The 57,671-nt window shown below is 56.4% G+C and carries 40 protein-coding genes and 1 other RNA gene (1 of these 41 only partly in view); 11 read left to right on the top strand and 30 right to left on the bottom strand.

Going from position 1 to position 57,671, the window contains the following annotated elements:
• The 12 genes from AB1L30_RS10645 to AB1L30_RS10590 form a co-directional block, all read right to left on the bottom strand.
• A protein-coding gene (locus AB1L30_RS10645) for a hypothetical protein (RefSeq protein WP_367013395.1) crosses the window boundary here: on the bottom strand, window positions 1-2,196 show its 5' portion. Its footprint begins 1,545 nt before the window's first position; only the first 2,196 of its 3,741 coding nucleotides appear in the window; its start codon is at window positions 2,194-2,196; its stop codon lies beyond the left edge, outside the window.
• 69 nt (window positions 2,197-2,265) lie between these two features.
• Entirely contained in the window at window positions 2,266-3,966 is a 1,701-nt protein-coding gene (flgK, locus tag AB1L30_RS10640; RefSeq protein ID WP_367013394.1) for a flagellar hook-associated protein FlgK, read from the bottom strand.
• A 37-nt stretch (window positions 3,967-4,003) separates the two neighbouring features.
• Window positions 4,004-4,519 carry a flagellar export chaperone FlgN gene (gene flgN, locus AB1L30_RS10635; RefSeq protein WP_345091506.1) on the bottom strand — a complete coding sequence of 172 codons (516 nt, stop codon included), beginning with the start codon at window positions 4,517-4,519 and terminating at the stop codon, window positions 4,004-4,006.
• A gap of 55 nt (window positions 4,520-4,574) precedes the next feature.
• A complete protein-coding gene (locus AB1L30_RS10630; protein ID WP_345091509.1) occupies window positions 4,575-4,994 on the bottom strand; it encodes a rod-binding protein in 420 nt (139 codons plus the stop codon).
• Between the two features lie 46 nt (window positions 4,995-5,040).
• On the bottom strand, window positions 5,041-6,177 hold the full coding sequence (locus AB1L30_RS10625; RefSeq protein ID WP_367013393.1) for a flagellar basal body P-ring protein FlgI: 1,137 nt from the start codon (window positions 6,175-6,177) through the stop codon (window positions 5,041-5,043).
• 32 nt (window positions 6,178-6,209) lie between these two features.
• Window positions 6,210-6,911, bottom strand: a complete 702-nt coding sequence (locus AB1L30_RS10620; RefSeq protein ID WP_367013392.1) for a flagellar basal body L-ring protein FlgH — start codon at window positions 6,909-6,911, stop codon at window positions 6,210-6,212.
• The gene (gene flgA, locus AB1L30_RS10615) at window positions 6,908-7,807 is read right to left on the bottom strand and encodes a flagellar basal body P-ring formation chaperone FlgA (protein ID WP_367013391.1); all 900 of its coding nucleotides are present in this window, start codon (window positions 7,805-7,807) and stop codon (window positions 6,908-6,910) included. The genes AB1L30_RS10620 and flgA overlap by 4 nt, the downstream gene beginning before the upstream one ends.
• Before the next feature lie 17 nt (window positions 7,808-7,824).
• Window positions 7,825-8,625: a flagellar basal-body rod protein FlgG gene (flgG, locus tag AB1L30_RS10610; protein ID WP_345091523.1), complete on the bottom strand. Its 801-nt coding sequence runs from the start codon at window positions 8,623-8,625 to the stop codon at window positions 7,825-7,827.
• Window positions 8,626-8,679: 54 nt separating this feature from the next.
• On the bottom strand, window positions 8,680-9,447 hold the full coding sequence (locus tag AB1L30_RS10605; protein WP_367013390.1) for a flagellar hook-basal body protein: 768 nt from the start codon (window positions 9,445-9,447) through the stop codon (window positions 8,680-8,682).
• Window positions 9,448-9,675: 228 nt separating this feature from the next.
• The gene (gene hemC / locus AB1L30_RS10600) at window positions 9,676-10,614 is read right to left on the bottom strand and encodes a hydroxymethylbilane synthase (protein WP_367013389.1); all 939 of its coding nucleotides are present in this window, start codon (window positions 10,612-10,614) and stop codon (window positions 9,676-9,678) included.
• Between the two features lie 269 nt (window positions 10,615-10,883).
• Window positions 10,884-11,843: a DUF502 domain-containing protein gene (locus tag AB1L30_RS10595; protein WP_367013388.1), complete on the bottom strand. Its 960-nt coding sequence runs from the start codon at window positions 11,841-11,843 to the stop codon at window positions 10,884-10,886.
• Window positions 11,844-12,065: 222 nt separating this feature from the next.
• On the bottom strand, window positions 12,066-12,836 hold the full coding sequence (locus AB1L30_RS10590) for a phosphoribosyltransferase family protein (RefSeq protein ID WP_367013387.1): 771 nt from the start codon (window positions 12,834-12,836) through the stop codon (window positions 12,066-12,068).
• A gap of 166 nt (window positions 12,837-13,002) precedes the next feature.
• Between AB1L30_RS10590 and AB1L30_RS10585 the strand changes: the two genes are divergently transcribed.
• Window positions 13,003-14,142: an LptF/LptG family permease gene (locus AB1L30_RS10585; protein WP_345091537.1), complete on the top strand. Its 1,140-nt coding sequence runs from the start codon at window positions 13,003-13,005 to the stop codon at window positions 14,140-14,142.
• Here AB1L30_RS10585 and AB1L30_RS10580 read toward each other — a convergent pair.
• Window positions 14,139-22,334: a tetratricopeptide repeat protein gene (locus AB1L30_RS10580; RefSeq protein WP_367013386.1), complete on the bottom strand. Its 8,196-nt coding sequence runs from the start codon at window positions 22,332-22,334 to the stop codon at window positions 14,139-14,141. The two genes, AB1L30_RS10585 and AB1L30_RS10580, sit on opposite strands and share 4 nt — an antisense overlap.
• Before the next feature lie 387 nt (window positions 22,335-22,721).
• On the opposite strand from AB1L30_RS10580, the gene AB1L30_RS10575 reads away from it, so the two are divergent.
• Window positions 22,722-24,443, top strand: coding sequence for an alpha/beta hydrolase (locus AB1L30_RS10575; RefSeq protein ID WP_367013385.1), 1,722 nt, complete (start codon window positions 22,722-22,724; stop codon window positions 24,441-24,443).
• A gap of 56 nt (window positions 24,444-24,499) precedes the next feature.
• Here AB1L30_RS10575 and AB1L30_RS10570 read toward each other — a convergent pair whose 3' ends face one another.
• The 3 genes from AB1L30_RS10570 to AB1L30_RS10560 all read right to left on the bottom strand — a co-directional run bounded on the left by AB1L30_RS10570 (window position 24,500) and on the right by AB1L30_RS10560 (window position 27,951).
• On the bottom strand, window positions 24,500-26,167 hold the full coding sequence (locus tag AB1L30_RS10570) for a hypothetical protein (protein WP_367013384.1): 1,668 nt from the start codon (window positions 26,165-26,167) through the stop codon (window positions 24,500-24,502).
• A gap of 299 nt (window positions 26,168-26,466) precedes the next feature.
• Entirely contained in the window at window positions 26,467-26,907 is a 441-nt protein-coding gene (locus tag AB1L30_RS10565; RefSeq protein ID WP_367013383.1) for a hypothetical protein, read from the bottom strand.
• Between the two features lie 21 nt (window positions 26,908-26,928).
• A complete protein-coding gene (locus AB1L30_RS10560) occupies window positions 26,929-27,951 on the bottom strand; it encodes a DUF1559 domain-containing protein (RefSeq protein WP_367013382.1) in 1,023 nt (340 codons plus the stop codon).
• Window positions 27,952-28,275: 324 nt separating this feature from the next.
• On the opposite strand from AB1L30_RS10560, the gene AB1L30_RS10555 reads away from it, so the two are divergent.
• Both AB1L30_RS10555 and ftsH read left to right on the top strand, forming a co-directional pair.
• A complete protein-coding gene (locus tag AB1L30_RS10555) occupies window positions 28,276-29,427 on the top strand; it encodes a substrate-binding domain-containing protein (protein WP_367013381.1) in 1,152 nt (383 codons plus the stop codon).
• Window positions 29,428-29,731: 304 nt separating this feature from the next.
• Window positions 29,732-31,798: an ATP-dependent zinc metalloprotease FtsH gene (ftsH, locus tag AB1L30_RS10550; protein ID WP_367013380.1), complete on the top strand. Its 2,067-nt coding sequence runs from the start codon at window positions 29,732-29,734 to the stop codon at window positions 31,796-31,798.
• A 113-nt stretch (window positions 31,799-31,911) separates the two neighbouring features.
• Here ftsH and AB1L30_RS10545 read toward each other — a convergent pair whose 3' ends face one another.
• A complete protein-coding gene (locus AB1L30_RS10545) occupies window positions 31,912-32,313 on the bottom strand; it encodes a response regulator (protein ID WP_367013379.1) in 402 nt (133 codons plus the stop codon).
• Between the two features lie 511 nt (window positions 32,314-32,824).
• On the opposite strand from AB1L30_RS10545, the gene AB1L30_RS10540 reads away from it, so the two are divergent.
• The 5 genes from AB1L30_RS10540 (at window position 32,825) to AB1L30_RS10520 (ending at window position 39,671) form a co-directional block, all read left to right on the top strand.
• On the top strand, window positions 32,825-33,628 hold the full coding sequence (locus AB1L30_RS10540) for a succinate dehydrogenase cytochrome b558 subunit (protein WP_345091563.1): 804 nt from the start codon (window positions 32,825-32,827) through the stop codon (window positions 33,626-33,628).
• 84 nt (window positions 33,629-33,712) lie between these two features.
• Window positions 33,713-35,704: a succinate dehydrogenase flavoprotein subunit gene (gene sdhA / locus AB1L30_RS10535; RefSeq protein ID WP_367013378.1), complete on the top strand. Its 1,992-nt coding sequence runs from the start codon at window positions 33,713-33,715 to the stop codon at window positions 35,702-35,704.
• A 101-nt stretch (window positions 35,705-35,805) separates the two neighbouring features.
• Window positions 35,806-36,663 (top strand): succinate dehydrogenase iron-sulfur subunit, encoded by an 858-nt coding sequence (gene sdhB / locus AB1L30_RS10530; protein WP_367013377.1) that lies wholly within the window; start codon window positions 35,806-35,808, stop codon window positions 36,661-36,663.
• Between the two features lie 154 nt (window positions 36,664-36,817).
• Window positions 36,818-37,627, top strand: a complete 810-nt coding sequence (locus tag AB1L30_RS10525; protein ID WP_367013376.1) for an SDR family oxidoreductase — start codon at window positions 36,818-36,820, stop codon at window positions 37,625-37,627.
• Between the two features lie 1,063 nt (window positions 37,628-38,690).
• On the top strand, window positions 38,691-39,671 hold the full coding sequence (locus AB1L30_RS10520; protein WP_367013375.1) for a c-type cytochrome domain-containing protein: 981 nt from the start codon (window positions 38,691-38,693) through the stop codon (window positions 39,669-39,671).
• Between the two features lie 63 nt (window positions 39,672-39,734).
• On the opposite strand, the gene AB1L30_RS10515 is transcribed toward AB1L30_RS10520, so the two are convergent.
• The 12 genes from AB1L30_RS10515 to AB1L30_RS10460 form a co-directional block, all read right to left on the bottom strand.
• Window positions 39,735-40,520, bottom strand: a complete 786-nt coding sequence (locus AB1L30_RS10515) for an alpha/beta hydrolase (RefSeq protein WP_367013374.1) — start codon at window positions 40,518-40,520, stop codon at window positions 39,735-39,737.
• A 74-nt stretch (window positions 40,521-40,594) separates the two neighbouring features.
• On the bottom strand, window positions 40,595-41,749 hold the full coding sequence (locus tag AB1L30_RS10510) for an LLM class flavin-dependent oxidoreductase (RefSeq protein WP_367013373.1): 1,155 nt from the start codon (window positions 41,747-41,749) through the stop codon (window positions 40,595-40,597).
• Window positions 41,750-41,974: 225 nt separating this feature from the next.
• The gene (gene fusA / locus AB1L30_RS10505; protein ID WP_367013372.1) at window positions 41,975-44,068 is read right to left on the bottom strand and encodes an elongation factor G; all 2,094 of its coding nucleotides are present in this window, start codon (window positions 44,066-44,068) and stop codon (window positions 41,975-41,977) included.
• 637 nt (window positions 44,069-44,705) lie between these two features.
• A complete protein-coding gene (locus tag AB1L30_RS10500; RefSeq protein ID WP_367013371.1) occupies window positions 44,706-45,767 on the bottom strand; it encodes a tetratricopeptide repeat protein in 1,062 nt (353 codons plus the stop codon).
• A gap of 142 nt (window positions 45,768-45,909) precedes the next feature.
• Window positions 45,910-46,539, bottom strand: a complete 630-nt coding sequence (locus tag AB1L30_RS10495; RefSeq protein WP_367013370.1) for a hypothetical protein — start codon at window positions 46,537-46,539, stop codon at window positions 45,910-45,912.
• 90 nt (window positions 46,540-46,629) lie between these two features.
• Window positions 46,630-47,187: a hypothetical protein gene (locus AB1L30_RS10490; protein WP_367013369.1), complete on the bottom strand. Its 558-nt coding sequence runs from the start codon at window positions 47,185-47,187 to the stop codon at window positions 46,630-46,632.
• A 69-nt stretch (window positions 47,188-47,256) separates the two neighbouring features.
• Complete coding sequence (locus AB1L30_RS10485; RefSeq protein WP_367013368.1) at window positions 47,257-47,697, bottom strand: hypothetical protein; 441 nt, start codon at window positions 47,695-47,697, stop codon at window positions 47,257-47,259.
• 106 nt (window positions 47,698-47,803) lie between these two features.
• Window positions 47,804-49,228, bottom strand: a complete 1,425-nt coding sequence (locus tag AB1L30_RS10480; protein ID WP_367013367.1) for a class II fumarate hydratase — start codon at window positions 49,226-49,228, stop codon at window positions 47,804-47,806.
• Between the two features lie 298 nt (window positions 49,229-49,526).
• Complete coding sequence (locus tag AB1L30_RS10475; RefSeq protein WP_367013366.1) at window positions 49,527-50,174, bottom strand: SpoVG family protein; 648 nt, start codon at window positions 50,172-50,174, stop codon at window positions 49,527-49,529.
• A 32-nt stretch (window positions 50,175-50,206) separates the two neighbouring features.
• Window positions 50,207-51,166 carry a 4-(cytidine 5'-diphospho)-2-C-methyl-D-erythritol kinase gene (gene ispE / locus AB1L30_RS10470; RefSeq protein ID WP_367013365.1) on the bottom strand — a complete coding sequence of 320 codons (960 nt, stop codon included), beginning with the start codon at window positions 51,164-51,166 and terminating at the stop codon, window positions 50,207-50,209.
• A gap of 270 nt (window positions 51,167-51,436) precedes the next feature.
• Complete coding sequence (locus AB1L30_RS10465) at window positions 51,437-53,113, bottom strand: hypothetical protein (RefSeq protein WP_367013364.1); 1,677 nt, start codon at window positions 53,111-53,113, stop codon at window positions 51,437-51,439.
• A 9-nt stretch (window positions 53,114-53,122) separates the two neighbouring features.
• Window positions 53,123-54,862, bottom strand: coding sequence for a tetratricopeptide repeat protein (locus AB1L30_RS10460; RefSeq protein ID WP_367013363.1), 1,740 nt, complete (start codon window positions 54,860-54,862; stop codon window positions 53,123-53,125).
• 256 nt (window positions 54,863-55,118) lie between these two features.
• On the opposite strand from AB1L30_RS10460, the gene AB1L30_RS10455 reads away from it, so the two are divergent.
• A complete protein-coding gene (locus AB1L30_RS10455) occupies window positions 55,119-56,054 on the top strand; it encodes a DUF368 domain-containing protein (protein WP_367013362.1) in 936 nt (311 codons plus the stop codon).
• A 9-nt stretch (window positions 56,055-56,063) separates the two neighbouring features.
• On the opposite strand, the gene AB1L30_RS10450 is transcribed toward AB1L30_RS10455, so the two are convergent.
• A complete protein-coding gene (locus AB1L30_RS10450; protein WP_367013361.1) occupies window positions 56,064-57,077 on the bottom strand; it encodes an MBL fold metallo-hydrolase RNA specificity domain-containing protein in 1,014 nt (337 codons plus the stop codon).
• A gap of 175 nt (window positions 57,078-57,252) precedes the next feature.
• On the opposite strand from AB1L30_RS10450, the gene ssrA reads away from it, so the two are divergent.
• Window positions 57,253-57,612, top strand: a transfer-messenger RNA (tmRNA) gene (gene ssrA, locus AB1L30_RS10445).
• Window positions 57,613-57,671: the final 59 nt, after the last annotated feature.

Raw genomic sequence — 57,671 nt, 5'->3', positions numbered from 1 at the left:
GATCCCAGCTCCATTGAAGACATTCAGCAGGTCTTCAACCGTTTCAACATCTTCAAACGTCAGCGTTGTTGTCTCGTTGCCGTTTTGAATTTGAACACCCGCGTCCGCGTCGAACGTCGTGCCGGAGCCGCCGTCGGTTTCGCCGAGAACGGAGACGTCGACCGCACCACTCCCGGAAAGGAACTCGGCGGTTGTATCTTTCGGGTCGATCGAAGCGGAAAAGTCTGCGGAGAAGACGGCATCGTTGTTCAAGGCCCGTACCAGGTCGGCACTGGTTGTCGTGCCTGACGCGACCTGAACAAAGTAGGTGCTGGTATCGCCACCCGTGTTGCCGGTATTACCAATGGTACCGGCACTGGCTGTATTGACCGCGGCAGCTAGATTGAATGATTCCCCGTTACCGTTGTCGTATGTGACCGAGAACGTTCCTTCGGCAGCGATGGCGTTCATGATCGACTGGACTGTGGTCTCGTTGCTGTCGTCGATTTGAATCGTCAAACGACGCGTAGTGCCGTCGTCAGAGTAAGATGCCGTGGCCGAATCGCCAATGTCGCCCGAAGCATCAATGACGATCTCGACGTTGTTATACAGGTCGCCTGCTTGATTGGCGATCAAGGTCAAGTCGTTGCCGCCACCTACCAGCGGAAGCGAGGCTCGGGCTTTCACGGCTTGGGCGGTCACGCCAGTGACCGCGGTGAGCCCATCGTTCGACGAGGCGACAATACTGGCCGGATCGTACCCCTCACCGCTCGAAGGAGGTGTGCCCACGGCAAACCGACCATCGGCAGCGATGGCGTTCACCAGCGACTGGAGCGTGGTTTCGTCGCTGTCGTCGACTTGGATTGTAATCGTCGGCACGCCATTTACGTCGGTCACGGGACCGATCACCGCGTTGTCACCAATGTCGTTCGAGGCATCGATGACAATCTCGACACCATCCAGGCTGCCATCGGTCAGGTTCGAGGTTAGCAGCAGATTGTTGTCCGCCCCGCTGAGTGCGAGCGTTGCTTGAGGCCGAAGAAGTTCCGAGCCCTTGGTGACAATTTCGTTGCCGCGCAAAATGCCCGATCCGGCCTTCAGCAGGTTATCGTCGACCAATTGAATCTTGGTGCCGTTGAGCGATTCGCCGTTGCTGTTGGCTTTGATCAAAATGTCGTTGTTGGCGCCTGGGTATTCGATCACGGCGCTTGACTTGGTGCCCAACAGGTCAGCAACCTTGGTGGTCAGCGTGATGCGCGGATTCAGGTCCTTGCCAACAATTGGGTTGGTCAGGTTGCCTTCGGTTTTCAGGATCCCCAATTGAGCGGCAACCCGGCTGCCACCCACTTCGCGGATGGTCAGGTTTCCGCCGCCAGCGTCGTCGATGTCGATGGTCAGACCGGTATCGGTGACTCGAACCTTGAGTTCTCGGCCGGCCGGAGGATTCGCTTCGATTAGGCGGACCACGTCGTCGACCGTATTGGCCGAAGAAATATCGATGGTCACGGCTGGCGAAAGCCCGTCTGAGATCTGGAAGCTCCCCTTCTGGATCCCCTTCCCTGCCCTGAGATCGGAAAGCTTGGTCGAGCCAGAAAGAACCGGATTCAAATCGGTCAGCCCTTTGACTTCCTGGCTGATCGCCCCGAAAGCTTCGTCGCCGTTTACCGTGGTATCGAACAGCAGGTCAATGTCAGCGAAGCTTTGCAGACCGTTCGTATTGCCTAGATACTGGATCAAGCCGTTTTCAAGCGTCTGGTAAGGACGCGTTGTGGTGTTCGAACCTGAGAACAGATACCGACCACGAAACTGCTGATTCGCCAGGTCCATCATCTGCTGGATGGCGCGCTCGACTTGTTCGCCGGCAGCGGCCAGTTCGGTGTCCGAGAATGTCGTGTCAGCCAGACGAACTGCCAGACCTTTGACGTCGTTCAAGGTGTTCTGAGCATTCGCCAAGGCCACGTCGGTCGCGGCCAGGTAAGACTGGCTGGTGATCAGGTTGGTTTGGATCTGGGTCTTTTGTTCCAGCAGCGATTGCAGCGTGACACCCCGGATCGCGGCAGGGGCATCGTCACTCAACGAAAGCACGCGACGACCGGTGCTTAACTGCGTTTGCAGTCGCAACAGGTCGAGTTGATCGGACGTCATCTGATTGGTCAGACGGGCCGACAACAAGTAGTCGCTGGTTCGCCCAGTCGGTACTGGAATGATACGTGTCATGGTTCGATTTCCGTGGCCGCGAGGCTGAGCGTTCGCCCAGTATCAAGGACTCGCGACAAAAGGCCCTCCTTACAGGTTGACCAGAATCTCTAACAGTTCGTCGAGCGTGGCAATCATTCGTGACGATGCCTGGAAGGCCCGCTGATACGAGATCATGCGGACCGCTTCTTCATCCAGGTTCACACCACTGACGCCCAGCTTCTGCCCTTCCAGCGTGTCTTTGAACACGCGGAAACCTTCTGTGATCCCCGTGGTCACAGCGGACGATTGGGCCACGCTCCCAACCATGTCTTTGTAATAAGTCGTAATCGAAGTGCCGCTGATCGAATCGAGGGCACGATCGGCGAACGCCGCAAGTTCAACCGCGTTGTCAGTATCGATCCCGATCCCCGATTTACTCGCCGCGAACTTCGAGGGATCGGTGCTGACCAGCTCGTTCACACCCAGATCGAGGGCCGAACTACCGGTGAAAAAGGTACCAATCCCCAGGGCTGCCAAGGCGCCGCTGGTATCATTCGCAAAGGCGAACTCGACGTTGGGTTGATCCGCTTCGATATTTAATTGCCCTTCCAGGCTGATCGTGGCCGAGATGCCGTCGATCGCGTCGAGCTGCGACCGTAAGCCTTCCAGCGACGTATCTTCATTCGTGCCATTTAGCTTGATGAAGATGTCGTGCGTCTCGGTCACGCCGGTCTGGCGATTCAGGAGCTTGACCTGAAACGAGCCGTTCTCAGGCGTGAACGGCAAGCCGACCTGATCGAGTGGTTCGGTCAGTGAGTCGGAATCGACGAAGTGTTCGGCATCGATCGAGTTGTAACCAGTCAGGCCCTGACCACTGCTGAAGACCTTGTTGAACTCGAAGGCAAACGATTTGGCAAACGTATCCAACTGGTTCAGGAAGTTCCCCAGGATATGATCACGCGAGTTGACCAGTCCAGCCAGTTTGCCGGTGTCGGATTGGATGGGAGACTCGAAGTCTTTGATTTTGACTTCGACGAAGTTATTGCCGTTGCTGGACTCTTCATCGGCGTAGACCTCTCGGGCAATGCCATCGAGCACCAGGTATTCACCCCCGGCAAATACCGAGACCGAGCCATTTTCCTGTTCGACGGCTCGGACCCCGATCAGTTCCGAAAGAGCAGTCAGCTTCTGTTGGCGTTGATCGCGGAGGCCGACCGCGTCACTCTTGGTGACGCCACCTTCCATGTTCGTGATCTTCTCATTCAGATCGGCGATGTCGGCCAGCAAGCCATTGATATCGGTAGCGGCGTTGCGAATGCGATCGTCGGTATCTTGCTGGACCTTTTGCACACGCTCGTACAGCCGGGTGATGTCCTGGGCGAGAGTTTCGCCGCGCAGGATCGTCAGGTTTCGCACACCCAAGTCTTCGGGTTGGTTGAGGATATCGTTGATCGAGCCGAAGAAGTTGTTGATCGAGGTACTCAGGTCGGTATCGCTGAGTTCGCCAATGAGGGCATCGAGCTGCGTGTAGGTATTTTCTTCCGCTTCGCCTTTGGCCAGATCGCTTCGCGAGCCACGCAGGCGTTCTTCCAGAAACTGGTCGACCTGCTGGACAATGGCGGTGACTTGAACACCAAGGCCCAGACGTAGATTACCTACGGCCTGCGTCGGCGCAGGCGTATAGATAACACGCTGCCGGAGGTAATCCGGAGTGTTGACGTTGGCAATGTTGTTCCCAGTGACTTGCAACCCAATCTGGGCAGCCTGCAGGGCATTGCTGGTCTGTTGTAAGGTGCTAAATAGAGACATCCTTGTTACCTCGCTCGGCTAGCCGCGCTAGCACGGCCTAAGCATCCTGGTCCACCAGGGTCCCACCCTGATTCGAGGCATTCTCCGCTTCATATGTCGGTTTAATCTTTCCCCCCGTCGCAATGATTTGTAGCAATTGCGAAAGATGTAGGACGGTTTGCTGGGCTAGCACGAAGTTGGTCAGCGTTTCGTTCTGAATATGCCGCATCGCATCCTTCGCATTGTGAGCCTTCTGCGCCAACTCGCTACTTTCGCCATCAGTGAAGACCTTGGCGAGTGAATGCAAGCTATCTGCTGGCAACCCTTTGCCACGAGCGTTTTCGAGCAGCACTTTGCGCGAGTCTCGCAGGTTGTCGAGTCGCTCGACGAGGGCCTGTTCGCTCTCGGCCGTTTGTTGCATCGCTTCCAGATCATTCGCGACCATCTGCTGCCGTTTCAGGTGCAGCACACTCAGCAGGTCGGACTGAACGTCGGAAAGCTCTTGCAGAAACGTGGCTGTTTCCCGCTCGAGATCGATAGCCAGAGGCGTTTGAATTTCGGCGGTGGTAGTCATCGGGGCAGTCATAACAGCTAAAAACCACTGATTGCGGAGTGGGACGTAGTGGGAACTAAATGGACAGATCGAGTCGCGACATGGCGGCCGAATCGGTCTCGTTGCTTTGGGCCTGGTTGCGACGCTGCAGTTCTTCCAATTGACCGATCGCCTCTTGGGCTTCTTCGGCAGTGGAAGTGTTGGCGGCGGACGACTGGCCCGCATTCATGTTGGCGGTGAACAACTCGAACATTGGGTCCGAGATCTGTTCGGCACTGGCTTCCGAGATCTCGCTGACCAGCAACTGATCGAGCTGCGACTGGAACACTTCTTCGGCTCGGCCACCATGGAAGTAAGCAGGCTTGCCGGTCGATTCCCGCATGCTCTTCAGCATTTGGCCGAACATCGATTCGCCCACGAACTGATCGAACTTCGCACGAAGCTGACCGTCGGCGGCCTGATTCGAGTTGGTCGGATTGAGCGAGGTGACGTTCATGGGATCGGAAAACCTGGGGAAGGATGGTTCGAGTTAGTCAAAGGCTCTAGTTGATGTAAATCAGTTCGCCGTAAACTTTGCCCTGGTGATGCAGTGCTTCGACGATATCGATGATGTCTTCTGCAGGCACCTTCAACGCGGTGAGGGCATCTTCCAGGTCTTTCAGGCGAGTCGCGTATTGCTTCTGAGTGTCGATCGAAACAAACTTCGATGCTTCCGGGTTGGCCGTTTCCACCTTGATGCCGTTGTGGTTGATCACTACCGGGCCGATTTCGACATCGCTGCCGATCACAATCAGGTTCTGATAGCGGTTGATCACCACTTTGTTATTCAGCAGGCTGTCGACGATCGGCGTTTCCATCAAGATCGAGACGAAGAAGACCGGCTCTTGCTTGTATTGCGGTGGGATCGTGACTTCGATTGTCTTCTGGTCCAAGGCTCGAGCGATCTGGCCACTGTTGCCACGGCTGATGTTCTGTTCGAGGTTGTTCACGCCGAAGACGATTTCCTGGGCCATTCGCCAATCTTTATGACCTTCTTTGATCACCAGGAAGACCTTGCCGTCGGCGGTGACGAATGGATTGCGAATCGTGCGTTCGATTCGGCAACCTTTCTGGACGTAACCGCGGGTTGGGATCTTGTCTTGGTAGAGCTGAACTGCACCGCTGGCCAATGCCCAGACCGTTTTGTCGTGTGGGTTCGGGCCTTGTAGCGTCGAGATCGCGAGGGTGCCACCGTCGAGGCTTTTAGCCGAGATCGCACTCACTTCGCAGTCGATGAAGTCGCCTTCTTCCGCACCTTCCGCAGGCACGTTAGCTCGCACAATCACCAGGGCGGTGTTCTTGACGTTCTTCAGTTCTTCCGGCGTGTATTCGCCACCAACACCATTGCCCGAGTTGCTGCCCATGTGTTTCAGCATCAGGGCGAGGGCAGCGTGGGTTGGCGTCGAGTTCGCGTCGCCAGTGCCCTTCAAACCGACCACCAGGCCAACGCCTTGCAGGTAGTTCCCTTCCTGGCCTTTGACACGCACGAAGTCGGACAAAGGACGGTTGATCTGGAATCGCTGCGAATCGATCGAGCTGTACTGGCTGCGAGCGACTTGAGCTTCAACCGAACGGCCTGCCGAAAACAGCAGGGCGATGGCGATCAGCAGGGACAGCGTGTGAGTCGTGATTGTGTTCATGGCGTTTTCCTCGCGTGCGGTTGGGTTAAGGTTTAGAACCAGTGGACTTTGTCCCACAGGTTCAGTAACCAGCCGCGGCGATATGCGTCGCGAACCGAGCCCTGGTCTTCCTTGGTGATGGTCAGATCAGCCAGGTGTTCACTCAGGACCGTATTGCTTGGGTTGATGTCTTCCGTGCGGCAGGTGCCACGCAGGTGATAGATCCAGATTTCATCATTGACGGTGATTGTCTTGCGTGCTTCCAGCTTCAAGGTGCCGTTCGGCAGGATCTCTTGAACTTCGGCGGCGATCGTGAACTTGAGGCCTTCAGTCGTTTCCATTTCGGCCTGCGATTTCAGACGCTGGTTGAGCGTGCCGACGATTCGTGGATCGCCATCGGCTTGCACGGCTGGCTTGATCGAATCGAGCCCATCCAGACGAAGCCAGTCGGTCAGAATCGCCGCGTACTGGCCACTCTTCTTGCGATCGATTTCGCCGTCGGAGAAGGCCTGCGAACGTTCGTCGACGCGGATATGAATCAGGTCGTGAACTTGAACCTGGCGAGGTGGTGGCAACTCGCGGTAGTACCAGCTCATGTTTTCGGTCGTGTCGTTGTAAGGCGTGCCGCTGGCGGCCGAGGCAGCTTCGAGCGAGCGTTGGCTCAAGCTCGAAATCGGTCCACCTTGCTGGGCCGACGCGACGCTGCCGACTGAAACGGTCAGCAGCAAAGCGATGATGATTGGGGCGGACTTCATCGTTGAATCTCCGACTGGGGAACAGGCATCAGTGGCTTCGTGGTCGGGACGGTCACATGACCGGTCATCACAACCGCTTCGCCAGGGCCTTTGACTTGAGCTTGGAAACGTTCGGCCTGACGAGCACGACCGAACAGGGTGGGATCGATCGGCTGAACTTCGATCAGTTCGCCCAGGCCAGCATCGGTAAGGGCCATCATTTCGCGGCGAACGACAATGTTGCCGGCGTAGGCGTAAACGGTGACGACTTCGTTGCGACGCACGATGACTGGCTCGCGAATGTCTTCCGAAGCGATCGGACGATCGGCGGCGATGCCGCGAGTGACTTCTTTGCCGATGACATTCGACAAATCCGTTGGATACGAATCTTCGCGACGGACGACGGTCAAGTCTCGCAGTTCGACGTCGTCGTGGCGAAGGACTTCGCCGCGGCGAACATTGCGAATGACGTGGGCGACCGTCATGATTTCCGACGATGGTTCTGGTTGAACCTGGCCGCGGAAAGTGCGGCGTGGAATTCGCTTCGGTTCGACGGTGGCGTGCTGGATGGTTTCGGTAACCGATCCACGCTGCATGCGAACGCGATTCGAGCCGGTGACTTCCAGCACACTGGACGAGATGCCGCGAGCTGCCAGGATCGAGCGAATGTCGTTGATGGTCAGGTAAGCAGCCGTGTCGATGCTGGGGACCGGCATCAGTTCCAATTGCTGCAGTTCGGTTTGCATGGCGGCGTCGGCGACTTCGACCGAAGCGACATCGCCCAATCGCACGATCGGGCCGCCAACCGTGGCCGACGTGTTCAGCACCACCTTGCCCGATTGGGCCATTGCCGGAGCGGCAACGATGACCAACAAGGTCAGGCAGAGGATGAATCGAATTGAGGATGCAATCGTCATGGCTTAGAAGTTGTTTCCTATCGACGCAGGTTCGAGATGAGTTGCAGGATCTGATCGCCAGCCTGAATCGTTTGCGAGTTCAACTCGAACGCTCGCTGGGTGGTGATCAGGTCGATCAGTTCTTGGACAGGCTCGACGTTCGAGGCTTCCAGCATGCCGCTGCGAATCTGGCCGAGGCCGTTGGTTTGAGGATTGCCGGTAATCGGAGCACTCGAAGAACCGGTTTCGGCGTACAGGTTTTCGCCGATCTTCAGCAGACCTTCTGGATTGATGAAGGTTGCCAGTTGGATCTGACCCACTTCGTTCAGCGTGCTCGAGCCTGGCTGCTGAACCGAAACGATGCCGTCGGGGCTGATCGCAACGGCGGTGGCGTCTTGCGGAATGACGAGGGCAGGTTCGATCGGGCGGCCAATCCCGGCGGAACCGGTGACAACCTGACCGTTAGAGTTGATTGCGAAGTTGCCGGCTCGGGTGTAATAAATTTCACCGGTTGGATCGAGCACTTGAAAGAAGCCTTCTCCTTCGACCAGCAAGTCAAGCTCGCGTTCGGTCGTGGTGAAAGCACCTTGCTGGAAGTCGGTCTGAACGCTGGAAACGCGAACACCAAGACCGACCGAGGTGCCGGTTGGGGTGAGGTTACCGGTCGAGTCCTGTTCGCCGGGCAGTACGATGTGATCGTAGAACAGGTCTTCGAAGTTGGCCCGGTCTTTCTTGAACCCTGTGGTGTTCACGTTGGCCAGATTATTGGCGATGACGTCGAGCTTGGTTTGCATCGACTGCATGCCGGTGGCTGCGGTGTAGAGGGTTTGAACGCTCATGGCTTACTTCCTTGTTCGCCTCGAACTGACGTGTTTCAAATCTGGGGGGAGTATTTACGATTGACGCAAGACTCGGCCGAGCAGGTTGCCCAGGGCTTCGTCTTGGGTCTTGATCATGTTGACGTTCGACTCGTAGGCTCGCGTCGTTTCGATCATCGCCATCATTTCGGTGATCGGGTTCGCGGCGGAACGTTCGAGCATGCCCGGGGCAGCACTTCGTTCTTCTTCCGGAATCTGATTCACCGGACCAAGCGACCGGAAGAAGTTCTTCCCGAACTTCACCAGGTCGGCATTCGACTGCGGGCGAGCGATACCCAGCGGAATGGCTTCTCCGCCGATGATCACTTCGCCGCGATCGTTGAAGTATTCGCCTGGCTGGACTGCCTTGGCTTCCGGATCGACTTGGATCGGCGTGCCATCGATGCCCAGCACTGGGTAACCTTCTTGCGTGGTCAGGTTGCCTTCAGGCGTGAACAGGAAGTTACCGCCGCGGGTCAACAAGACCTGATCGCCGTATTGAACCTGGAAGTAACCATCGCCACGGATGGCCAGGTCTTCGCGGTTGCCGGTTGGGGTGATCGGACCAGGCTCGAAGCTGGTCTTGGTTTCGCGAACCATCACGCCGCCACCAATGTTGTTGATGGAGCCGGAACCAGGGGAGTCGAGATATTCGTTGATCGCTTCGGAATCGCGAGCTTCGAGGATCGCGAATTCACTCTTGAAGCCTGGGGTGTTCACGTTCGCCAGGTTATTCGCGATCACCTCAAGGCGACGCGACTGGGCTTGAGCACCCTCTGCCGAAATGTACAGGCCGTAAACCATCGTGAATCGTTCGTCGAAAACATGCCCCCCCGGACACGCTCTCTCCTAAGGCAATGGGTGTGCCAAACCATGGAACGACTCGAAAGAAAATTCGCGAGAAGCGAGAAGTCGTTAAGCGGTATAGAGTTAATCCGCTGATAGCATAACCTGCCAGCACGCAGGCAGATTTTGCCGAATGCCCGGCAACCGGAAAAAGGTGCCGGGCATCGATCGGCAAAGATTGCGGAACTAGCCTCGGCCGCCGGTCGAGCGGGCGTAGCTGATGATTCGCTGAGCGCCTTGAATGATCAGTTGCGATGCCACCTGACGACCGATCTCAATCGCCTTGGTTGGCGGACCGCAAGCATAGGCCGAGATCTTCTGCACGCCGTCGCCACTGATGACAATGCCATCCAGGTGCAACAGATCGCGTTCGACTTCAATGCGAGCCCAAGCACCCACCGGAGCAAGGCAGCCACCGCGAAGCTCTGCCAGCAGAATGCGTTCGGCCTGAACGCAGTGGAAGCTATCGGGATGATGTAGCACGCTGACAGCTGTCTTGGCACGATGATCGGTCTCACGAACCTCGATGCCCAAGGCGCCCTGACCAACGGCTGGCAGCATAACGCGCTTGTCGATCACGTGCACGATCCGTTCGGCCATTTCGAGACGACGCAGACCTGCTTCCGCTAGCACGATTGCTTCGTATTCGCCTTCGTCCATCTTACGCAGGCGTGTTTCCACGTTGCCACGGATGTCGCGGATCTCGAGGTCCGGACGAGTATGAAGAAGCTGCGCACGACGACGAACGCTGCCGGTGCCGATCACGGCACCTTGGGGCAAGGTGTCGACATGAAAGCCACCACGCGAAACAAGAACGTCTCCGCACGCTTCGCGAACCGGAACTGCTGCCAGAGCAAGCCCAGGCGTTGGTTCGGTAGGCAGATCTTTCAGGCTGTGCACGGCGATGTCGACGCGCTTGTCGTATAGTGCGGCCTGGATCTCTTTGGTGAAGAGACCTTGTCCGCCGATGTCGCCGAGCGGGCCGGATGACACGTCACCGGTGGTCGAGACATGGACGATCTCGACTGCCTGGCCGCTACGTTTTAGTTCTTCGGCGACGAAGTTGGCTTGCCATAAAGCCAACGGGCTGCTGCGCGTGCCGATACGAAGAGGCTCACCATTCATACGTGCTATTTCGTTCCATGAATCGAAGGCGGGATGAGATGGAGGTCGCCTTGTCGCCAGGACGGTGTCCTGGGGAAGGCTGCCAATCTGGTGGTGAGTTCAGACGTTCGCTCTCTGAATTGAATCAGCGCCGCTAGAGCGATGGGGTCGCTAATGGTCTGAACGACTCATTAGCATACAAAATAATTGCGCAAGGGGGGAGTTGGGGTAACCAATCGGAGATAAGATTTAAAAAAGTGACGATTCGATCAATCAAAATCGAACAACTCTTAACCATTTTCTTGGTGAGGAATAGCGCTTTTGGGTTCTTCTTCGCGCTGCTTCAATCGCGATTGAATTTGCCCTGCTACCGGCGACACCGAAGTCTGCTGATGGGACGGAACCACCACACCGCAGCTGACAATGAATTGGAACGCCTGGTCCAGCGTAATATTCAATTCGATCGTCTCGCTCTTCTTCGCGTTAATGGTAAAACCAGTAGCCGGCATCGGCGAGGTTGGAACCAGAATGGTGACGACCGGTTCGCCCGCTTTGTCTTTGATATCTAGCAGGCTTTCGCTGGTTACGAAGCCGAGTGACCACATCCCCTTACGTGGATACTCGACGGCAACCACACGAGTGAATTGGATTTCTTGTTCGTTTAGCAAAAAGTCGGTGACCTGTTTGACCGAACCATAAACATTTCGAATGATAGGGAGCCGATGCATGATCTGTCGCTCCGAGGCATTCCATAGAATACGACCGAGGCCCGCTGCCATAAATTTTCCGGTGAAATAGAGCGCCAGCAAGCAGACACACAGCAGCAGAGGAATCGTGAACCGTCGTTGCAGGTACCGATACTGCACGTATTGTTCGTAGATGCCATAGCCTGAGGCCGGCATCGGTTGATCGCGCAGGTTGTCGTAGACGAAGTCGTAGATCTTGCCAGGGACCCACTGACCGTTGGCAGTCTTACGATAGATGACCGATTTGTATTCGGCGCGGGTCGCTTCCGGGGCGACGTTGGGAAGTTCGCGGTGGACATCCTGGATGCTCCAGGCGATCGTCGTGCGAGCAGTCGATTCGATCGGGGCCAGAATGTAGTTTTGGACCGTCGAAAAGATCCAGATAAAAATCACGAAGGTCAGCAGCGGAGGAGCGGCAATCGCCAGTCCTCGAAGCACCGCGCGACGGAAGGCAGAGAAGCCACTGACCGGGGCTGCATTCTTTTTCGACGATTCAGGGTCCATAAGGGTGGATTCTCTTCGGCTCGTTGCTGTCGCGATATTAGTCGGGTCGAGGGAAGGCCATCCTTGTCGGGACGAACCAGGTCGGACGCATCCAGCTCCCTGCGAACCACATCAACAAGTAGGGTTCGATCGTTCATCCCACCCTCTTGCTTCGATTCTTTCTACGCGGACAAAACAGTCAAATCGGTCTGATTTTTCTGAAAATCGGCTGGCAAGGTCTGTTTAAGCGTTAACGTAGTCGGGAGTCGACCTTGCCACGATCGCTACGTAAACCTGCTGGGCCCCTGCCTGGCGGAGGACACGCCCTAGCTCCGTCAGAGTCGCTCCGGTGGTCATAATGTCGTCAACCAGCACAATCGGCCGATCTGTCGGGACGGTTCCTCTTACGGCGAATGCCCCACGGACGTTCGCCTTGCGGCTAGAGAAAGGTAGCTCACTCTGTTTCGCGAGCGGCCTTTGACACGAAACCAGCGGAAAACAGGACCAATTGCCAGCCGAGGCCAGGGATTTTGCGAGAAGCTGTGCGGTATGAATTCCCCGACGAAGGCGACGCGTCCAGTACATCGGTACCGGGACCGCCACTGGGGAAGCATCCTGCAGCGAGTCACACCGGCCTGCCAGAAGTTGACCCAGGTCCCATGCTGCCGCCGAGCCTCCACGCAGCTTCGCTTGCAGTAGCGCGTCGCGAAGCGAGCCCTCGTAATTGCCCACCGCAAAGATTGCATCGAACGGCAGCTTCAGATGATGGCACCACGGGCAGCCCCCGTCAGGCAATACCTGGTCGTGAGCTAGCACGGCACTGCAGCGCGAACAATGTCGCTGCTTGGTGAGGCGTTGCTGACAACAATCGCAGATGACGTGGGAACTGCGATAGTCGGCGACTTCGGCCCGGCAGAGACAACAAGTCCCTGGCAATAGCAGACCAGCAACCTGGCGACCAAGCATCTGAGACCAACCGCTGAATCGACGCATCTTGACGACCGCTTTTGCCACGAGGTGTTCTTGAGGAATCGAACTGGGCAGTATGTTTTATCGTGGTTGGGCAGCCCCCCGTCAAATTGTGTGGGGCTTTTCGTCTTTGGGGATCGGAGCGGAATCGGTATAAATCGCATCCGAACCCATTTCACGATGCTAGCAAGCCGGGCGGACTTTCTATCCCATGCTTCTAATCGACCGATACCTGTTATTTCAGTTCCTCAAGTCGTTTCTGATCTTCTTCATCAGTTTCACGGGACTGTTTATTGTCATCGACTCGTTCAATAACCTGGACGAGTTCTTGAAGTATGGCGACCAGACAGGCAGTACGTTCGGCGTGTTGTGGGATTACTACAGCCCGCGCGTGTTTACCTTCTTCGGGATGACCAGCGGTATCCTGACGCTGATCTCGGCAATGTTCACCGTGACGTGGATTCAGCGTCATAACGAAATGACGGCCCTCATGGCGGCAGGGATTTCGCAGGCCCGCATCGTGCGACCGATTGTGATCGCAGTGATCGTGATCGCCGTGCTGGGTGTGCTGAATCGCGAACTGTTGATTCCCCATTACATGGATCGATTGACACGTAACGCTCAGGACTGGCTGGGCGAATCTCGCAAGACTCTTCAGCAGCAGTTTGACAATCGGACCGACGTGCTGATCAACGGGGCGGCGACCTTTGCCAAGGAACAGCGGATCGAGTCCCCTGTGTTTCGCTTGCCGCGAGAGTTCGATGGCGTGGGGAAGGAAGTCATGGGCGCCACAGCGGACTACATGCCCCCAACGGCCGATCGTCCCGGCGGATTTCTCGTCAGCGGAGTTACCAAGCCAGAAACAACCGCGGGTGTCGCCTCGGTCGAATTGCCGGACGGACCACTTCTGTTGATGCCGGACGACCATCCCTGGATGGAGCAAGGTCAGTGCTTTCTAGTGACCGACCTCACCTTCGAGCAGCTGACTGCCAGCAGCCAATGGCGCGACTATGCTTCGACGTACGCGTTGATTTCGACGCTCAGCAATCGCAGCCTCGATGTTGGCGCAGATGTTCGGGTCGAGATTCATAGCCGCATCGTGCAGCCATTCCTCGATATCACGTTGCTGTTCCTGGGGCTGCCCATTGTCTTACGAAAAGAGAATCGCAATATCTTCATCGCGATCGGCTACTGCTTGTTGCTGGTCGTTTGCTTTTACGCGGTGACCCTGGCCTGCAAGGCCATGGGAGCGAATTACTGGATCATTCGCTCTCCGGTTGTCGCGGCATTCATGCCTTTGATCGTGTTCGTTCCCATTGCCACAGCAATGTCGTCACCGCTACGTGACTAGAACTTGAAGTTCTTGATGCCATCTTTCACATCGTTGCGATAGAAACGATCGAGGTTCCGGCGCTGTTCCTCTTGGATCAGACCATTCCCCGACTGGATCCCTTTCAACAGTTCCTGACGAGAGTCCATCTGCTTGCCTTGCGGCATCGCTTGCTGAGCAGGCATCGGCGGTGCGTTGGATCGCATCCGCTTTGATTCCTCGGCCGTCAATGCAAGCTCTTTGTCGCCACGGAAGAAGGCATATTCCCCCTTCTTCGCCTGGGCGATCACCGTCGTCCGGCCTTGGATGCCATCGCCGATGAAGATACCCCGCAGATCGGTTTCACCCGAAACGAAGTCTGGGTTTGCCGTGCCGATCACTTTCACATGGACGTCGTCGACATAGGTGTCGGCCACCTTGTTCTTGACCGTCACGCGAACTCGGCCGGAGATCTGATCTTCGTTGACATCCAGCTTCAACGGACTGATCAGCACCAGGCCGCTGGCGTGCAGATTGTCGGCTCGGGCCACGATCAGATAGGCTCCTTCGTCGGACAGTGGCAGAGGAACCTTGCGGTCCTTGTTCTGATAGTCCTTACCATTGCCAAGCGGAATGGTCGTTTCATGCAGAGGCTGAATGCCGGCCAGGTTGATCGTCGTGATCTTCTGTAGATTGCGTTGCAGCAGGCCGAACTTCATCAGGTCGATGCGATACACCTTCACTTCGCACTGCTTCACGTTGCGATAATCAAGTTGTAGCTCTACCTTCTCGTTCGGCAGGAAGCTGGTGACTTCCTCCAACGAGATCGCCTGACGGGTGAAGTACTCGATGGCCTGCGAAGCATCGACGAACCGATCTTTCACCTGGGTATAGTTCTCGATCGCTTCCGCCGCCTGATTCAGCGAGTGATGGATCTGCCCCATGATGTAGATGGCACGCCAACGATTCTGAGCGGCAACCGTGTCTGCATTTTGCTGGCCAGCGGCAACGCTCTGGGCGACCTTCTCCGACATCTCCAAGGCCTGTTTGGGCTGGCTTAAGGCGAAGTGGCAGAACGCCGTCAGGTACCAGTAGCTGCTCAAGTGTTTGCTCTTGGGATAGCGGTTGGTGTACTGCTCGCACAGATCGATCGTTTGCTGATACTGTTCCAGTTCTGTCATACCGGAGGCCAACGCGAAGGCGGCTTCATCGGCGGAAGGATCTTCCGGATGGGTCGTCAGGAATTGCTCGAGCATTTGGAGCGACTTCTTCTGGAAGTGAACACGCGAGAACTTGCGAAGCTTTCCTTCACGAGTTTCGGCGGCCTGAGCGGCGTTTGTGTAAACATCGGTCGCCAAGGCATATTCGGCAATCGCAGCGTATGGCTCCTGAGGCGAGTCGTTCAACAACGCTTCCATCACCTTGATACTGCGAATGATTTCGCCCTGATCGACCAGGAAGCCTGCCACCTGGCTTTCGACCATGAAGTTCGCTTCCACGGCAGCGCGGAAGACGAGGTAGCTTCGTTCGTATTCGCCCAGCTCGTTGTAGGCATCGCCCACCTTTAGCAGCTTGACGAACGGGATCTTTTCATCAGGAAACTTTTCGATCAACAGTTCGAAGAACTTCACCCCTTCGGCAGAATGGTTCTGCTGCAGATGAATATCGAACAACGTTTTCACCGTCTCGCGAAGCGGGTTGTTGTCGAGTGACCAGTTGCTGAATAGTTCGGTCAGGTGCGCCTCGGCCCCTGGAATGTCTCCCTGGGCGAACTTGCGTCGACCCAGTTCGTACAACTCGACCGGTGTCAGCCGATACTGGTCAGAGCTGTCTTCGCCATCGGCCAAGACCTTCAACGATTTCGCGTCGCCGGCGGCCAGGCTTTCGGGACGGTAAACATCTTGGACCAGCGTTGGCCCGGCGTAGTATTCGCCTGGCTGAATACCGACCAGGTCGTACTGCAGGTAACGCGATCCACGACCGGTCCCCAGATAGAAGACGACGAAGCCTGGGTGGATCTCGTAACGTTCGTAGGGTCCCTTCAACGAAGAAGGATCGATCGTCGTGCCAGATGGAATTGGCTCGGTCACGACCAGGTATTCAACTTGCTGGTCGTCCTCGTCGTTTCGGACATTGCTGCGATGAATGTGGAGGCGAACCTTGCCACGTTCACCGGCAGCGAGTTGCTTGAGGTCGTTGCGGAATGACTGATAGCTACCACTGACGATGCCAAAGCCACTGGGGATCTCTTCCCCATCGAAGCGAATCGGGGCCGGGTCGTAGTTGCGGTTGACGTACCATCGCGTCGTATTCGACTTCAACTTGTCGAGTGGGACGTCGGCCGATAGTTCGCAGCGGTAAGTGAACTCGCCGCGACCCGTCAGTTGGAAGCGAACGGTTTCCTGCTTCTCACGCTTCAGGAAGTCAGCCGGAATGGTCACCATTTGCGTGAGCGACTTGGCGTCGATCTTCAGCGTTTTGACTGCCTTGCCATTCACCAGGATCGCGAGCTGATACTCTTCGGCAGCCAAGGCCTGGCCAGAAGTCCAGCCGCAGATCGCCAGCATGGCCGGTCCCGTCGCTTTGTCAGGATCCCAGCGATGACCTTGACGCGACTGAAGCACTTCCTGGGCAACCCGGGCCAGCTCTGGCGATTTCGGCTCGGTCTTCAAGACACACAAGGCATACAGCGACTTGGCTTCCACGGCGGAGCTGTTCCAGCCGGAGATGCCCTTTTCGCCAAGCTTGGTCTTCGCCAGCGTGGTCAGTTCGCGGGCCGTATCGTTGCGATTCATTTCCGCGAACGTCAACGCCAGATAGGCACAGCCGGAAGCGGTCAGCGAGGGACGATTGCGATACAGCTGATTCGCCAGCGAGAAGTCGCCAACATCGGCGACCGTCAACGCATGCAAGATCGTCGCCTTGCTGTCGTAGTCGCCCACAGGAAGCTTTGGCACTTCGTTCTTCAAGGCATGCACCGTCTTCTGGATCAGGTCGGTATTGACCCGGTGCCCTGCCTTGCGTGCCGCGGCCAAAGCCCACAAAGCACGTGCGGTCGAATAACGATTCGTGTCGCGAGCCGCACCACTCCAGCTAAAACCACCATCATCTTTCTGCATCACAATCAACGATGCGATGGCGGAATCGACTTTCGCTTTCACCGAGTCGAGCGAAGGGCCCCCTTGATCGGGGCTTTGCTGCAGCAAACCTTCCAACGCGAGCCCTGCCAGAATGTCGCTGGTCAGTGTATCGATCGGTGTCGCCGTGATTGTACCGCAGCGGTACAGCGGCATGATCGGAGGATCGAGGACATTTAGCAGATCGGCTCGAACGTTCGGGCCGATGACCACCGTCAACTGCGGATCTTCCCAGGGCATTCCTTCGGGATAGGCAACCGTGGCAGTCATGTCGCTGGAAGCCTTCCCGCCGGCAGAACGGACAACGCGATAGCTTCGTTCTCGGATCGGCACCGTCTGACGTTGGATGTCGACCATCTCGCCCGACTTGACCATTAACTGGAAGCTGGCCGAAGACGTATCGGACGACTTCACCGAAGCGGGATCGATCTCGAGTGGAATCAGCAGTTGCTTTTCGTTCTCTGTCTTGAACTCGACGGTCTTGGTTTGCGTGACCCTCTTCTCGCCAATTGTGATTTCGAGCGTCAGTTCGACACTGCCTGGCTGGCCATCTCGTTTGAAGACCCGAACTGGAACCTGAATCTTGTCGCCGCTTTGCAGGGCCATCGGTAGTTTCACGTCGGCAAACAACGGTTTCGAGACTGTCAGCTCCGCCTCAGCTTCCCCGGCCAACGTTTCGACCGTAATCCCGTTGGAAAGTAACTTCCAGGTCGTCGACTTGGGTGGCAGCGTGATTTCGACACTGGCCACGCCTTTGTCATCGGTCGTCAGGTTGGGTGCCCAGAAAGCGGTTTCCTGCGGCGGAAGACCTGGCAGAACCGTTTCGCCTGGTTTGGCAGCGCGGTTAAGCACGCCGAAGAGATTCGTATTGCCGTCGGGTTGAATGGCAGCCAACGCGATAAATCGATTCGAGTATTGACCATTCCGATCGATCACCTGGTAGCCGAGCCCCGGCTCCCCTTTCGAGTCGAAGTACCAGTTGGTGTCATCCGCATCGATATCCCAGCGGCCATTTTGAAGTTGTGGAATCGCACTATTCACGCCTCGATCGGCCGAACCGACGAAGAACGAAAAGACCTGGCTGTCAGGCTTTGAAGAAAGGCCGCTGACTTCCCGTGCCGACTTTCGGCCAGACATTGGCAGCTGAGCCATCTGTTGCTGCTGAATCTCGCCAAATTGCATCTTGTCCCCGCCATAGCCGCCCATGCCCCCGGACGGACCGCTATAGGCTCCGTTGTAAGCACCATCCATCGCCATCGACTCTTCCGCAGCCACGACTGGCATGTCGAAGTCGCGCCGACGCGCGTCGGCGAAGTCGCTCAGCTCGAGGCGAGTCTCTTCGATCTCTTCCAGACGCTCTTCTTCGGCCAACAAGCGGCTGTCGATTTCCTGGGTCGCAGGCTGGTAGAAAAAGTCGATGCTGGAGCTGGCCCGCATGGCGAACAGGCGCGGGTTGCCGTGCCAGAACTGATTCGGCTTGGCCAGCGTCGATGGGAACTGGTCGAGCAAACTTTTCTCGATCAATGCCAGGCTCAACTCGGCCGCGACCGGGTTGCCCAGGGCATCGGTTGTGGTGAGTTCCGCTTTCACGGTGTCGCCAGGACGGGCCGACTCAGGCAACTTCAAGGCGATGTTCAAGTCGCGTTCGACCTGGAATTCACTCTCCGCGGAATGGAAGCGAATCGGCGATTCTTCGTCCTTCTCTCCCTTTTTCTGCTTAGGGTCGGTCATCGCTGCGATGGCCAACTGGAAGTTCGGTGCCAGGAACGTGTCGACATCAAACTTCAACGCGTTCTTCCCGGCCTTAAGTTCGACCAGGCGATAGTCCAGGATCTTCGAGCCCTCGAAGGTCACCAACGCCATCGTTGGTTCGCCACGCCAATGGACATCGACCGAAGTCTTCTCGCCTGCTTTCAGCAAGTGGCGATCGGCCAGGATATGCAGCCGAACACGATCGTTCTCGTCTGAGATGCGGACGTCGGCCTGGGCAGAGATGTCGTGCTTGAAGCGATCGACACCAGTGAAGCGAAGAATGTAGCGACCACCTTCTTCAAGCTTCAACGTTTGACGCGCCTCACCCTGGTCGTTTGACTTCAGAGTGTGCTTGGCGACAAGCACCTCTTGGTCTTGCGAGGGAACCGGTGCGGCCTGCGACGAGTGCATGTTCGGGACGCGTTCTGGTAACCGTAGGACCGAAAGGGTAAGGTCGGTCGCCAGCGGTTCCCCTTCCAGGTCTTTCACCGTGGCGGTCACGTCGAACGATTCTCCGGCCAGGTAAGTTTCGCGGAGAACCTTCGTGCTGAGCGAGAACCCGACCGACGAAATGAAGACGTTATGCGACGTTGCCGCTTCTTCGCTGGGGATACGAGCCACGATCTGAACCGTGCGTGAGTCACGCAGGTCACGCGTTGGGAACTCGAATTCGACCTGGCCTTGCTGATTGGTTTGCGCCTGGACTTGTTTGCCATCGATGAAGTACTCGAGGTTCCGCTTGATCACGGGATCGCCGTGATAGTAGCGAGCAGTGATCTTGCCGCGAACCGTTTCGCCTCGGTAATAAACGTTCTCGTCGGTCTCGACTTCCAGAAAGATCCGAGGTAGTTGGAACTCGGCGACCTGGAAGTTGCCGTAATACGCCTCCGAGCGATCCTTCGTCGACTTGAGCACCACCTGGTACGAACCGATGGCGGCTTGAGCTGGCAGGATCAAGTGACCTCCGGCGGTACCGAAGTCAGAGAGTTTGACTTCTTCGTATAGCAAGGCCCGGCCACGTGGGTCGAGAACTTCCAGCTCGTAAGTTGCTCCGGATGGAACGGTGTAACGGTCGTCTTGGACGTGGCGAATGATTCCGCGGACATGCACCAGTTGGCCTGGGCGATAAGCAGGACGGTCGGTGTAAAGGTAGCCGCGGCGTTCGAGTCCACGGGCAACTTCCAGCCCATTGAGACTGACGATGTTGGCGGCCGAGTGTCCGTCGATCACGCCGAGGACTCGGATGTCGCCGGAGCCATGCAGTTCGTCACGCTTAGCTCGATAGACACCATCGGCACCGGTCGTTGCTTCGGCGAAGACTTCGCTACCGTTCGAGAGCAGCAAACGCACGTTTTCCCATGGCTTACCGCTTCGCATGTTCTGGGCGTAAACGAACACCTCGTCGCGCGAGCTCTTCACGATCATGTCCAAGTCGCTTTGCAGGACGATCGTGGTCGACTCTTTACGTTCGCCGGTCACGGTCACGGCGACGACGCCTGCTTTCGCCAATTCGTCTCCTTCCTTGGCACCAGGGGCCGGAATTGGGATATCGATTGTGTGGGTGTCGAGGCGGTATTTCTCGTAATCAGGGATCTCGAAGGTGAAACTCTTGGCTGGATCGATCAGAGCGATGTCGAGGTTCTCGATGCCGTCGGTCGTCTGCATCTTGCGGAAGTAAGTTTCCAGATCGATCGGATAGATCTGCACCGTCACCTTTTCGAGGTTTCGCGTTTCGAGCTTGATCGAAGGCTTTTCCTGTGAGCGAAACTTCCGCAGCGTGCTGACGGCCAGTTCTTCGCCGGTCAGCAGGTTGATCCGCTGCTGGGCCTGGGATGCGAACGGCGTGTTGGCCAACTGTTTGTAAAGTTCGAGAGCATCGGCCAGCTTGTTCAGCTCTTGTTCGGTCGTCAGGGCGATCCGGTACTGGGCCTGGGCGGCGATGTGACTGCCAGGGAACTTGCTGGCAAGCTGCTTCCAGGTCTGGATTGCTTCGTCCCAGTTCTTTTGTTCGTAGAAGCTTTCGCCAATCTGAAATTGAATCTGTTGGGCTCGCGAGTCGACTGGGTATTTCGCCAGGAACTCTCGCCATAACTGACGGGCCTGATCGTAGTCTTCCGCGTTGTAAGCGAACTCGGCCTTCTGATACTGCGTGTTGATAATCCGCTGCTGAGCTTCGCTCCACTTGGAATGGGTGGGGTGCTTCGAGAGGTATTCGCTCCAGGCAGCGATTGCCTCGTCGAACTTGTTCTGCTGAGCGTAGATCGAACCAAGCAGGAACCGGGCCTCGGCATAGGCATCGGTGTTGGCGAACTGGTCGATCTTCAAGAACGACTGCAAAGCCGCGACGGCATCGTCGCCCCGGCCACGATGCGAATAAGCTCGTGCAAGTTGAAAATGGGCTTCCGGCACATCTTCATGTTCCGGGTATTTGGCCAGGTAAGCTTCCAGCGCCGCAACGCCTAGCTCCAGGTCTTGATCGCTAGGGGGGCTGGGAAACTGATAGGTCTCGGCCAGACGGAAGGCTGCTTTGGGAAGTAGTTCGGACTTATCTTCTGGATGCAGAGCCAACAGATCTTCCCATGTCTTACGGGCCGCAGGCAATTGATTCGTTTTCCGATACGTGTCCCCCAGTTCGTAGCGAGCGGTCAATGTCGTGGCTGAGTCGGTGCCATCGGCGACCAGGCGATCGTACACTTGGATCGCTTCGCCCTGTTGGCCGATCTGATTCAAACTGCGGGCGATTTGAAGATTGATACGATCCTGCGTTGCAGGCTTCGGTCCCACCTCCAGGGCCTTGCGATAGAACTGTAGCGCCTTGTTGAACTCGGCCTGGTCTTTGGTTTCTTCTCCGCAATCGAACGCCACCTCGGCAAGGCTCAGATAGATCTCCGCGACTTCTTCTTTCCGATCGAGCGATAGCAGGTAGCGAGCCTGTTGACGATAAGCGGCTTCGGCGCTGCGATAATCCCCCCGGCGAGCATGGGCCAGCCCGATCCCAAACTGTGCCTTGCGGCTCCAGTGCGAATCGGGGAATCGCTTGAGTTGTTCTTCCAGGGTGCGAACGGCATCTTCGTACTTGCCGGCGAAATGGAACGCACGCCCTTTCAGGTAGAGAAGCTGCTCGGTGTCCCCTTCCCCTTTGGCCAGCTCGGCATCGATCTTTTGGATCGCTTCGTCGTACTTGCGATCTTGCAGAGCCTCTCGGATCGGCGTCGGTGCCAGGACGTAGGCCCGTTCATCCTCTTTGGTGACCGCGTCTGGTGCCGGATCGGCGGCGTAAAGCAGCGTGGGGAGAAGCAGCAGTACCGAAAGCGTCCAGGGGAACGTTCGAGAGTTGGGCAACATCGCATGTTTCCGGGGGTAGAGGGGGAAGAAGAGTGTCGCGACTCGCTCTTGGATCTTAAAGGATATGACGAAGGTCGGGGGGAAATGGTTTTCAGCCCCCCAGCATTTTTCGCGCAGCCCTGTCACCCCTGGTTCTAGGTTGTAAGTGGATAAATGGCAAACAGTTAGTTGCCGTTGGTTAACTAGCTAAAGACTCGTTTTTCGTGCTAGCGAAGGCCAAAACCGATCTTTCACTCCCCTACCGGGCTCGCTAATATCCACCCCCTATTTGACTTGAAATAGTCAGGGGCTACGTGGAATGGAGTCGGGGGGAAAGCGATGCTTTTGACAACGCGGTGCCGGGCACAAGGGAATCGAATTCTCGAACAGTGCATGGGAATGATCTTGATGATTACGCTTGCCATTGGGCTGGTGGGCTGTAGTAACAAGGAAGGGGAAACGGAAGTCGGACATGCCGATGCTCCGCATACCGGGCCCGTGGTTGACCATGGCGTGCCGATGGATGCCCGCGTTCAGGTCGCTCCGCAAGCGATGCAGCAGAAGAGCCCGCCTCAGTTGGCTCCGCAGTTTCAGCCCATTCCCCAGTTCCAGCCACAAGCGGTCCAACCACAGGCCCCGCTCACTTCCCCAGAAATGAAGCAGCGGATGTCGGGCGAGATGAGTCCATTCTCGCAGCCGCAAGCGTTGCCACTCGAAGGCCCTGTTGTTCAACAGCAACGGTCACTTCAGCCGCAGGCCATGCAGCCTCAAATGATGCAGCCCCGCATGATGCAGGCTGCCCCCGAACAAGCCGCACCGATGCTTTCGCCAGAGGCTGCTCCGATGCAGTCGATGGCCGCTCAATCTCCGGCGGACGTTCGACCTCCGAGTGACGACCCATTCGACGTGGTCGAGGTGTTCTACGGCACCGACCGGGCACCGATGGTTTGGCCAGGCGGCGTTCTGCCCCATAAGTATCACGCGCTGCTCCCAGCGGCGACCTGCGTTCTGCTCGGGATCGCGGTGGCGTTGCTGCTGACCAAGTTCCAGCAATATATCGTCGCCGGTTTGACGGTCCTCGTGGCCATCACCGGGGCGATCGTCGTGGGACAAGAAGGTTGGGTTCAGTACAACAAGTACGATCGTTTCTTAACGAACCAGTCGGTCGTTTACGGAAAAGAACAAGGCGACCTACAACTCGGGACCTGTAAGGTTAGCATTCCGAAGTCGCATCAGGCGGGCAAGCTGGAATCGCCTTCGGTGCTGCACTGGGAATTTGAAGAGAAGCCGGAAGACCACGTGATGCTGGTGGAAGTGAAGTCTGAGGAAGAACAACAGTTCCTCGACATGCTTAAACAGCGTGTGGCCGAATCTCCCAATCACGACCTGTTGATCTTCATCCATGGTTACAACGTCAGCTTTGAAGATGCCGCTCGCCGAACGGCCCAGATTGCTCACGACCTGGAGTTTCAAGGCGCACCGGTCTTCTTTAGTTGGCCATCCCAGGGGGAACTGCTCGGGTACGTCGTCGATCGAGACAATTCGTTCTGGACCGCTTCGCACCTGCGTGAGTTCCTGCTGAAGATTCATTATCACAGCGGTGCCCAGGCCGTGCACTTGATCGCCCACAGCATGGGGAACCGAGCCTTTGGTGCGGCGGTCGAAGCGTTGGCCCAGGATCTGAACCAGCAAGAGAAGATGTTCAACGAAGTGATCCTGGCAGCACCGGATGTCGATGCCCGCGTATTCCAGGAACAGATCGCGCCACGCCTAAGTAGCCTGGCCCATCACGTCACGTTGTATGCTTCGCAGAACGACCTGGCGTTGAAGGCTTCGCGGGCCGTGAATGGTTATCCGCGTGCCGGTGACGTGGGAGCGAGTATCCTGGTGCTTTCAGGCATCGATACGATCGATGTTACGCAGATCGATACCAGTCTGATGGGACATGCTTATTACGGCGACAACACGACGGTGATCAGCGATATCTATGCGTTGATGCAGAACCATCGCTTCCCGAAACAGCGCGAGTGGCTGCGAGACATCTCGAGCCCTGGCGGCATGTATTGGTACTTCGATCCGCAGTACAACAACTCGGTGACCCGAGCACCTTCCTCGGTTCCGCTACGATAAGTCGGAACCGAGAGATCGGGATAGAACTCGCCGGCCAGAGCAAGATTGGCCGGTGACTAGAGCTTTTGCGACTCGAGTTCGACGAGTCGCTTGAACTGGTCGACGCTCTTTTCGTCGGCAACCAATGGCAGATTGAGGGCCAGGGCACGGCGTTCGAGCCAGTATTTGAGCCGTTCGAGCTTCACGATATCGACTTCCAGTTGTTCCTGGTCGGCTTGAAGCTGATGCAGTTCTTCGCTCGCTTCGGTCAATTCGCGATACGCTTTGTGCTTCGTGATAAAGTCCTCCAGCGTCGCTGGTTCGTCGGCAATCAGCTGAGCAACCTTCGGATGCCAGGGGCTGACGATCTCAGGCCAACGTTCCTGTAGTGCTCGTTTGATTTCGCCACGCTTGCCGTTGATGGTTTGCTGCTTGCGACGGACATCGCCATCGACCTTCCGCTTGTCGCTGCGTTTGTCGCGGATCGCTTCGTCGACTTCTTTACCACGATCTTGTTCCGAAAGACCGAAGTGTTGGCTGAGCCCTTCAATAACGGCATGTTCGCATGGATCGGCTTCCGCCAGAAGCAGTTCGACCGGCGTGTGAATCGTCATCAACTTCTTATCTCTGTCGACGGACGAAAGCTGTTGCAGGAAGAAGTCGGACGTGCGGGTCGGGATGTCGATCGTATCGGCAGTCAGCACCGTGTAAGCGTGGGCTTCGAGTAGCGACGTCTGGCCATCGTTGTCGTAGTCGGGCATGGCAACAATCTGACCGGTGCGTGTGGTGCCGCTGAGAGCTTCCCAGAAGTACGAGGAGTACTCGCGGTATTCGGCCTGATCGACATTCGGCGTGCAGCCAGCGGCAACACGGTCGGGCACGGTCGAGAAGAATCCACAACGTGGCAGCGACGTCAGACCGTTCTTCGGATCGCCCCCTTCAAAGATCAAGTTGCCGAAGCCGCCGCTGTAGCATTGCACCATCACCACCACCACGGGCATGTCTGGCGGAAGCTGGTCGAGCTTCTCGGCCCAAGCCGGCACGGTCATCGTCTGATGGTGCCAAAGATGCGTGTGATTGCCGACGTAGGTCGGACGACTTGGGCGACGGCGTTCCGATCGGCTGTTGTCGTCTTCCTTCTTTTCATCCTCCGTCGAAGCTTCCTCTTCCTTGGCCGAATCTTCCTTGTTATCAGAGTCGTCGCTTGCTTCTTCTTTCGGATCTTCTTGGATGGCGGCGGTCGGCCGGCCGGAACGAGACGAGCGTCGCTGCGGGGCAGGTCTTTCGCGACCACCATGGCCAGTGAAGTAGAGAATCAGTCGGTCGCCGTCGGTAAGGCGATTGCTCAGCTCTTTGATGCGTTCTTCGATCACTTCCGGTTGAGCCGCACCTGAAATCCCTGCGATGGAACTGCTGCGGTAGTCGAAGCGAATCCCGGTCGATGGGCCAACGATCTCGGCCAGCATCCGACGAAGGTCTTCGGGACCTCGGTCTGGGTTCTCGACTTGCAGATCGATACCAGGATCGTTGCCGTCGGCAAACAGGATCTGATGTTCTTTCTGGTCGAGTCCCAATTTGCTGAGCGTGCGCTGGAAATAGAGCACGTTGTTTTCGAGTGAAACCTGGTTACCGTCTGCCGTGGGCCCACCACCAATGGTCAGAAAATGGTCTTCCGCCAATAGCGACGAAGAGAGGCCAGACATGCAAAGCAGCAGGGCAATGCCAGGGAGGTACAAGCGACGCATCGCGGAACCTTTCAGGACTGTGCAAAGGATTGGGAATCACGACGGCAGATCCTTCGCCGCAGAACGAGCATTCCTAAACAAGCATGAAACCCTGAGATCGGCCGAAAGTGGCGTGAAAAAGCTCAATTCGTGGTGTTGAGTGAGCTCTCAATATAGGGTTTGCGCGAAATCGTTTCACGCATTCGTTCGCCAAACCGTAGCAAATTATCCATCGAGAGTGGTGAATCAAAAAAGCCCGGCGACCATCTTCGTGGGGGAGATGGTCGCCGGGCGAAGATGTTTTAGGGTGCCGTGGCTGCTTATTTGCCAGTCACGATATCGTATTGAAAGTCGCTAACCGGCACGGAAGCATGGACCGGCGACTTGTCCGGGTCGCGAAGATCTTTCGGAGCGAGATCAACCGTGGCGACTTCCGACGCTTTGATGTCCGGCGGAATATCGCTGCCGTTCTTCAGGGCTGGTTTCGAGAAGGTTACGACACACTCGCGAACGCTTCCCAGGAAGATGTTCTCGACCAGAAATCGGCCATCGTCAGCGGTAGTCGTCGAGAAAACCATCTGCTGGTGATCGTTCTCGTTCCAAAAGGTGACTTCGACGCCACCGCGAGGTTGCCCGTTGAGCGAGACCATTCCTTCGATCGAGGCCCGGCCTGGTTCGGAGCTGCAGCCAAGCAGTAGTAGTGTCATCAAGGTAAAGCCGCCAAGTGCTGCGTGACGAGGGGGCGGGAATGGAGTGTCCATCAGCGTATCCTTGCCTGGTGGTTACTTTGAAATGACTTCTTCGCCGTTACGAGTGCCATACGCTTGCCGCGTGTTGGCGTCGATCGTTTCAGCCAGAAACGTGACCGAGCCGTCGGTCAGGCAGAACATCGCTCCCCCAGGATGCTGGCTGCTGTAGCCGAACTCATACGCGGCGAAACCGGAACTTCCGGGGTCGACCTTGGGCAGATTGATGCCGACTCCCAGCGAGCCCCACATCTCGGACCAATCTTCCGGCACATCGATATCATCGCCACCGATATACCAGTGATCTTTCTGGGCGGCTGAACCGTTCGCTTTGTCTTCCCGGGCCCCGGTGCTCTTCGGATCAGGAACCGCCTCGCCAAAAGCAACTGTATTCGACGTTCCGTCGGTGACCGCCGAGAAGCTCAGTGCCCGAAAGTTCTGGAAGACACCATTCAAGCCGCTGCCGGCATTCTTTCCCCACCAGTCCTGACCGCCGCCAGAGTTGTGGCTCGAATCATAGTCGGAAGTAAGCGTGCCAGAGCAGTTCGCCAGGTAGCTTGCCGGAACACGGTTCTGCACGGTCCAGTTGTCTGTCGACGTATCTTTGACCGCCTTGGGAATGGGGGCCGATGGGCAACGCAAATTCTCGATCATCGTTTCACATGCCGCGATGTTTCGATGCGCGCTATTGGTACTGCCAATCGAGGCCCCGCTCACGCCACCACTACCGGCGGCAAAGTTAGCCGAGTTGTCCAGGGTAAGGGCTTCGTACAAATTGTTTTGTTCGATGAACGGTAGAATACGGGCACTCCACATTGACCCGACTTCATCGTTGTCCGAATCGCGCTCGTCGTTCGCTCCGGCAGGAAACGCCCCGAAGGTGTCGTGATGATTATGGAGGGCGAGGCCAAGCTGCTTCAAATTGTTCGTGCAATTGATCCGACGTGCCGCTTCGCGTGCTTGCTGCACGGCTGGCAATAATAAGGCAATCAGAACGCCGATGATTGCTATGACAACTAGCAATTCGACCAGCGTGAATGCGTGAGGTTTCCGCGACATGAGAGCTCTCTCCAAACAACCAAACAGAAGAACGAAATAGGAATGGAATTCAGAACGTTCAGCAGGTTGCTGCAACGAGGTTGGACGCTGCCCTGCGAAACGATGAGCCGATCATATCTCGGGTCATTTTTGAGAGACATGACAAATAACGCATAAAGATTGATATAATGCACCAGTCTTTCGCACAGTTTTAAGATAGTTTTTTATGCCATCGCTTACACTCAGAATCTTCATGAAAATGGTCGATCTACGAGGCGTTTCTTAACACAACCAGTCATGAATACATCGTTACTAGGAGTGCCAGCGCGAAGATCGATCGCGCTAATGGTTCAGACCGCCACCGAGTGGAGTCGTGACGTGCTGCGCGGGGTCGCGGACTTCGCCAACGAGCAGGGTGGCTGGGATTGCTTTATCGAACCGCATGGATTTTGGGATGTGCTGCAGATTCCCAAAGACTGGCAAGGGCATGGGGTGATTGGCCGCCTAACGCATGCGTCGCTGTTGCGATCGATCGCGGCGCGTAAGATTCCGGCGGTTAACGTGTCGTGGACGCGAACGCATTCGCAGCGTTACCCGAACGTCGTTTCCGATCAACGGGCATGCGGACAGATGGCGGCTCAGCACTTCGTTGATCGCGGGTTTCGTGACGTCGCGTTCATCGGAGCGGCTCCGCACATGCGCTACGGAACCTTCATGGAGGAAGAGATTCGCCGCGGTGTTGAATCGGAAGGATCGCGCCTGCATGTCTTTCATTTCAGCGGCACCTCGCAAATCGTGAACGAACATGGTTTACGTTCCGAGTCGTACGAACTGCAGCGGTGGCTACTGGAACTGCCAAAGCCGATTGGCGTGATTGCCTGGAGTGCGATGGTCGGGCGAACGGTCATCACGCATTGTGCCAACGCGACGATCGAAGTGCCTGACGATCTCGCCGTGCTGTGCATTGAAGACGACGCGTTGATGTCGGCATTGGCTCCGGTCGAGATTTCGAGTCTCGACCAGGCAGGCCGAACGGTCGGTTACCGAGCGGCCGAACTGTTGGAAGCGATGATCCAGGGAAAGCCAGCCCCCACAGAGCCGATCGAGATTCCTCCGCATGGAGTGATTGCTCGGCGGTCGTCCGACGCGACCGGCTTTCAAGACGATGTCGTGACGGCGGCGATCAAATACATTCGCGATCACGCCGACGAGCCGATTCGGATTAGTGATGTCGAGAAGGCTGTCAGTGTTTCCCGGCGCGTACTCGAAAATCGCTTCGAGCGGCACGTAGGGCGTTCGCCGGCCGACATCTTGCGAAGAGTCCGGATCGAACGAGCCGCCGTGCTACTTCGCGAGACCGACTTACCGATGCCGGAAATTGCCTATCGTTGTGGATTTAACCATGCCGAGTCGTTCATCCGTTGCTTCAAGCGGACGATGGGGCATGTGCCGAGTCAATTTCGTAGAAAAAAACGGCACGACGCACCGGGGTCTTGATTAATGGTGCGAATCGCCCCTGAAACGTTTGAAAAGTCTCGGGCGTACGGCATTCTTTCCGCAGTCGGAAGTTGGGATCGCTTCGTATGCCAAGTCAGCCGGAGGGCGGTACCCAGGATCGAGGTTGGTCGGCATAATCGGACCAACCCTCATCCCCTGGTCGGCACGCTAGCAGCTTGCCCTGTTTTGCCAGTTGGCAAAGATAGTCGTAGAAGCGGGGCCAGTATACGATGAGATTCACTTCAGGCGGTTCGCGCCGCTGGGCAGTTACACATTCTTCTCTGCAACCCAAAGCAAAAAGCTCATGGATAACAACGACGAATCTCCTAAACGGCGGGGAGAAAAGGGAAGTCCCGGCAATCTGTGGTACATCCTGGTAGCCTGTGCGGTCGTATTTCTGGTCGCAATGTACATCCTGCAACCAGGTTCTGAAGAATTAACTCAGCCTGATCTGGAACGCCTGATCGCGTCGATTGGGGACGATAAGAAATCAGATACCGACCCCGGCGTGACTGTCCAGCACAAGGACAGCGAAGGCAAAGTTTCCAGCATCCGCTATTCCAATCTGCGAAATGTGGAAATCGGGCCATCGTCGGTCACTGGTAAGGTCGATCGCTACGACAACGACTCGAAAGATCCGAGCAAGGCGAAGACCGAAGACCAGAAGATCGTCACTTATCTGGTCCGCACGGAAAATGCGGCCGGCAAGATTCAGGCGATGTTCGATAAGGTCGGCTTCACCGATTACAAAGCGACCGGTCCGCCGAATTTCTTTGAGATCTATGGTGGTCCCCTGCTGATGATTGGTTTGGGGATCGCGTTCTGTTATTTCATGATTCGGCGAATCGGCGGAACCGGCAGTGCGATCGCATTCGGCCGAAGTCGCGGCAAGCTGCACATGCAGGACGATCTGAACATCAGCTTTGAAGATGTCGCTGGTATTGAGGAAGCGGTCGAAGAAGTTCGCGAAATCGTCGACTTCCTCCGTTCGCCTGAGAAGTATCAAGAGCTGGGGGGCCGCATCCCCAAAGGCGTTCTGCTGGTAGGCCCTCCCGGAACGGGGAAAACGCTGCTCGCCAAGGCAATCGCCGGCGAAGCTGGCGTCTCATTCTTCAGCATGAGCGGTTCCGACTTTGTCGAAATGTTTGTCGGTGTGGGTGCGGCTCGTGTCCGTGACCTGTTCCAGCAAGCCGCGGCGAAAAGTCCCTGCATTATCTTCATCGACGAATTGGATGCCCTCGGTAAAACGCGTGGCGGTAGCATCGTCGGTGGTCATGACGAACGTGAGCAGACGCTCAACGCGTTGCTGGTCGAAATGGATGGTTTCGAGGCGAATGCCGGGATCATCATCATTGCCGCCACCAACCGTCCGGAAATGCTCGACCCTGCCCTGCTCCGTCCCGGCCGATTCGATCGCCAGGTGTTGGTCGACCGACCCGACGCCGGCGGACGCGAAGACATTCTGCGTGTCCATGTTCGCAGCGTGAAGCTGGACGATACGGTCAACCTGAAAGGTGTCGCCGCGATCACCACCGGTTTCTCGGGTGCTGACCTGGCAAACCTGGTGAACGAAGCGGCCCTGCTGGCTGCCCGTAAGGGGAAAGCGGCGGTCGGGATGATTGAATTCGACGAAGGTGTTGAACGTGTCACGGCTGGTCTGGAAAAGAAGCAGCGTGTGATGCACCAAGACGAAAAGCTGCGCGTCGCCTATCACGAAAGTGGTCACGCACTGGTGGCGTACTGCTTGCCGAATACCGACCCGGTGCACAAAGTCTCGATCATTCCGCGTGGTCTGGCCGCGCTTGGCTACACGATGCAGCGTCCGACGGAAGATCGCTTCCTGATGACCCAAAGCGAACTGGAAAGCCGCATTCAGGTGCTGTTGGCCGGAACGCTGGCCGAAGAGATGGTCTACGACGAGATCTCGACCGGTGCCCAGAACGATCTGGAACGTGCAACCGAAATCGCTCGCAGCATGGTGACCGACTTCGGCATGAGCCGGCTTGGTCGCGTGAACTATCGAGCCAGCGGTCGTTCGGCGTTCATCCCTGAGCAATCGGAAGAACGTGCCCGCTCGCACAGCGAAGAGACCTACCGCGAAATCGATCTGGAAATCAAGCGAATCATCGACGAGTTGCTCAATCGCACCAAACGCATGATGGAAGATCGCCGCAGCGCCCTGGTATCGCTGACCGAGCGTTTGATGGAGCTGGAAGTGGTCGACGCCGACGAGCTGAAGAAGGTGATCGAAGACACCTCCAACGGTCCACGCATTGTTCCTGGCACCGAGACCAAGCGCCACGGCACGCCGAAGGAAATCAACGCCGACGATATTCCACCGGCCTCGGGTTCGATGGATCAGGGAATTTAGGCGTCAGACCTTCGATCAGAAAACTACGCAATGGCGAGCTTTAAGCTCGCCATTGTGCTTGATGGTCTGAATTATCTACGTATGCGGAATGATCGCGGCGATCGAATCGCGGCTTAGCGTTCCAGTTCGTACCACGGGTAATGGCGCGACATCGCTTCTTTCACGACGCCAGTCACGATCTGGATGCTGACCGGTTTCTCAAGAAGTGAGAAGATCTCGATGCTCTCGGCTTGGGTCGCGATCGTTTGATCGAGCGCCCCGGTGAGCAAGATGTAGGGAATATTGACGCCCATGCTGCGGCAAGCGGTGATTGACTCGAGGCCGGTCCGCTGTGGCATGTGAAAATCGAACAGTGCGACATGGACGGTCGTCTTCTGGGTGACCTGAATCGCCTCTTCTCCGCTGGCCGCCAAAATCGGTGCGAAACCGCGACGCTCGAACACTTCCGCCATCGTCTCGCGGAACGAGCGATCGTCGTCGGTGATCAGCATGACGGGTTGGGAACTGTTTCGCATGGCACTGAGAGAAAATTAAACACGCTTAAAGTGTTGGCAGAACATGACGTTCGACGGTTAAGTATGCAAATGTAGTTCCCATTTTTGGCCAACTTTGCGTGCTGGAGCAATACCGATCGGTAAAGGGCGTCCAGAGCGCGGTAGAACGCACAATTTGCCATAAAATCTTTGCGACCCCAGGTGATGCTTCATCTTGGGGCCTGCCAAACTGGCAGGGGAGACGGAGCAGATTGCCCACTTTATCAGCAAAGGTGATATTGGATGGGAAATTTCGCCAGTTACAGCAGGGGTACTTATAACTAAGTGCTGATTCCGCTATAACTTGCAACATGCGAGCGGCCCCCTTCGATGGTTGGTCGGAGTAGCGGCCGAGGGGTGCATTTCGCGCCTTAAACCGATCTAAAGACAACACTTGCAAGCGAGATTCTGCCCAACCTGGCAGTCTACTCGATTTCGGAAAGGGTCTGTGGTGAGCTCGGCACCTAGTTTTTTGGAACGCAATGAATTTTTATTGCGCCGCCTGCACTCTTTGTCCGGTCTGGTCCCAGTCGGTGCTTACATGGTGGTCCACCTTTCGGTGAACGCCAGCGTGTTTGGTGCCCCGCTGCTCTTCCAGCGACTGGTGTTCCATATCCATTCGCTGGGGCCGATTTTGCCGCTGGTCGAATGGGCCTTCATCTTCCTGCCGATCATCTTCCACGCTGCGTATGGGCTGCTGATCACCAGTGGCGGCAATCCCAACACCCAGGCATATCCTTACAACAGCAACTTCCGCTACACGATGCAGCGGGCGACCGGTCTGGTGGCGTTTCTGTTTATTGCCTGGCACGTGTTCCATATGCACGGCTGGATCCATGCAAACTTCTGGATCAACAATGTCGCGCATCCGCTCTTTGGTGCCCAGTTCTCGCCTTATAACGCGGCGAGCAGCGGTGCCCTGGCGATGCAGGCTTCGATTATCGTGCCGATTCTTTACACCATTGGTGTGCTCGCGACGGTCTTCCACTTCTCCAACGGTCTGTTCACCTTTGGGATTACGTGGGGGCTTTGGATCAATCCGAAGGCCCAAGAACGTGCCAAGCTGGCTGCCAACGTTGTCTTTGTTTTGTTGGCTGTTGCCGGGATGGCTGCGATTGTCGGCCTCTACTCGATGAGCTCCGAGAAAATCGCGGAAGTGCGTGTCGAGGAAGACAAGGCGTACGAAATCCTGGTCGAGACCGGCGACATCATGCCGAATCCGCACAAGCATTCGGAAGAGTCGAAGTTTTCGCATGAAGAACACGACGAAGCCCCCCAGGCCGAGTCGGAACGTTAAAGCTACGCGACTTCCTTCGGTTAAATAAAGCAGAGGGAAGCTGACGCCGCCAAATGAAAACCCAAGAGCCAAAGGTGGATGGGAATGGCAGATAAGCGAGTTCTGGTTGTCGGTGGTGGTCTGGCCGGTTTGGCTGCCACCATGAAATTGGCCGAGTTGGGCATCGGGGTCGACCTGATGAGCCTGACGCCGGTCAAACGCTCGCACAGCGTGTGCGCCCAAGGTGGGATCAACAGTGTTAACGACGCGACCCGGCAACTGGGTGATGACGAATACAAACACTTCGACGACACCGTCTACGGTGGTGACTTTCTGAACCATCAACCGCCGGTTTACGAAATGGCCATGTGGGCCCCGAAGGTGATCGATCTGATGGATCGCCTTGGTGTGACCTTCAACCGTACCCAGGAAGGTTTCCTGGATCGCCGCCGTTTCGGTGGAACGCTCTACAAGCGAACCGCCTTCGCCGGGGCGACCACCGGTCAGCAGCTTCTGTACGCCTTGGACGAACAAGTTCGTCGCTGGGAATCGGAAGGCCTGGTCAAGAAGTACGAGATGTGGGACTTCCTCGGCCCAATCACCAACGACCAAGGTGTGTGCGTCGGTGCCGTTGCTCAAGATCTCTTCAGCATGGAAATCCGCTCGTTCCGTGCCGACGCCGTGGTGGTCGCGACTGGTGGTTGCGGGCTGATCTACGGTCGCTCGACGATGAGCATGACCTGCAACGGTTCGGCTGCCAGCCGTTGTATGCAAGCTGGTGCCAAGTACGGCAATGGCGAATGCATCCAGGTGCATCCAACCGCCATTCCAGGTGCCGACAAACTGCGTCTGATGAGCGAATCGGCTCGTGGTGAAGGGGGCCGCGTTTGGGTACCTCGCACGCCACAAGACAGCCGATCTCCTTCCGACATTCCGGAAGGCGAACGCTATTACTTCCTGGAAGAACGTTACCCGCAGTACGGAAACCTCGTTCCGCGTGACATCGCGACGCGCGAGATTTTCAATGTCTGCGTGAACGAAGGTTTGAGCGTCGAAAAAGACCGTCAGTGCGTTTACCTCGACCTGACGCACATCGAAGCAAGCGAACTGAACCGCAAGCTCGGTGGTATTCTCGACATCTACCGCAAGTTCCAGGGCGTCGATCCTTGCTACACGCCGATGCGTATTTTCCCGGCGGTTCACTACAGCATGGGTGGGCTCTGGACGAACTACGAAAAGAAAACCAGCGGTCCCGGGCTGCAGCCTGGTTCGCCAGCCAACCAGCAGACCAACATCCCGAACCTCTACGCCATCGGCGAAGTCGACTACCACTACCACGGTGCCAACCGTCTGGGTGCGAACTCGCTGCTGAGCTGTATCTTCTCCGGGCTGTTCGTAGCACCAGGTCTGGAAACGCTGCTGAACAACTTGAAGCCAGGTGCAGCTGCCGCCGATCAGCCTGCTTCGTTGTACGAAGCCGCCGCCAAGCAGCATCAGGAACGTCACAACAACCTGCTGAAGCAGTCAGGCGACGAAAACCCTTACCTGATCCATCAGGAACTGGGCAACATGATGACCAGCGCCGCGACCGTGGTGCGTGTCAACTCGCAACTCGACGAAGCGATCGGCAAGCTGGCCGACTTGAAGGCACGGGCCTGGAAGTGTGCTTTGAGCGACACCGGTAGCTGGTCGAACCAGAATGTGTTGTTCACCAAGGCGATGCAGGACATGTTCCCAATCGCGGAAGCAATCTTGAAGGGAGCTCGGGCCCGCGACGAATGTCGTGGTGCTCACTACAAGCCAGAATTCGAATTGCCAGGTTTGACCTCCGACGATCCAACCGAACGTCACCATCAAGCGGAAGCTTGGTGCGATAAGTTCGAGGCGAATGTCGATAAGTTCCTGAAGAGCACGATCGCAACCTACGACGGAAACGACGTGGACATCAGCTACGAAGATGTCGATATCAGCATCGAGCCTCCTCGTCCTCGTTTGTATGGTCTGGTCGGCGCTGAAGAGATCAGCAACGTCTGGAAAGAACGAACCAAAAAGAAGAAGGAAGCTGCCAAAGCGGCCGCATCTGCTTCGAACAACTAAAGGTGTTGTAGGCTGGGCCTGGTCCCAGCAGACTTGGTACGCGGGAACAAGTTGGGTCGTGACCCAGCCTACTGAAAACTGAGCACTGAAGACGAAATATCATGATCGCTCACGCAAACAAGCCGAAAACGTTCTTCGTGAAAATTCTTCGCCAGGATGGCCCGGGCAAACCGAGCTACTGGGAACGATTCGAGCTCGATTACGAGCCAGAATTGAACGTGATCAGCGTTCTGCAGAAGATCGCGGCGAAGGCGAAGACTGCCAACGGTCAGAAGACCACGCCGGTCTGCTGGGACTGTGGTTGCTTGGAAGAAGTTTGTGGTGCGTGCACCATGGTGATCAACTGCAAGGTTCGCCAGTCCTGCTCGGCTCTGGTCGACAAATTGCTGGAAGATGGCCGCGAAATCGAACTTCGCCCGATGACCAAGTTCCCGGTCGTCCGCGACTTGTTCGTCGATCGTAGCCGTATGTTCAACGCCCTGAAGAAGGTCAAAGCTTGGATCCCAGTCGACGGTTACTACGACCTGGGACCTGGCCCAAAGCAGTCTCGCGACGCTCAGGAAATGGCCTACCCGCTCAGCGAATGCATGACCTGCGGATGTTGCGTGGAAGCTTGTCCCCAGTACTCGAAGATCGAATTGTTGCAGCACTCGGGCGAATCGAAAGACGCCTACGAAGCTCGCAAGACCGAAGTCTTCAATCGTAACTTCGTCGGTCCGGCTGCCATTAGCCAGGTGGCTCTGTTCAACCTGAACCCAACCGGCAAGATGATCGCCTCGGAACGCCTCGACGCGTTGACCGAAGAAGGTGGTATCCAGGTTTGCGGTAACGCTCAGAACTGCGTCGCCGTTTGCCCCAAGAAGATTCCACTGACGATGAGCATTGCTCGTATGGGTCGCGAGACCACGTTCAACACGCTGCGTAAGTGGTTCGATCGCCGCGGCGACAGCAAGCACTAAACCGAAGCTTTGCTTCTGCGATGTACCGAAAGCCCCAGCAGCGCGACATTGGCATTTATTGTCTGGCCCGTGTCGCTCTGCTGGGGCTTTTGCATTAAAAATGATCAAGTCCTCTGGTTTGATCGCCTGCCCATTTCAGTGAAGTAAACCTCCGATGTCGACCACTTCAGAATCTGCTCCGCTTCGTTTCTCTGGCAAAGTTGCCTTGGTGACCGGGGCCAGCGATCGTGGAATCGGAGGTGCGATTGTCGAACGGTTATCGAAAGAAGGGGCCTCGATCGTAGTCGCCAACCGACACGAACCGAAACGCGTATTGAAACGCCTCGAGCGGCTGGGGATTCCGTTCCTCTATCAAGAGTGCGACGTCACTACGCCTGGTCAGATCGATGCCCTGAAGGAAGCCGTATCCGAGAAGTTCGGCAAAGTCGACTTCCTGATCAATAACGCCGGGATCGAGCTTTGCCAGAATCTGGAAGACTACGCAGAAGGTGAGTGGGAGCAACTGCTCGATATCAATCTCACCGGCGCGATCCGCATGACGCGTTCGTTCTTGTCGCTGCTTCCGTCACCCGGCGGAGTCGTGCTGAATGTCGCATCGGCCCTTGGGCTAGGGGGCTGTGTTGGCTTCTCGGTTTACAGTGCCAGTAAGGCAGGCCTTAATGGCTTTACGCAGTCGCTGGCCTGGGAACTGGGGCCGAAGAAGATCCGCGTCGTCGCGGTGGCCCCTGGGATCGTCACGACGCCGATGGCAATGCGTTTTGCCGAAGAGTGTGATTCGCGGGAAGAAGTCGAACAACTCCGCAAGGATATCGATGCTTGTCATCCACTTGGGGTCGGGGCACCTCACGATGTTGCCAATGCGGTCGCCTTCCTTGTCTCGGATGACGCGAGCTGGATTACCGGTGTGACGCTTCCGCTGGGCTGGGCTCCGCATTACGACCTGCCTATGCATCGCTACGTCTAAGCAGTCAATCTAATTGCAGAAACAAACGCGTCTCGATTTCAGCGAATCCGCGAGTCTAGCGTAACCGCCTCTTCAATCGGCGTTGAGTTAAATGTGGGTCTGTCTGGTGGTATCTTTCGCAGACTAAACTCCGCCGACCGCTTTCGATGCCATCCGTGGAGACCTCAATTACATCGTTCAGAAAAAGATCGTCAGCAGCGAAGTGATTAACATTTAAGAGAACATCGAGCGTCTGAAAGAGACCGAACCAGACAAGGCGGCGGCCCTTCTGGTCGAATTTAAGAAGCTTGACTCCGCTCATGGGGCGAAAGCTGCGGCAATTGCCAAGAAAATGCTTGAGATACTTTAAGCGGCGATCCGCCCCTGAAATTACCCTCGATCTTAAAACAACAAGGGGCACTTCTTCACCCAAAGAGGAAGTGCTCTTTTCTTTCGCCGTGTTCCTATCACAGAACCTCGATCGTCTGAATGACTTTATATGCGAACCACGCTTCTGAGCGTAGTACTATCTTCCTGGGCTAAATTATTGGCATATCTCGCGTTAGCGGCGTCGATTGTCCTGAGTAAGTGTCTTTGTAACGAGGCTTACTAAGCGATGCGAAATTGTTCTGCTGGCTGTTATCGATCCCTTTGGTAAAGTGCTTCACCGAGCTAGGGGAAAATCAGGCCCTTCTTACTTCCGTGGGACTAGCCCCATCTACGCCCGAATGCGTGGGCATTTCTAAGTGGGATTGAGAATTAAATCGTACGGGCAAAATAGCAATTGCCTTGATGGACCATGGCAGAAAAAAATAGAATAAGGCGGTCGGGCAGCACCCGTCAGCGAATTTTCCCCGCCTTGCCGACCCTCCCTGGATAGAGCTCGCGTTTACGTCTTGCTTATCGGTTTGGAACGATGAGTGTGATTCAGTTCGTCGCGAGTAAATTCCGTCATTGGGCCTTCCCCTGCCGAATGACCGCTGGTTTCCGTCCTTTACTTGGGATGGTACCTTTCGTGCATTACTGGCAGTGCCTGCCCCATCACACCTTACATAGCGGCACCCTTCGACCTTAGTGAGCTTCCATGTACCTCCGCATTGTTTTGGGAATCTTGTTCAGCTTCAGCACTTCACTTGCAGTGGAAGCCCAGAACGTCGTGAACTTTCATAAAGACGTCCAGCCCATCCTGGAGTTCCGTTGCCTGGAATGTCACGGGCCAGAGAAGGCTAAGAATGACTTCCGGGTCGATTCGGAAGAATCACTTGGCAGTTATATCGAGCCAGGCGATTTCGAGAACAGCTATCTTTGGACCGACTATCTGGTCACCGAAGATGAAGACATGAAGATGCCGCCGGTTAATTCGCGTCATTCCGACGGGATGACCGCTGCCGAACTGGCCACGATCAAGCTGTGGATCGAAGAAGGTGCCGACTTCGATTGGCAGAACGATTCGACCGAGGAAGGTGAAACCGAAGCCAATATGCCGGTCGCCGACATGTCGACCTCGTACAAGGCCTTGATCTTCCAGGGACTGTTCCATCCGGCCACGGTTCACTTTCCGATCGGTCTGCTTTCGATCTCGATGGTTTTCCTTGTCTTGTCGAAGATCTTCGGCAAGTCGTTTGAGTCAGCTGCGTTCCACTGCCTGTGGGTTGGCGCCTTGGGGGCGGTGGGTGCCTGTGTGACCGGTTGGGGCTACGCCTTGCACGAAGGCTACGGCGTCGATTACTCGGTGGAAGCGGCGATTGATCGGCATCGCTGGCTGGGCATTATTGTCGCGGCGGGCTCGCTTTGCCTGATTCCGCTTGCCTACGCGGCCTACAAGAAGGAAAGCTCAGGCGCCAAGGTTGGTTGGCTGCTCGGAGCGATTGTGCTGGGCATGGCCGTTTCGCTGGTCGGATACCAAGGTGGTGAGCTGACCTTTGGTGAAGACCACTACGAAAAAGAGTTCGACAAGCTGTTTGTCGACGATCAGCCGAAGATGACCGAAGAGGTCAAGGCCGAGCAGGCCAACACGCCAGAAGCAACGGGCGAGACGGCTAAAGCAGAAGAGACCGCGCCCTAAGCGGCGATTGCCAGGGCGAGGTCTCTCGAGTGGTCGATCGAAAAGTCGTCGAACGGCGGCGACTTAGGCGGACGCCAGGAAGTCGAGCGTCAGCTTGGCGGTTTCCTCGGTCTTTTCGTAGGGAACCATGTGCCCGCATTCTTCCAGGATCGTCAGCTTTGCATTGGGCAAATGCTCGGCGTAATATTCGCCATGAGCGAGTGGAATCAGCTTGTCCTGCCGTCCCCAAATGATGTGGATCGGACTGTCGAGGCGATGCAGGTGACCTGCCAGCTTCGGATCGTGCAGATATGGATTCCAGCCGACGCGTGCCGTCGCTTCTCGTGCACGCAGCCATAACAAGATTCGCGGATCGTTCACGTCCGAAGGAGTCAGATCGAACGCGATCTGGCAATTCGGATCGAAGAACAGCAGTTCGCGCAGTTCATCGAAGCTATCGAGGAACAACTCGGCCATCGGAGCGCCGTCGACGTGCAGACCGGCGGCGGCGATCATCACCAGCGGGCCGATCAGGTTCGGGCGAATCAATTTGATCTCTGCCGCCAGCCAGCTTCCCAGCGACCAGCTAACGACCGGAACGTTCTCCAGGTTCAGTTGCTGCATCAGGTCGACGTAGTGCCAGGCCAGGTCCTGAATGTCGTCGATCTGGTCGAGCCCTTCGCTGAGGGCGAAGCCTGGGTGGGCGGGCAGGTAAACGGTGTACTTCTCGGCCAGCTTCTTATGAAAATCGATCGGCTCGGTCTCGCCGCCTGCCGAGTGCAGGTAAAGAAGCGGTGGCCCTTCGCCCAGGATCGTAAGCTGAATCTTCTTACCGGCGATATTGAGGGATTTGTTTTCGGTTTTCATCATGATGAACTTAGGTGCGTGGGCCTACGTGGTCCCTTGCCTGACCGGCGAAGGGTTGGATAGCGGCGGAAACAGCGTTAGCTGGTCAGCGCCACATTCATTTCTTCGCGGAGGCCTGGCATGACCTTCTCGGCAAACAGTTTCATGCTTCGGCAGGTCAGGTCGTGCGGAAGAGTTCCGAGCTGGAACAAGCCCAGCAGGTTGCCAACGCCGAGCTTCGTAATGCGTTCGGCCAACTTTTGGCGAACCGTGTCAGGGCTGCCCACGATCGCGTAGCCACCCTTCTCGATGTCTTCGCGGGTTTCGCAGGTGCTCATGAACTGCTGCAGGCCCTTCTGGATGCCTGCGATCGAGCGTGCCGAGGTGTAGCCAGGTGGGAAGACTACGAGCCCCTTCAGCAGCTTCTTCACGAAGTACCACAGATGCTTCTCGTATTCAGCCCAGGCCTGCTCGTCGGTCTCGGCACAATAGATCGGCAATAACCAGCCAAGCTGTTCTGGGTCGGTGGTGTAGCCGCACTTCTCGCATTCGTCGCGGAACATATCGAAGTTCCTTTGGAAGAAGTCGAGATGGAAGTACGGGATGCCCATGTAGGCGAAGCGGCGCTGTGCCACGAACTGAATCGTTTCGCGGCTACCAGCCCCGGGGATCCAGATCGGCGGGTGAGGCTGCTGGATTGGGCGTGGCCAGGGATTGACGTACTTCAGCTTCCAATGCTTGCCGTAATGCTCGAACGGGCCCGGTTCGGTCCAGGCACGGATGATCAAGTCGAACGCTTCGCGGTACATCTCGCGGGCGAAGGTTGGATTCTTCGAGAAGCTGTAATATTCTGGGCCACCACCGACAACCAGGCCAGCGATCAAGCGTCCGCCACTGATGCAGTCGATCATCGCGAACTCTTCGGCACAGCGAGTCGGCGGATCGTAGAACGGGATCGCATTGCCAACGACAGCGATCTTACAGTTCTTGGTCTGGCGAGCCAGGATCGACGCCATCAGGTTCGGGCTGGGCATCGTGCCATAGGCGTTCTGGTGGTGTTCGTTGACGCACACCCCATCGAAGCCAAGCTGGTCGGCCAGGACCAATTGATCGAGGTAATTGTTATAGAGTTCCCCGCCATGCACCGGGTCGAACATCTCGTTGGGCAGCCAGGTCCAAGCGGTATCGTACTTCTCAGAAAAATCGTCTGGGAGGCGATCCCATGGCATCAGGTGGAAGGCGAAGAATTTCATGGCTTGCTTGCTCGGCAATCTCTGGTCCCTTCGTCCGGCACGAACGAAGGAGGAAATAGGGAAGCGGAACTGGTCGATCCCGCTGATCCCTATAAAGTCGCTAAATCCGCCATCTATCGCAACCCGAGATGTTGAGACGTTTTGTCGCAGGCACAAAAAAGCCCCCGGTCAATCACTTGGATCTGACCGGGGGCTTTTGGTTAATCAAAGGAAGAAAGCCAGGGCTTACTTGTTGGCTTCCAGTTCCTTGCGGCGTTCGGCAACGACTTCTTCCTGGATGTGCGAAGGAGTCGGCTTGTAGCTACCCAGTTCCATGCTGAAGGTACCCTGACCTTGGGTCATGCTACGCAGTTCAGTAGCGTAACCAAACATCGAGGCCAGTGGAATTTCAGCCGAAATGACGGTGGTGTCACCGTTCATGTCGGTCTGGTTGACCATACCGCGGCGAACGATGATGTCGCCGGTCACTGGACCCTGGAACGCTTCTGGAATTTCAACTTCCACGTTCATGATTGGTTCCAGCAAGGTTGGCTTCATCTTCATGAAGTTCTCGCGGAAGCAGCCCTGAGCGGCGATCTTAAATGCCATTTCCGACGAGTCGACATCGTGGTACGAACCGTCCGAAAGGGTCACTTTTAATCCCACCACTGGGAACTCGGCCAAAGGGCCCTTGCTCATGCAGTCTTCGAAGCCACGCTGAACGGCTGGAATGTATTCCTTAGGAATACGACCCTGGCTGATCTTGTCGTCGAAGACGAAGTTTTCGGCACCTTCGGTGTCCTGCGGCAGTGGTTCCATGCTGCCCACGATGTGAGCGAACTGACCGGAACCACCCGTCTGCTTCTTGTGCTTGTAGTTGTACTCGACCTTCTGGGTCGGGCTTTCGCGGTACGAAACCTTTGGTGGGCCGGTGACGACTTCCACCTTGTATTCGCGCTTGATTCGCTCGACGTAGACGTCCAGGTGCAACTCACCCATGCCTGCGATGATCGTTTCGTTCGTCTCAGGATCGGTGAACACGTGGAAGGTTGGGTCTTCCTTACGGAAACGCTGCAGGGCCTTGCTCAGCTTGTCGCTGTCGTCTCGGCTCTTCGGGGCGACCGAAATCTTGATAACCGGGATCGGCACGAAGATGTTTTCCAGCGAGCAGAACTCACGTTCCTTGGCGTAGGTATCACCGGAAGCACAGTCGATACCAGTCACGGCGATAATATCACCGGCAGCTGCGTTATCGATTTCTTCACGCTTGTTCGAGTGCATTCGGACGATACGAGCAAAACGTTCGGTCTTGCCGGTACGCTGGTTCACGTAAGGCTGACCCTTTTCGATCGTACCCTGGTAGATACGCATGAAGGTCAACTGACCGTAAGGATCTTCGACGATCTTGAAGGCCATACCGACGAACGGTGCCTTGGGATCGCAAGCCAGCGGGATCTTCTTTTCCGAGTCATCGAAGCTGTTAGCGCTGTACTTCACTTCCAGTGGCGAAGGCAAGTAACGCACGATCGCATCGAGCAGCGTCTGGACGCCCTTGTTCTTGAAGGCGGTGCCCATGAAGACCGGGGTGATCTGCAGACCGACGACGGCGTCGTGGGTGGTCTTGTAGATCAGGGCCTTAGGCACTTCTTCTTCGCCCAAGAGCAGTTCCATGATCTCGTCGCTGTAGTTCGACAGAGCTTCGAGCATGTCGTGGCGAGCGGCTTCGGCCTTGTCTTGCAGGTCGGCCGGAATTGCTTCCTTACGGACCGTTTCGCCCTGGGCACCATCGTAGTAGATGGCTTCCATTTCGATCAGGTCGACCACGCCCTTGAAGCTGTCTTCTTTGCCGATCGGGATCTGGAAAGCGATGGCGTCGACGCCCAGCTTGTCACGCATCTGCTTGATGACGCTGTCTGGGTTGGCACCGGTACGGTCCATCTTGTTGATGAACGCCAGACGCGGAACCTTGTAACGCTTCATCTGACGGTCCACGGTGAGCGACTGAGCCTGCACACCACCGACCGAGCACAGAACGAGGATCGCACCGTCGAGAACGCGGAGCGAGCGTTCCACTTCGACGGTGAAGTCGACGTGCCCAGGGGTGTCAATCAGGTTGATCGGGTGACCATTCCAGGAAACGCTGGTTGCGGCCGAGGTAATCGTGATACCGCGTTCCTTTTCCAGTTCCATGTGGTCCATGGTCGCGCCGTCGCCACCACCGCGAACTTCTTCGATTTTGTGGATACGACCACTGTAGAAGAGGATGCGTTCGCTCAGAGTCGTCTTACCGGAGTCGATGTGAGCCGAAATACCGATGTTTCGTAGTTTCTTCAGGTCCATAATGTCACGATTGAAATGAAAAACTGGTGTAAGGGTGCAATGGGTTCGGGAGGTCTCGGTGGGTAAGGAGAGAGAACCCGAGCCGTAAATCGGAAACAGAATCCGGTAAAACCGCTACTGACTCGTCTCGGACATCGGGCCTGGTCTGCCCCTGAAGGGACCGGCTAGGCCAGCATATAGTGATCCGCCATCTTACTCGTTTTGGTTCTTCCCGCTAGATCACTTGGGGAGAACCGGCGCATATGTCCAGAGGGGAACGTCAGCCTACGCGGCGGCTGAAATTCCTGGTCCCACCACAATGGGACGTTGCGTCGGAAGAATGAGAAGAAAGATGGTCTTCATAAAGGTGAGGGATCGGAATCCCTGTAAAGGCTTAACTGACCAATAGTTAACACCGAATGGCAAGTCCCTATCGTCACTCATGCGCCCTTAGGCCGAATGACATTGTCTTAAGGGATGGCAAATCGCCCTAGTTGCCAAGCTTCTTATTTGTATACCAAGGGCATCACCTCGGGAAGGTGAAAATTTCACTGAATTTTGTCCCTGCGGGATTACCCTGAGGTTCAGAGCAGTTCGCTCGTAGAAAGGTTCACTTCGGCCAAGGCGAAAGTCCTTCCCTAATTCTTATTACGCCCGGTTATCGCTTCGGTTCGCGATAGGGCTGGCGGCTTTCGTAGAGAGCCAGGCGATGTTGGAGAAACGGCTTCTCGGACTGCGGGGCCGCTTTCATCGCTTCGTTCATCCGCTGCTTGGCGACATCGAACTGCCCCATTGCAGCTTCCGCCGCGGCCAGTGTGTCGTAGTAACGGAAGTCGGCCAGGTCATTCTGGGCAACGGCTGCTTGGGCGAATCGCAAGGCGAGCTCTGGGTTGCGGAAACCATCTTCCGGGCACGTAGCCAAGATCCAGGCCAGCCCTTGCTGGGCACGCGGCAGGTCTTTCTCGATCGTCAGCGCCTTCTTGTAGTCGAGGATGGCTTGCTTCCAGAGGCCCAGGTCGCTGTAGGCATCGGCCCGGTTGGCCAGGACGAGGGCGTTTTCAGGCTCCAGCTTCACGGCCTGGTTGTAGGCGGTCAGAGCGGCCTCGAAGTTCTCGAGTCGGTAGAAGCAGTGTGCCTGACCGGTCATCGCCCCGATATCCTTTGGGTTGATCTTCAGGACCGCCTGATAGTTCTTGAGGGCGGCCGGGAACTGGCCGGCTTCGTAAAGCAGTTCCGCCTTGTTGTATAAAGCGAGCTCGAACTTCGGGTTCAAACTCAAAGCCGAGTCGAGATCGGCCAGGGCCTTCGCATTTTCCCCGATCATCGCGTAGGAAACGGCCCGATTATGGATCGCTTGCCAATGCTTGGGATTCAGTTTGATCGCTGCCGAAAAGTCTTGCAGGGCAGCGGCTTCCAGCATGCGGATCTTATCTTCGTCGTCGGTCATCAGCGACGTTTCGGCGTAGATCTCGCCCCGTTTGTTGCGTGCCCAGGCCTCGAGCTGGATGAAGTAGTCGACCTGGGTTTGCGTCATTTCCAGTTGCTTGGCTTCGTCGCAGACCTGAATGACCTGGGTCAGTTCGTCCTGCGATTGAGCCGATTCGCTAAGTTCGGCGGCTTGAGCAACAAGAGTTTTAACGTCCTGAGCCGACGACGGCGCAGCCCAGGCCAGAAGGATGCAACACGCCAAACCAGTTTGGACGAGCGTTGTTTTCAACACGGCGAATCTCACTCCAGGACATCGAACCCTATGGGGTTTCCCACATAGCTACCGGTCGGGAATGTAGCGAGTTCGCCAGAACAGCAATAGAGCGATTCGCGATAGCAGTGCTGGTAGGTGGCCCCGACCAAGCAACGCTTAATCAACGCCCTGAGTGTTGGATGGATTCGGACAACTGGATCACCGACGTCGTGGTTTGCTCCATTTCCCGCACCAACCGCAAGCGGATCGACAGTTGCAGGTTTTCCACTTTCAAGCGATCGAGCTCTTTTGCCGGGTCGGAAGGTAAAGAGTCAGCCAGGCTTTGCAGTCGTTTGAGGCGATTCGCGTAGCTCTCGAACCGGTCTTTCCCAGCGTAGGGTTCCGTCGATGCCAGGTCATCTTCGGCGGCTAAAAGCGAATCGATCCCGATCTTACCATCGCGGTAGCTAGCCTGGGACAGCTCGTAAATCTTTTGGGCAGACTGATGCCGTTGAGGGTATAGCAAGGTATCAGCATCGCGGCATTCCTGGCGGAATTTCTGGGCATCTTCTTTAAGGATGGCTGCCTGTTTCTTTTGCTCTGGTGAATATTGATAGTTCCTGACAAGGCCTGGCCTCAACTCTCTGGACTGCTTGTAGATTTGCTCGACGTGCGTAATTAGCTTCTGATAGTCGATCGGTTGGCTGCCCATCTCGGAGGCCTTTGCCGGAGACTCCGGTTCCTGGGCCAAACCGAAGGGGGAGGCAGCTAACAGGAAGCCTGCGGATATCAGGACAGGGAAAATCTTCATCGATCATTCCTTGAGGCAAATTGAATCTTGAAATCCGCGCAGGTGAAGAGTTGGTCGGAGAACTATGTGTTCCATGGGAAGAAGCGGGCTCTATTTCCTGCCCTGATAGCCACCATGGTTGAATTGCTCGATAGCATCCAGTTGGTCGATGGAGGTTTTCAAGTACCGCTCCTTCACTTGAATCAGGTCGATCTCGAATGAGTCCGTGTTTTGCCGCTTCTCTTCCAAGAACGCCTCGATACCTTTCAGACGCTTCATGCGGTAACGATACCCATGCCAGGAATGGTAGTCATATTCGGCATCCGCAAGCCGGTCTTCATATTTTAGGAGCAAGTCGAGACCAACTTCCGCCGCGTCGAATTTGGTTTTGGTTTGTTCGTAGAGTTTTTGAAGCATTTCCACACGCTCCTTTTTCATCGTCTTGATCTTGTCTTGATTCTCACTGCTGCGTTGCTCTTGACGCTTCTCCTGTTCCCGTCGTTCGGCGAGTTGTCGCTCGATGTCGGCTTTTCTCGCCTCCGACAGCTTACGTTGCAGGCCGTCGATTTCTTTTCGGATCGCTTCGGGGTCAACTTTGGCGGTCGGAGCTTCCGGCTGTGGTTCGGTCTTCGTGTTTTGGGCGAATAGTGGGGCAGCGAGCAGAACCAAGAGTGGCAACGTCAGGCAGAAGGGTTTTATTGTCATAGGAGGCTCCATTTCCGTTGGGAAGTGAGTTGCTTACCGCTTCGTTTCATCATCCGTATCACGCAGCATGTCGATTTCGGCCTGGAGGCGAGCTGCTTTGGCGGCCAGGTAGGTATCCAGGCTGCGGATGCCTGACTTGAAGCCCTGGTCGAGAGATTGTTCTTGTTTGCGAAGCGACTCGATTCGGCGTTTGTGGATTTCCATTCGGGCCGCTGCCGTCGGGGTCAGTTTGAGATCGGCCACCGCCAACTTTTCTTCGGCGGCAAGCATCTCTTCAAAGCCACCTTGTCCCGACTCGAATTTTTGGGTGGCGTAGTCCAAGGCGGACTTCAGGGTGGCTCGACGCTCTTTTTGAAGCTCGAGGATCTTTTCCGCTGCATTCATTTTGGCGGCTGGCATGGGCTCTTCTGCGAAGACGAGTAAAGAGCCTGCCGAGATCGTGACCAGCGCAGCAAACACAACGAGATAACGCATCGTTCATTCCTTTCAAAGTCCAAGAACGAAAAAGCCCTCAGGCAGAGGGTTCCTGCCTGAGGGCCAGTTTATAACTGCGTTTCTTAGCAAGCAAACTAAATTGCGCTTACTCGTGCGGGAAGGTCATCTTCCACGGATCGAGGGCGTCTTTCAGCTCGGCAGGTTTGATCTCGCCTTGTTCCTCGGCCAGTTCGCGAATGGTCTTGCCGCTCTTGAAGGCGTCTTTAGCCATCTTCGCGGCTTTGTCGTAACCGATCAGCGGGTTGAGGCTGGTGCACATCGACAAGCTTTGCTCGACGGCGGCGTTGCACTTTTCTTCGTTCGCTTCCAGGCCATCGATGCAGAAGTCGACGAAGGCATTGCACGAGTTGGCCAGCAAGTGAATGCTCTCCAGGACCGTGTGCCCCATGATCGGCATCATGATGTTGAGCTGGAAGTTGCCACCAGCGGCACCGCACAGCGACATGCAGCCATCGTTGCCAACCACCTTGGCGGAAGCCTGCATCATGCTTTCGCTCATGACCGGGTTCACCTTACCTGGCATGATACTGCTGCCTGGTTGACGATCTGGCAGGATGACTTCAAAGAAGCCGCAGCGTGGACCACTGCCCAGCCAACGAATGCTGTTGGCCAGACCAAACAGCGTGGTGGCGATCGTCTTTAATTCGCCGTGACACTGAACCAGGCCATCGCGGTTGGCGTTCGCTTCAAAGTGGTCGACCGCTTCGATGAACGGAATGTCGAGCCCTTCGGCCAGGGCCGCACAAACCTTCTCCGAGAACTGCGGATGGGTATTGATCCCGGTACCAACGGCCGTACCACCGACAGGAAGTTCGAGCACCGATTCCAAGGCGATTTCGGCACGCTTGATCGACAAAGCGATCTGGCGTGCGAAGCCACCGAATTCCTGACCCAAGCGAAGGGGCGTGGCGTCCATCAAGTGCGTGCGACCGATCTTGATGATCTTGTCCCAAGCCTTGGCCTTTTCATCGAGTGCCTTGTGCAGCTTGGTCAGCGCTGGGATCAAGTTCGACTTGATCTGCATCGCGACAGCTACGTGAATGGCCGTCGGAAACGTATCGTTCGTGCTTTGGCCCATGTTGACGTGATCGTTCGGGTGAATCGGCTTGGCGGCTGCCAGGCGATCGCCACCGATGATTTCAATCGCACGATTGCTGATCACTTCGTTGACGTTCATGTTGCTGGAAGTACCACTACCGGTCTGGAAGACGTCGATCGGGAACTCCCCGTCCATCTTCCCTTCGCGGACTTCGATACAAGCATCGAGCAACGCTTTGACCTGGTCATCGTTCAAAGGGTTCTTACCGGTGCCGGTCAACTTGCCCAGATCGCGGTTGGCGATCGCACAGGCATACTTCACCCAGCCCATGGCGTGGACCAAGGCTGGTGGCAACGTCCATCCGCTGATCGGAAAGTTCTCGACGGCTCGCTGCGTTTGAGCGCTGTAGTAAGCATTGGCGGGAACTTGAACTTCCCCCATCGAGTCTTTTTCAACACGAAATTCGGACATGTCGTTGGGCCTTGATCAAACGGGTGCTAGGTGGAAGGTGCACCACAGATGCGAGCGAGAGCCCAGGAGACCATGGAATCACGCGATTCCACGCAAGAGAGGAACGTCCGCCAAGGGGCGTTTCATCCATGCTTCCCGAGAATCCCTGCCTCTGAGGTTTCTGTCGCGGAGGCCGGTCTTCCGCGCCGCTTTTCGAAGTGTAAAGCAGCAGGAAAACAGGCCGTCGGCATCTGGATGCCGCAAGGGTTCATTTTAGAGCGGTTCCCCAGAAGGCGAAAGAAGAGGCCGAGCCGGCGATCTAGTCGTCGAAGATGCCTTCCCCGAACTTGCGGGGGCGAGAACTCGCGGAGCGATCCGAATTGCTGGAAGGGCGGGAATGCGGGCCTTTGAGTGTCGATGAAGCTTCGCTGTGAGGTGGATCCATCGGCTCGGCCGCTTCAGACGCCTCAGGTGTTGCTTCGGTTTTGGGGGCCGAGCGGTGCGTCGTCGAGTGATCGTGATCCTCGTCGTGATCGTAATCTTCGCCCGCGTCGCTGAAGTAGTCGTCGTACTTCGATCGGTACCCTGGCCGTTTTGCTTCTTCGATTTCGTTGTGATATTCGGTGATGACCCGGGTCTGGATCTGTTCGCGACATTCCGAATTAATCGGATGGGCGATGTCGGCATAAAGCTTGGCCCGTTGATCTGAACCACGTTCGATCGAAGGCTGTTTCAGCTTGATGCCGCACTGGTTGCAGTACGCGGCGCGAAGATGGTTTTTGCAGCCGCAGTTCGAGCAGTGCCCGGTGAGTTTACGACTGGGCATGGCGACAAACGGTCCGTTGGCTCCTTCGATGATCTTGAGATCACGGATGACGAAGGCATCGTCGAAGGTGATGGAGCAGAATCCTCGCAACCGATCGCTGGAATCTTCCATCAGCTTGATGCGGACTTCGGTGATCTTCACGGTTGCATACTCCCGGACGTTAAAACGCGGTGTCAGTTTCTCAGCGTACGAATCCCACACGTTGTCACTGGAAATACCATGCCGACTTTCTGGGCCTTCAGGCGGGCAGCCACCTGGCGGGCGTGTGTTGAACTACGACAGATGGCAAAGTATCCAGAGCCGCTGCCTGACATTTGATGGGCAACGACATCCAATTGTTCGCATGTAGTGGCCAGTTGGTCGACTCTCGAAGAGATCTCCCGGGCCGGTGCGATGAGGCGATTGGTCAAATTTCGAGGGATCGACATTCGTTGATCCGACTTCAGGTTGGCCAAAATGGGATCAGCCGAATCGGGAACTTCCGGGATTCGGCAGCGGCGATAGGCCTCGGCGGTCGAGACGCCCCCGGGGGGACGGATCAAAACCAGATCGAGCCGTCGCCCAGGGAAGGACTCGATTTTTTCTCCCCGGCCGGTCGCCATCGCCTGGCCACTTCCAAGCTGGCCGGCATGCAGGAAGAACGGAATGTCGCTTCCCAGGCTCGCGGCCAGTTCACTTAGACGATCGATCGACAGGTTCAGCTTCCAAGCCAAATTCGCCGCAAACAAGGCAGCCGCCGCATCGCTCGACGCGCCACCGAACCCCGAGGCGGATGGAATCCGTTTCTGTAAAACAACTTTCGCGCCTTGGCGAACTTTCTCTTCCGTTTGCAGCAACTTGACGGCGCGATAGACGAGATTCGTCTCTTGGGGAGGCAAATCACCTAGCAATTGACCGGCATCGCCGATTTGCTTGGCCTGCGCAACTTGCCCTGCATCCCAGGCACAATCCAAGGTGATCTCGGGATGATCGCTCGTGGGGGTGACTTCCAGGCGGTCGAACAGCGAGACGGCAACCATCACCGTTTCCAGTTCATGAAATCCATCCGCACGCTTTGCGAGCAACTCTAGAAAGAGATTGATCTTCGCGGGAGCGAGGACGGACACCTTGGAAGCCAATCGCTGGAACAACATCCGTGCCAACCTGCTGATGCCTTGGGAAGCTTCTTCCGCAAAATCACAACGCTGCGCAAAGACGCGTGCCAGTCGAACCTAGATGGGAAGAGCCACTTGAAGCGATTACAAATGTTTCGATACTGCGCGCACTACGACCAAGACGGGCGAGTGTTAACGCAATTTATCCCCCCCTCTCGGCACGGTCAAGGTAATTCGCTAGCGGATTCGACGGGGGCTAAGAAGAACCGCGAATCGTACACCTTTCGCGCGGAATAGGGCGCGAAGCCCTTACGGCCGAAGCTGGGAAAGCAACTCCCGGGCTTCCAGATAATCCGGGTCGAGTTTTAACGCCACCTTCAAAAGGGCGACACTTTGTGCCGGGCTATGCCGCTGAAGAATCTGAGCCATCAAAACGTACGGCTCTGGGTCGGAAGGGTTCAAGCGGATCGACAGGTCGAGCAATGTGATTGTTCCCTCCACATTCCCCTGAGCGATCGAGAGTTGGGCCGCCTGAAAGAGCGACTCACCGTAGTACGGATCGAACGGGTAATTGGGGTTCAACGCCATCGTCTTCTCGAGAAACGGAATGGCAGCCTCCCAGTCGCCCTGAAGAATGTAAGCATGAGCGAGCCCGTGGTAGCCCCGTTCATGCATCGGATTCTTTGCGATGACATCGAGCCACATCGCTTCGTCCGAGCGGTAAACTTCGTTCCGGGCCAGCGTTACGCCGCCATAGATCACCACGAGTAGTGTCATCGCGGCGATCAGCTTGCGAGATTGCGCTGGCACATCGTCCTTGGGGGCCAGCCGCCGAATCGCTTCCCATAGTCCCAGAACGATCAACGTCAAAGGAGCAGCTAAGGGAAGATACATCCGGTGCTCGAAGACAATATCTTTGATCGGCAGAATGCTCGAGGTGGGTGCCAAGATCAAAAAGAACCATCCACCCACGAAGCTAAGCTGAGGGGACCGAACGACTGCCCAGCCAGTGAGCCCGAGCGCAGCAATGACCACGAGTCCTGGCAGGATCGCTTCCGTGAGGGAATAAGTGCCACGCCAGCCATGGTCGAGCGACTGCCCATCGGGAACGAGCGTCAGGCGTAGGTAGAACGGAATCGCCTTGGCCTGGCTGTAGAGATACTCCTTGGGGCCGATGACGTGGCGGATCGGTCCCTGGGCGGTGTATTCGATTTCTTCCACTTGAACAACGCCGCTGACCGCATGCTGGGACGTCGGCACCCAGATAACCTGAGCCAGGATCAGCCACGAAGCGAAGAGGCCTGCATAGAACAAACCGCGTTGCCGCAAGAGCTGTCGCCAAGACGAGGCCAGGAAAGCACGGTCGTACCAAAGCATGACCAGCGGCAGCACGATCGCAACTTCTTTGCAGAGCACCGCCGCGAAGCTGGCGATGATGCCGCCGGCATACCATGGCCAGCCTCGCTTGGACGAAGCTCCCCATGCCAGGCAAACCATTGCCAGCAGAAAGAACATACCCATCAGCGATTCGTATCGCTGCACGATGTAGGTGACTGATTGAGTCTGCAGGGGGTGCACGACCCAAAGAATCGCGATGGCGGCCGCCAACAGCAGACCAGGTTCGCGGTAACGTGTGGGGACCGAGGGAAGTTGCAACGTGCGGTCGACAAAGACGAATAGCAACAGGCCGGCAAAGACATGGATCGCGATGTTCACCACGTGGTAACCGACGAGACTTCCGCCGTCGGCAACATGGTTGAGTTGCCAGGTCAGGGCGACCAACTGCCGAGTCCGGGTAGGGATGCTGTCCCAATCGAGTTTCTGGAAATCAGGATTGGCTTGAACGGTGACCTGACCATCGAAGTGGAACGGATAGTTGAACGTGCGGTGGTAAGAAACCAGCGTGGCGAGAACGATCAATCCGCATGCCAGCCAGTAGTGCAGCCAATTCGCGTTTCGAGTTTTCAGGACGCTGTCTGTCTTCATCGAGGGAACTCACTGCGGTTTGGCTTTCGCTTCCCGGGCCATCTGCCGGACGACATCCAAGTTGCTAGAGGCAAGTGGGAAGTCAGGGCGAATCTCGATCGCGACTTCATAGTGCCGGATCGCCTCTTCCAGATTGCCTTGGCGTGCCAGCAAGTTCGCCAGATTGTTGTGAGCATCGGCGTTGTTGCCATTTAAGGCGATGGCTTGCTGGTAGTGCTGCTGGGCCGAGACCGGGTTCGATTGGGCCAGCATCGCACCCAAGTTGTTGTGAGCCTCGGACATCCCTGGCTCGACGGTGACGGCCTGGGTGAAGAGCCGCAAGGCAAGCTCTGGGTTTCGACGACGCTCCAGCTTGCCCAATGCGACGCAGGCCTCGGCGTAGGCGGGATCAAGCTGAACCGCCTTCTGCAGGTAAGGCAAGGCGGCATCTGGTTCTTCAAGCTCGAGGTAAGCCTTGGCAACGCCATACTGCGCCCGAGGGTAGTTCGGGGCTTTCGCCGCCGCGTCACTCCATAAGGCCAACGCCGATTGATAGACCTCGTTCCGCGAGATCGTAATTCCACCGAAGACGACTGCTAGCAGGGAGACCGAAATCACGGCATTGCGGGCCGCGATCTGCGAGTCATTCATACTGGCGGATGAGAGACGTCTAAAGCCCTCGAACAAGCCCAGTACCAGCAAAGCAGCGATCGCCGCCAGGGGGACGTACATGCGATGTTCGACGGCGATATCTTGGATCGGCAGAATACTGGAGGTCGGGGCCAGGACCAGAAAGAACCAGCCACCCAGAAAGCTCCAGCGAGGAAAACGGTAGATCGCCCAGACGGTTAGACCCAGCAGGAACAACACAAGCAATCCTGGCAGAATTGCTTCACCCAGAGACCGGGTCGCTTTCCAGCCATGGTCGATCGATTGGCCGGCTGGAAAGATCGCCAGTTGCAAGTAGAAGACAATCGCCTTGGCCTGACTAAGCAGATATTCCCAGCTTGAAACCGGGAGGCTTTGGACCTGATCGCCGGCGAGCGTGGTTTCGGTGACGTAGACGGTGTTGTGAGTCTCGAAGTTTTCTTTGCCCAGCGTCAGGAAGCCGGTGTACAGCACCCAAATACCGAGCGTGGCCAGATGCAGCCACCAGCGATGGGCAACCAGCGATCGCCAAGACTCGCTGAGAAAGGCCCGGTCGTACCAGATCAGCACCAAGGGAAGAACGACTGCGACTTCCTTGCAGCCGCCTGACAGGTAAGTTGCTGCGATGCAGCCGGCATACCACCAAGCTTTGCGGGAAGACTCCGCACTCGCAGCCAGGCAGTAGACGGCAATCAGGAAGAACATCCCCATCAGCGATTCATATCGCTGGATGATGTAAGTGACGGCCTGGGTTTGCAGAGGGTGCACGGTCCACCAAAGGGCAATCGCCCCGGATAGCATCGCGGCGTTCTCTCGGTAATATTCTGGAATCGCTGACAAGCGTAGCGTTCGATAGCTGAGTCCAAGCAGGGCTAAGCCGGCCACGGCGTGGATGAAAAGATTCACCACGTGAAAACTGACCGGAGACGTACCGAAGCTGTGCCGATGGAGCTTCCACGTCGTGACAATCAATTGACGAGTACGCGTCGGGAAGTCGTTCCACGAGAGGGAATCGAGCTGCGGGTTGTTGGCGATCTGCGTGGTGCCATCGAAATGGAACGGATATGCGAGCGTCCGATGATAGAGGACGGCCGTCGCGATCAGGATGGCGAAGATAAACAAGGCCAGTATCCTGCGATCGGAACTGGCGAAAGCCGCTGACATAGGAAACGCTTCAAGAAGTTACCGCTCTAAATGAATGCCGAGAAAGGCTCATCCTAGCCAAGCCATCTTCGATTCCCAGAAAACGAGGCCTGCGATTCAGGCGATTTCTTGAAACCTTAATCTCGCCAAACTCCCAAGCTGCCCTGCCCTCACCTGCGGAGGTTCTCTAAAATCCACCCTTTGCAGTATTTGAGCATCCTGGGACCGAGCGGCTATGAAACTGTTGAAAATCGATGCGATCAGGCACTTCCTTTGCGGGATTGCTATGGGAGCGGCCGATGCCGTCCCAGGCATCTCTGGGGGAACCGTCGCGTTGGTGCTGGGGATTTATCGCCGCCTGGTCGACGCGGTGAGTCAGGTCAACGTTGACGCCGTCAAGCAATTGCGAGGCCGGCAATGGAAAACGCTGGCTACCCGGTTTGATATCTGGTTCCTGCTTTGCTTGCTGGCAGGAATTGCCTGCGGCTTGCTGACGTTTGTGGTTCTGCTGCACGAACTTATTGGGGAAGCCGATCATCCCGCCACGACGCGTCCGTTCGTGTATGCCGTGTTCTATGGAGCGATCGTCGCTTCTGGCTACCTGGTGGCGAAGATGGTCCAGCCTAAGGGCACTGGTCACATGGTCCTCTGCATCTGTCTGGCAATCGGTGGAGCGGCCTTTGCCTGGTGGCTGACTGGGCTGCCGGCGCTGAAAGCCTTCGACTCCGCACCCAACCCGATCGTTTCGTTTTTGCTGGGGGCGATTGCGATCTGTGCGATGATCTTGCCAGGGATCAGTGGCTCGTTCCTGCTGCTAGTCTTTGGAGCCTATCATTACTTTAGCGGCGTTCCGAAAGCGCTTCTGAAAGGGCACCTGGTGTGGGAAGACCTCGTTGCGTTCAGCGTGTTTGCGTTGGGGTGTCTCGTAGGACTTCTGTCGTTCAGCAAGCTTCTGCGATGGATGCTTCATCACCATGAAGCGGTCACGCTCTCACTGATGGGCGGTTTTATGATGGGAGCCCTTCGCAAGTTGTGGCCATGGCAGGTCGACAACGTCCCGTCTCCCTACGCAGCCGAGGTGCCGATCTGCATTGGATTGATGTTCGCAGCGGCAGTGGTTGTGGTCGTTGTCGACTATCTGGCACGCCCGAATGTCGAAGAGCAGATCTAGGCGGAGAATTTATTCCAGCCACCGGGCATCATGACCGCGGCCGCGAAGTTCCTCGACAAAGCTCTTCGGGCCGTGGGTACAGAAGACTGCCTTCGGCGAAAGTTGTTCGACCGCGGATAGCAACTGGTCGAAGTCGGCGTGATCAGAAAGCGGGATCCAGTGATCGTTCGGCGCGGTCCGCTGCCGGCGAGGATCCATCGCCCAGCCGGTGACATGAAACCGTTCTACGTGCAAAGCACCTGGCAGTCCGCCTGCAGTTACCGAGCGTGGTGGAACGATCACCGCGCAGCCCGGGACTGGTCGGCCAGAGTAAAGCCTAAAGTCTCCCAGATCGCAGCCGGCCTCTTGATAGATCTGGCTGATTTCGTAAACCGCCGGATCTTGCAGCACCGGTATGCCGGCCGAAGTCAGAATCTTGGTGACTTCCTGCGACTTGCCCAGCACATACGCCGAGATCACTGGAGTCGCTCCACGGCTGATGGCTTGCGTGACCTTTTCGATCAGCATTTCGACTACTGTCGCACGAGCCGGCAATCGGTAGCGAGGGTGGCCGAACGTGCATTCCATGATCAGATAGTCTGCCTGGCACAGCTCGGCAGGTTCGGCCGTGGCCGATTCTTCCAGGCGAAAATCCCCGGTGTAGAGGACCGAGCCGCGCTGGTGCTCGGTATACAGCATTGCCGAGCCAAAGATGTGCCCGGCCGGCAGGGCTTTCAAAACGTGGCCAGCCACCTCGATGGGCTCGCCCCAGGGCATGACCTTGGTGGTGACGTTGCCGAGCCGATGCCGAACGAGCCGTGCCGTCGTTTCTGTGCAAAGAGCCAAGGCATGATGGGCCGCATGGTCCATATGGGCATGCGAAATGAACCCAATGGCCTGCCGGCGTGTCACATCGACGGCAATTCTTGAGGGGAGTAAGAATAATCCCCGATCGATGCCAAACAGCCCGGAAACGTGCCCTGGCGGCTTCGGAAGTGGAGCCATTTCAGGCGACAGCCACTGCTGCCCGGAATTTTCTGCCACGTTGGTCGCTTTTCTTTAGGGCAAGGACAACCTAAGATTAACAAAAGGAAATCGGGCTCCCCGCCGGGAACCGAACTTCCGTTTTACTCAATTCTTCAAGCCAAGTGGGATAACTGCCGATAAGCAGAGGACTTCCACACGCTTGGGATTGGGTGTGTAAGAACAACTTTACACCGGGGGCGAACTGGTATCGACCGGATAGTCTGAAGTGTAAGTTGCGTGTCGTGGTTGGTCAGCAGGCCACGTAAAAAGCAGACCAAACAATAATTGCAAACGATAACTTTGCACTGGCTGCCTAATTAGTTGTAGCCCCGACTGAGGGTCTTTGTCGGAGAGACCTGAAAGTCGGACGCCAATTCCGACTCGCTGATGGTCACGTGGAGCACGCCTGAGGCCAAAAACTGTTCTCCTCTAGTCTTCCAGGAATCCTGCCGATTGGAGTCCTGGTTGGCGAAATTTAAATAATCGAATACACACGTAGACGCTTGCATGGAAATATCGCGGCACGCGGGTTCAATTCCCGCCGCCTCCACTTAAAGGCACTTACGATTCGTCGTAAGTGCCTTTTTCTATTGGCATTTGCGACAAATCGCA

This window comes from Bremerella sp. JC817, assembly GCF_040718835.1.
In the GTDB taxonomy this organism is placed as follows: Bacteria; Planctomycetota; Planctomycetia; order Pirellulales; family Pirellulaceae; genus Bremerella.
This window is presented reverse-complemented; position numbering and strand designations above follow the sequence as displayed.

Bases quoted from the DNA above. Each gene is read 5' to 3' on its own strand.
- AB1L30_RS10595 (WP_367013388.1), bottom strand. From the start codon at position 11,843: ATGGACCCTGAATCGTCGAAAAAGAATGCAGCCCCGGTCAGTGGCTTC.
- AB1L30_RS10495 (WP_367013370.1), bottom strand. From the start codon at position 46,539: ATGAAGATTTTCCCTGTCCTGATATCCGCAGGCTTCCTGTTAGCTGCC.
- AB1L30_RS10480 (WP_367013367.1), bottom strand. From the start codon at position 49,228: ATGTCCGAATTTCGTGTTGAAAAAGACTCGATGGGGGAAGTTCAAGTT.
- AB1L30_RS10585 (WP_345091537.1), top strand. From the start codon at position 13,003: ATGCTTCTAATCGACCGATACCTGTTATTTCAGTTCCTCAAGTCGTTT.
- AB1L30_RS10455 (WP_367013362.1), top strand. From the start codon at position 55,119: ATGAAACTGTTGAAAATCGATGCGATCAGGCACTTCCTTTGCGGGATT.
- AB1L30_RS10620 (WP_367013392.1), bottom strand. From the start codon at position 6,911: ATGAAGTCCGCCCCAATCATCATCGCTTTGCTGCTGACCGTTTCAGTC.
- AB1L30_RS10630 (WP_345091509.1), bottom strand. From the start codon at position 4,994: ATGAACGTCACCTCGCTCAATCCGACCAACTCGAATCAGGCCGCCGAC.
- AB1L30_RS10485 (WP_367013368.1), bottom strand. From the start codon at position 47,697: ATGCGTTATCTCGTTGTGTTTGCTGCGCTGGTCACGATCTCGGCAGGC.
- AB1L30_RS10515 (WP_367013374.1), bottom strand. From the start codon at position 40,520: ATGATGAAAACCGAAAACAAATCCCTCAATATCGCCGGTAAGAAGATT.
- flgK (WP_367013394.1), bottom strand. From the start codon at position 3,966: ATGTCTCTATTTAGCACCTTACAACAGACCAGCAATGCCCTGCAGGCT.
- AB1L30_RS10605 (WP_367013390.1), bottom strand. From the start codon at position 9,447: ATGGTTTACGGCCTGTACATTTCGGCAGAGGGTGCTCAAGCCCAGTCG.
- sdhB (WP_367013377.1), top strand. From the start codon at position 35,806: ATGATCGCTCACGCAAACAAGCCGAAAACGTTCTTCGTGAAAATTCTT.
- AB1L30_RS10555 (WP_367013381.1), top strand. From the start codon at position 28,276: ATGGTTCAGACCGCCACCGAGTGGAGTCGTGACGTGCTGCGCGGGGTC.
- flgA (WP_367013391.1), bottom strand. From the start codon at position 7,807: ATGACGATTGCATCCTCAATTCGATTCATCCTCTGCCTGACCTTGTTG.
- AB1L30_RS10565 (WP_367013383.1), bottom strand. From the start codon at position 26,907: ATGGACACTCCATTCCCGCCCCCTCGTCACGCAGCACTTGGCGGCTTT.
- flgN (WP_345091506.1), bottom strand. From the start codon at position 4,519: ATGACTACCACCGCCGAAATTCAAACGCCTCTGGCTATCGATCTCGAG.
- sdhA (WP_367013378.1), top strand. From the start codon at position 33,713: ATGGCAGATAAGCGAGTTCTGGTTGTCGGTGGTGGTCTGGCCGGTTTG.
- AB1L30_RS10560 (WP_367013382.1), bottom strand. From the start codon at position 27,951: ATGTCGCGGAAACCTCACGCATTCACGCTGGTCGAATTGCTAGTTGTC.
- AB1L30_RS10625 (WP_367013393.1), bottom strand. From the start codon at position 6,177: ATGAACACAATCACGACTCACACGCTGTCCCTGCTGATCGCCATCGCC.
- AB1L30_RS10575 (WP_367013385.1), top strand. From the start codon at position 22,722: ATGATTACGCTTGCCATTGGGCTGGTGGGCTGTAGTAACAAGGAAGGG.
- fusA (WP_367013372.1), bottom strand. From the start codon at position 44,068: ATGGACCTGAAGAAACTACGAAACATCGGTATTTCGGCTCACATCGAC.
- ftsH (WP_367013380.1), top strand. From the start codon at position 29,732: ATGGATAACAACGACGAATCTCCTAAACGGCGGGGAGAAAAGGGAAGT.
- AB1L30_RS10545 (WP_367013379.1), bottom strand. From the start codon at position 32,313: ATGCGAAACAGTTCCCAACCCGTCATGCTGATCACCGACGACGATCGC.
- AB1L30_RS10570 (WP_367013384.1), bottom strand. From the start codon at position 26,167: ATGCGTCGCTTGTACCTCCCTGGCATTGCCCTGCTGCTTTGCATGTCT.
- AB1L30_RS10520 (WP_367013375.1), top strand. From the start codon at position 38,691: ATGTACCTCCGCATTGTTTTGGGAATCTTGTTCAGCTTCAGCACTTCA.
- AB1L30_RS10510 (WP_367013373.1), bottom strand. From the start codon at position 41,749: ATGAAATTCTTCGCCTTCCACCTGATGCCATGGGATCGCCTCCCAGAC.
- hemC (WP_367013389.1), bottom strand. From the start codon at position 10,614: ATGAATGGTGAGCCTCTTCGTATCGGCACGCGCAGCAGCCCGTTGGCT.
- AB1L30_RS10580 (WP_367013386.1), bottom strand. From the start codon at position 22,334: ATGTTGCCCAACTCTCGAACGTTCCCCTGGACGCTTTCGGTACTGCTG.
- AB1L30_RS10525 (WP_367013376.1), top strand. From the start codon at position 36,818: ATGTCGACCACTTCAGAATCTGCTCCGCTTCGTTTCTCTGGCAAAGTT.
- flgG (WP_345091523.1), bottom strand. From the start codon at position 8,625: ATGAGCGTTCAAACCCTCTACACCGCAGCCACCGGCATGCAGTCGATG.
- AB1L30_RS10465 (WP_367013364.1), bottom strand. From the start codon at position 53,113: ATGAAGACAGACAGCGTCCTGAAAACTCGAAACGCGAATTGGCTGCAC.
- ispE (WP_367013365.1), bottom strand. From the start codon at position 51,166: ATGTTGTTCCAGCGATTGGCTTCCAAGGTGTCCGTCCTCGCTCCCGCG.